46 protein-coding genes and 1 pseudogene are annotated in these 48,305 nt (G+C 68.7%); 18 read left to right on the top strand and 29 right to left on the bottom strand.

Annotation, left to right across the window (positions count from 1 at the left end; genetic code table 11):
• Together ABD154_RS03925 and ABD154_RS03920 are read right to left on the bottom strand one after the other, a co-directional pair.
• Positions 1–110: pseudogene (locus tag ABD154_RS03925) on the bottom strand (aldo/keto reductase); the annotation flags it as partial.
• Between the two features lie 58 nt (positions 111–168).
• Positions 169–576, bottom strand: coding sequence for an MmcQ/YjbR family DNA-binding protein (locus ABD154_RS03920; RefSeq protein WP_344250187.1), 408 nt, complete (start codon positions 574–576; stop codon positions 169–171).
• Between the two features lie 119 nt (positions 577–695).
• Here ABD154_RS03920 and ABD154_RS03915 point away from each other — a divergent pair, with 119 nt between their 5' ends.
• Together ABD154_RS03915 and ABD154_RS03910 are read left to right on the top strand one after the other, a co-directional pair.
• Complete coding sequence (locus ABD154_RS03915; protein ID WP_344250185.1) at positions 696–1,517, top strand: hypothetical protein; 822 nt, start codon at positions 696–698, stop codon at positions 1,515–1,517.
• Positions 1,518–1,675: 158 nt separating this feature from the next.
• Complete coding sequence (locus ABD154_RS03910; protein ID WP_344250183.1) at positions 1,676–2,845, top strand: alcohol dehydrogenase catalytic domain-containing protein; 1,170 nt, start codon at positions 1,676–1,678, stop codon at positions 2,843–2,845.
• Between the two features lie 30 nt (positions 2,846–2,875).
• On the opposite strand, the gene ABD154_RS03905 is transcribed toward ABD154_RS03910, so the two are convergent.
• Positions 2,876–3,634 carry an HpcH/HpaI aldolase family protein gene (locus tag ABD154_RS03905; RefSeq protein WP_344250181.1) on the bottom strand — a complete coding sequence of 253 codons (759 nt, stop codon included), beginning with the start codon at positions 3,632–3,634 and terminating at the stop codon, positions 2,876–2,878.
• Positions 3,635–3,742: 108 nt separating this feature from the next.
• Between ABD154_RS03905 and ABD154_RS03900 the strand changes: the two genes are divergently transcribed.
• Positions 3,743–4,396: an SRPBCC domain-containing protein gene (locus tag ABD154_RS03900; protein ID WP_344250179.1), complete on the top strand. Its 654-nt coding sequence runs from the start codon at positions 3,743–3,745 to the stop codon at positions 4,394–4,396.
• Between the two features lie 25 nt (positions 4,397–4,421).
• On the opposite strand, the gene ABD154_RS03895 is transcribed toward ABD154_RS03900, so the two are convergent.
• From ABD154_RS03895 to ABD154_RS03860, 8 genes are all read right to left on the bottom strand, one after another.
• Positions 4,422–5,219 (bottom strand): helix-turn-helix domain-containing protein, encoded by a 798-nt coding sequence (locus ABD154_RS03895; RefSeq protein ID WP_232623802.1) that lies wholly within the window; start codon positions 5,217–5,219, stop codon positions 4,422–4,424.
• A gap of 38 nt (positions 5,220–5,257) precedes the next feature.
• Positions 5,258–6,772, bottom strand: a complete 1,515-nt coding sequence (locus ABD154_RS03890) for a tripartite tricarboxylate transporter permease (RefSeq protein WP_344250176.1) — start codon at positions 6,770–6,772, stop codon at positions 5,258–5,260.
• A gap of 14 nt (positions 6,773–6,786) precedes the next feature.
• Positions 6,787–7,335: a tripartite tricarboxylate transporter TctB family protein gene (locus ABD154_RS03885; RefSeq protein ID WP_344250174.1), complete on the bottom strand. Its 549-nt coding sequence runs from the start codon at positions 7,333–7,335 to the stop codon at positions 6,787–6,789.
• The gene (locus ABD154_RS03880; protein ID WP_344250172.1) at positions 7,332–8,396 is read right to left on the bottom strand and encodes a Bug family tripartite tricarboxylate transporter substrate binding protein; all 1,065 of its coding nucleotides are present in this window, start codon (positions 8,394–8,396) and stop codon (positions 7,332–7,334) included. The genes ABD154_RS03885 and ABD154_RS03880 overlap by 4 nt, the downstream gene beginning before the upstream one ends.
• Positions 8,397–8,477: 81 nt before the next feature.
• Positions 8,478–9,719, bottom strand: a complete 1,242-nt coding sequence (locus ABD154_RS03875) for a CaiB/BaiF CoA transferase family protein (RefSeq protein WP_344250170.1) — start codon at positions 9,717–9,719, stop codon at positions 8,478–8,480.
• A 13-nt stretch (positions 9,720–9,732) separates the two neighbouring features.
• Positions 9,733–10,653: a hydroxymethylglutaryl-CoA lyase gene (locus ABD154_RS03870; protein WP_344250168.1), complete on the bottom strand. Its 921-nt coding sequence runs from the start codon at positions 10,651–10,653 to the stop codon at positions 9,733–9,735.
• A gap of 217 nt (positions 10,654–10,870) precedes the next feature.
• Entirely contained in the window at positions 10,871–11,407 is a 537-nt protein-coding gene (locus ABD154_RS03865; protein ID WP_344250166.1) for a dihydrofolate reductase family protein, read from the bottom strand.
• A gap of 4 nt (positions 11,408–11,411) precedes the next feature.
• Positions 11,412–12,692 carry a CaiB/BaiF CoA transferase family protein gene (locus tag ABD154_RS03860; RefSeq protein ID WP_198500241.1) on the bottom strand — a complete coding sequence of 427 codons (1,281 nt, stop codon included), beginning with the start codon at positions 12,690–12,692 and terminating at the stop codon, positions 11,412–11,414.
• 227 nt (positions 12,693–12,919) lie between these two features.
• Here ABD154_RS03860 and ABD154_RS03855 point away from each other — a divergent pair, with 227 nt between their 5' ends.
• The 4 genes from ABD154_RS03855 to ABD154_RS03840 all read left to right on the top strand — a co-directional run bounded on the left by ABD154_RS03855 (position 12,920) and on the right by ABD154_RS03840 (position 16,284).
• Positions 12,920–13,201: a hypothetical protein gene (locus tag ABD154_RS03855; RefSeq protein WP_137826198.1), complete on the top strand. Its 282-nt coding sequence runs from the start codon at positions 12,920–12,922 to the stop codon at positions 13,199–13,201.
• 74 nt (positions 13,202–13,275) lie between these two features.
• Positions 13,276–13,425, top strand: a complete 150-nt coding sequence (locus ABD154_RS03850; protein WP_198500240.1) for a hypothetical protein — start codon at positions 13,276–13,278, stop codon at positions 13,423–13,425.
• Between the two features lie 6 nt (positions 13,426–13,431).
• Positions 13,432–14,391: an acetamidase/formamidase family protein gene (locus ABD154_RS03845; protein ID WP_198500239.1), complete on the top strand. Its 960-nt coding sequence runs from the start codon at positions 13,432–13,434 to the stop codon at positions 14,389–14,391.
• Positions 14,392–14,502: 111 nt separating this feature from the next.
• Entirely contained in the window at positions 14,503–16,284 is a 1,782-nt protein-coding gene (locus ABD154_RS03840; RefSeq protein ID WP_198500238.1) for a hypothetical protein, read from the top strand.
• Between the two features lie 14 nt (positions 16,285–16,298).
• Here the strand turns inward: ABD154_RS03840 and ABD154_RS03835 are convergent, their stop codons facing one another.
• The 3 genes from ABD154_RS03835 to ABD154_RS03825 form a co-directional block, all read right to left on the bottom strand.
• Positions 16,299–17,240, bottom strand: coding sequence for a universal stress protein (locus tag ABD154_RS03835; protein ID WP_198500237.1), 942 nt, complete (start codon positions 17,238–17,240; stop codon positions 16,299–16,301).
• Positions 17,237–18,673, bottom strand: coding sequence for an APC family permease (locus ABD154_RS03830; RefSeq protein ID WP_198500236.1), 1,437 nt, complete (start codon positions 18,671–18,673; stop codon positions 17,237–17,239). The genes ABD154_RS03835 and ABD154_RS03830 overlap by 4 nt, the downstream gene beginning before the upstream one ends.
• 272 nt (positions 18,674–18,945) lie before the next feature.
• Entirely contained in the window at positions 18,946–19,494 is a 549-nt protein-coding gene (locus ABD154_RS03825; protein ID WP_198500235.1) for a CGNR zinc finger domain-containing protein, read from the bottom strand.
• 85 nt (positions 19,495–19,579) lie between these two features.
• Between ABD154_RS03825 and ABD154_RS03820 the strand changes: the two genes are divergently transcribed.
• The 3 genes from ABD154_RS03820 to ABD154_RS03810 are packed head-to-tail and all read left to right on the top strand — an operon-like array spanning position 19,580 to position 21,912.
• A complete protein-coding gene (locus ABD154_RS03820; protein ID WP_211978396.1) occupies positions 19,580–20,956 on the top strand; it encodes an MFS transporter in 1,377 nt (458 codons plus the stop codon).
• Between the two features lie 38 nt (positions 20,957–20,994).
• Positions 20,995–21,360: an ArsR/SmtB family transcription factor gene (locus ABD154_RS03815; protein WP_211978397.1), complete on the top strand. Its 366-nt coding sequence runs from the start codon at positions 20,995–20,997 to the stop codon at positions 21,358–21,360.
• A gap of 60 nt (positions 21,361–21,420) precedes the next feature.
• Positions 21,421–21,912, top strand: coding sequence for an SRPBCC family protein (locus tag ABD154_RS03810; RefSeq protein WP_211978398.1), 492 nt, complete (start codon positions 21,421–21,423; stop codon positions 21,910–21,912).
• A gap of 36 nt (positions 21,913–21,948) precedes the next feature.
• Here the strand turns inward: ABD154_RS03810 and ABD154_RS03805 are convergent, their stop codons facing one another.
• Positions 21,949–22,656 (bottom strand): GntR family transcriptional regulator, encoded by a 708-nt coding sequence (locus ABD154_RS03805; protein ID WP_211978399.1) that lies wholly within the window; start codon positions 22,654–22,656, stop codon positions 21,949–21,951.
• Positions 22,656–24,479 (bottom strand): gamma-glutamyltransferase family protein, encoded by a 1,824-nt coding sequence (locus ABD154_RS03800; RefSeq protein WP_344250155.1) that lies wholly within the window; start codon positions 24,477–24,479, stop codon positions 22,656–22,658. Before ABD154_RS03800 ends, ABD154_RS03805 begins: the two co-directional genes overlap by 1 nt.
• Before the next feature lie 411 nt (positions 24,480–24,890).
• Here ABD154_RS03800 and ABD154_RS03795 point away from each other — a divergent pair, with 411 nt between their 5' ends.
• Positions 24,891–25,574: a YoaK family protein gene (locus ABD154_RS03795; protein WP_211978401.1), complete on the top strand. Its 684-nt coding sequence runs from the start codon at positions 24,891–24,893 to the stop codon at positions 25,572–25,574.
• An 89-nt stretch (positions 25,575–25,663) separates the two neighbouring features.
• Here the strand turns inward: ABD154_RS03795 and soxR are convergent, their stop codons facing one another.
• The gene (gene soxR / locus ABD154_RS03790; RefSeq protein ID WP_376872613.1) at positions 25,664–26,140 is read right to left on the bottom strand and encodes a redox-sensitive transcriptional activator SoxR; all 477 of its coding nucleotides are present in this window, start codon (positions 26,138–26,140) and stop codon (positions 25,664–25,666) included.
• Between the two features lie 46 nt (positions 26,141–26,186).
• Between soxR and ABD154_RS03785 the strand changes: the two genes are divergently transcribed.
• A complete protein-coding gene (locus ABD154_RS03785; protein ID WP_211978403.1) occupies positions 26,187–27,635 on the top strand; it encodes an MFS transporter in 1,449 nt (482 codons plus the stop codon).
• A 179-nt stretch (positions 27,636–27,814) separates the two neighbouring features.
• Here the strand turns inward: ABD154_RS03785 and ABD154_RS03780 are convergent, their stop codons facing one another.
• The 3 genes from ABD154_RS03780 to ABD154_RS03770 all read right to left on the bottom strand — a co-directional run bounded on the left by ABD154_RS03780 (position 27,815) and on the right by ABD154_RS03770 (position 33,142).
• Positions 27,815–30,379, bottom strand: coding sequence for a GcvT family protein (locus ABD154_RS03780; protein WP_344250151.1), 2,565 nt, complete (start codon positions 30,377–30,379; stop codon positions 27,815–27,817).
• Positions 30,380–30,497: 118 nt separating this feature from the next.
• Positions 30,498–31,895, bottom strand: a complete 1,398-nt coding sequence (locus tag ABD154_RS03775; RefSeq protein WP_344250149.1) for a flavin reductase family protein — start codon at positions 31,893–31,895, stop codon at positions 30,498–30,500.
• Entirely contained in the window at positions 31,892–33,142 is a 1,251-nt protein-coding gene (locus ABD154_RS03770) for an aromatic ring-hydroxylating oxygenase subunit alpha (RefSeq protein ID WP_376872626.1), read from the bottom strand. Before ABD154_RS03770 ends, ABD154_RS03775 begins: the two co-directional genes overlap by 4 nt.
• 214 nt (positions 33,143–33,356) lie before the next feature.
• Between ABD154_RS03770 and ABD154_RS03765 the strand changes: the two genes are divergently transcribed.
• Positions 33,357–34,289, top strand: a complete 933-nt coding sequence (locus tag ABD154_RS03765; protein WP_198500224.1) for a LysR family transcriptional regulator — start codon at positions 33,357–33,359, stop codon at positions 34,287–34,289.
• 547 nt (positions 34,290–34,836) lie between these two features.
• Positions 34,837–36,051 (top strand): formaldehyde dehydrogenase, glutathione-independent, encoded by a 1,215-nt coding sequence (fdhA, locus tag ABD154_RS03760; RefSeq protein ID WP_344250146.1) that lies wholly within the window; start codon positions 34,837–34,839, stop codon positions 36,049–36,051.
• 154 nt (positions 36,052–36,205) lie between these two features.
• Here the strand turns inward: fdhA and ABD154_RS03755 are convergent, their stop codons facing one another.
• The 7 genes from ABD154_RS03755 to ABD154_RS03725 form a co-directional block, all read right to left on the bottom strand.
• Positions 36,206–37,252, bottom strand: coding sequence for an LLM class flavin-dependent oxidoreductase (locus ABD154_RS03755; protein WP_344250144.1), 1,047 nt, complete (start codon positions 37,250–37,252; stop codon positions 36,206–36,208).
• A gap of 142 nt (positions 37,253–37,394) precedes the next feature.
• Entirely contained in the window at positions 37,395–37,592 is a 198-nt protein-coding gene (locus ABD154_RS03750) for a tautomerase family protein (RefSeq protein WP_198500222.1), read from the bottom strand.
• Positions 37,593–37,596: 4 nt separating this feature from the next.
• Positions 37,597–39,078 (bottom strand): aldehyde dehydrogenase, encoded by a 1,482-nt coding sequence (locus ABD154_RS03745; protein ID WP_198500221.1) that lies wholly within the window; start codon positions 39,076–39,078, stop codon positions 37,597–37,599.
• Positions 39,075–39,890, bottom strand: a complete 816-nt coding sequence (locus ABD154_RS03740; RefSeq protein WP_249120950.1) for an alpha/beta fold hydrolase — start codon at positions 39,888–39,890, stop codon at positions 39,075–39,077. The genes ABD154_RS03745 and ABD154_RS03740 overlap by 4 nt, the downstream gene beginning before the upstream one ends.
• A gap of 8 nt (positions 39,891–39,898) precedes the next feature.
• Entirely contained in the window at positions 39,899–40,450 is a 552-nt protein-coding gene (locus ABD154_RS03735) for an amino acid synthesis family protein (protein ID WP_211978408.1), read from the bottom strand.
• Entirely contained in the window at positions 40,447–41,100 is a 654-nt protein-coding gene (locus ABD154_RS03730) for an amino acid synthesis family protein (protein ID WP_211978409.1), read from the bottom strand. The genes ABD154_RS03735 and ABD154_RS03730 overlap by 4 nt, the downstream gene beginning before the upstream one ends.
• Positions 41,097–41,795 carry a GntR family transcriptional regulator gene (locus tag ABD154_RS03725; RefSeq protein WP_211978410.1) on the bottom strand — a complete coding sequence of 233 codons (699 nt, stop codon included), beginning with the start codon at positions 41,793–41,795 and terminating at the stop codon, positions 41,097–41,099. The genes ABD154_RS03730 and ABD154_RS03725 overlap by 4 nt, the downstream gene beginning before the upstream one ends.
• A gap of 116 nt (positions 41,796–41,911) precedes the next feature.
• Between ABD154_RS03725 and ABD154_RS03720 the strand changes: the two genes are divergently transcribed.
• Both ABD154_RS03720 and ABD154_RS03715 read left to right on the top strand, forming a co-directional pair.
• Positions 41,912–42,886: a flavin reductase gene (locus ABD154_RS03720; protein WP_249120951.1), complete on the top strand. Its 975-nt coding sequence runs from the start codon at positions 41,912–41,914 to the stop codon at positions 42,884–42,886.
• 168 nt (positions 42,887–43,054) lie between these two features.
• Positions 43,055–44,734, top strand: coding sequence for a BCCT family transporter (locus ABD154_RS03715; RefSeq protein WP_249120952.1), 1,680 nt, complete (start codon positions 43,055–43,057; stop codon positions 44,732–44,734).
• A gap of 101 nt (positions 44,735–44,835) precedes the next feature.
• Here ABD154_RS03715 and ABD154_RS03710 read toward each other — a convergent pair whose 3' ends face one another.
• Positions 44,836–46,035, bottom strand: a complete 1,200-nt coding sequence (locus ABD154_RS03710; RefSeq protein ID WP_211978412.1) for a M20 metallopeptidase family protein — start codon at positions 46,033–46,035, stop codon at positions 44,836–44,838.
• Between the two features lie 115 nt (positions 46,036–46,150).
• Here ABD154_RS03710 and ABD154_RS03705 point away from each other — a divergent pair, with 115 nt between their 5' ends.
• A complete protein-coding gene (locus ABD154_RS03705) occupies positions 46,151–46,717 on the top strand; it encodes a dihydrofolate reductase family protein (RefSeq protein ID WP_211978413.1) in 567 nt (188 codons plus the stop codon).
• Between the two features lie 63 nt (positions 46,718–46,780).
• Here the strand turns inward: ABD154_RS03705 and ABD154_RS03700 are convergent, their stop codons facing one another.
• Complete coding sequence (locus tag ABD154_RS03700) at positions 46,781–47,149, bottom strand: VOC family protein (RefSeq protein WP_211978414.1); 369 nt, start codon at positions 47,147–47,149, stop codon at positions 46,781–46,783.
• 114 nt (positions 47,150–47,263) lie between these two features.
• Between ABD154_RS03700 and ABD154_RS03695 the strand changes: the two genes are divergently transcribed.
• Entirely contained in the window at positions 47,264–48,013 is a 750-nt protein-coding gene (locus ABD154_RS03695; protein WP_211978415.1) for a SurA N-terminal domain-containing protein, read from the top strand.
• The last annotated feature ends 292 nt before the right edge of the window (positions 48,014–48,305 follow it).

Raw genomic sequence — 48,305 nt, 5'->3', positions numbered from 1 at the left:
ACGCCCTCGTCACCGGTCATCGCGTAGGTGCCGAGGCCGATCTGCGGGATCGGGCGTCCATCGTTGAGGTCGACGGTGGGAATCGGGGTGCCGTTGCCGGATTCAGTCATGTTTCCACCCTACGACCGTCAGCGCACGACCGCACCCGTTCGCGGCGTCGGCGCTGTCTCAGGACTGCGACTCCGCCTCCGGCTCGACGAGCCGGGCCAACCGCGTCGGAGCGGTGCTGCGGTACGAATCGGCAACGAGTTCGCCGAGGTCGTCATCGTCGAGGTCGTCGATGTCGATGCCGATCCAGCCGGTGGGACCCAGGTACATCGGGACGAACGTGTCGTCCCGCTCGAGCATCACCTCGGCGTCGAGGGGATCGAGCAGGACGAGGACGGCGTGCGGATGCTGCTCCATCTCTCCGGTGACGTGCTTCTCCGTGCCGCCGAAGTACGCGAAGACCTTCTTCGTGAAGAACGCGGGACGACCGTGCGAGACCTTCTCCTGCGCATCGGGATACCCGAGCGCGAGCGTGCGGAACCGCGCGAGCACCGGGTCATCGTCGTCGAACATCTGCGCGTGCGCCATGTCCTCACGATACTCCCGCCGAGGCGGGGCGCGGGGCCCGTGGACCGCAAGGTCAGGGGGTTCGGGAAACCGCGGCAGCGTCCTCGGGACCGGGCGTCAGCGTCGGCTAGGGTGAGCTCGTGAGAAGGAAGCGCGGCGTGCGGCAGACCGGACCGGAGAACCGGCGCAGGCTGCCCCGATTGACCCTGCTCCAATGGGGCTTTCTGCTGCCCGGCCTCGGATTCGTCGTCGCCGTGATTCTCGGTGCCGTGCAGTCGCTTCTCTCCTTCGTCGAACTCTCCGACGCACGCAGTCGCGGAGTCGACGTCGTGTGCGCGGACCTCGCCTCGATGGGCCAGGTGAAGGAGATGGAGATCGTCAGCCGCGGGGTGTGGGGCTATGCGTGCGAAGCTACGTTCTCCAACGGCGGCTTCGGCGTCACGGAGTTCAGCAATCTCTCGATTCTCACATTCTTCGCGATCGCGATTGCTGTGATCAGCACTGTCGCCCTCTTCGGTGTCTTCTGCGCAGTCGCCGTGAAAGCGCTGGTCACGTGGGGAGCGCCTCTATCCGCGGGGCGGATGGCCAGGTGGGGCGTCGGGCTGCTCATGGCGGCGTGCGTCATCGGTCCTTTCGGCATCCTCGCCCAGTACGCGGCGTGGTATCGGGCGTCGAACTCCGGTGACGGCTCGCCCGTCTGCCCGTCCTCGTTTCAGGGTGAGGAGATCCTCGGTTTCGGAATCGATTCCAACTATCTTCTGCCGTATCTGAAGTGCCACGGCGACACCGTGACCGGCGTCGAATTCACGACGACGCATGTCGGTTTTCCCTTCGCCGTGTTCGTCACCTGCATGACGATGATCGTTGTCGGGCTCGCCCTTGTCATCACCGCACGGATGAGAGCTGCGCGAATCGGAGCGGTCTCTCCCGAGGAATCGCGCGACGAACCCGTCGTTCACTGAGCCGAGGCGTTGCCGGGACACCGGGCCCGCAGTGGTGGATCGGGCGATGACGCCAGGCCGTGAACTGTCACAACGGCGCATGAAATCATCGTGGCGCGTGCGTGAACTCGGGCGACTTGTGTAGACAAGTCACGCCGAGGTTGGTCAACTGGTCGTCTATGGACGACCAGACCTCGACTGCGACCGCGGGCGCCAGCCGCCGCACCACCGCGACCCGGACCGCCCCGACTGCCACCGCGACACCGACCGCGCCGACACCTCCCGCGGATCGCACCGCCGCCGCACCGAATCCTGCCTCCGGCCCGGCGGCGACGACCGCCGAGGCGCTCGTCTGGCTCGGCGGCGATCGCTTCGACCGGCAGACCCTGCCGATCCCGGACCTCGCCGACGGGGAGAGCCTCGTGCGCCTGAGCGCCGCAACCGTCTGCGGATCTGACCGCCACACGGTCTCCGGCCATCGCTCCGGGGCCTGCCCGTCGGTGCTCGGCCATGAGGGCGTCGGCGTCATCGAGGCGACGAGGGGCGATCTCGCCGTCGGCGAGCGCGTCGTCTTCGCCGTCACCTCGGGGTGCGGGGCGTGCGAGAACTGCCGGCGCGGACTGAGCGCGAAATGCGCCGCGGTCGCCAAGGTCGGCCACGAAGCGACCGACTCCGGCTGGGCCCTGTCGGGAACCTACGCGTCGCACATCCTCCTGTCCGCAGGCGTCGCAGTCGCTCCCGTGCCCGCCCACGTGCCCGACGCCGTCGCGGCGACCGCCGGCTGTGCGGTGGCCACGGTCATGGCCGCCCTCGACGCCGCCGGGGAGCTGGCCGGACGGCGGGTGCTCGTCAACGGCCTCGGGATGCTCGGACTCGCCGCGGTCGCGGCTGCGAAGGCACGCGGCGCTGCCGAGGTCGCCGCGTTCGACCCCGCCCCTGACCGTCGCGCCCTCGCCGCTGCGGCGGGCGCCGACGTCCTCGTCACCGGTGACGGGGACACCCCTGCCGACGTCGACGTCGCCATCGAACTCTCCGGCGCTCAGGCGGGGGTCCGCACGTGCCTGGACGCGCTCGGCATCGGCGGCACCGCCGTCCTCGTCGGCAGCGTCTCACCCGGCCCGCACGTCACCGTCGACCCCGAACACATCGTCCGCGGGTGGCGCACGATCACCGGAGTCCACAACTACGAACCCCGGCACCTCACCGCCGCCGTCGACTTCCTCGCCACCGCCGGCTCGGCGCTGCCCTGGGACGACATCCTCGGCGGCCCCATCGGGCTGACCGAGCTGCCGGCGGAGTTCGCCCACCCCACCCCGGGCCTGCGCACCGTCGTCGATCTCCGCCGCTGACGGCACCCTCCGGCCTGTGACGGCAGGGCTTCAGCTGCGGGCTGCCGCGAGATCCTCCCGCAGTGCCCGGCCGGCTGCCCCGATGTCACTCGCCGAGGTGATGAACCGGAATCCCTGCTCCTCCCGCAGCTTGGCCTCCGCCCCGGTCGAGCAGTGGATGCCCGGGACGATGCCGGCGGAGTCCGCGGCGGTGCGGATGCGCACGAGCGCCTCGGCGTGGGCGTCGTTGGGCCGGCCCGGGACCGTGCCGACGGCGAACGCGAGGTCCGCCGGGCCGACGTAGACCCCGTCGACGCCGGGCACCGCGCAGATGTCCTCGACGGCGGCGAGCGCCTCGGCGGTCTCGATCATGACGAAGAGGAGCGGACGGGCGGCGCGGGAGTCCCGCACCTGGCCGGTGAGGATCTCCACGGTCGGACCCCACGATCGGCGCCCGCCGCGACTCGGGTAGTCGAGCGCGGCGACGGCCGCCTCGGCGTCGGCGACCGAATCGATGAGGGGAACGATGATCGCCTCGATGCCAGCGTCGGCGAGCAGCCCGATCTCCGTGAACCGGTTCGCCGCGACTCGGGCCGTGACGAGCGCGGATCCGTGCGCGCGGACGGCATCGGACAGGCGCACGACGTCACCGGCCCGGGCGAGACCGTGCTGGAGGTCGAGGCACACGTAGTCGAACCCGGCCGCCGCCCCGATCGTCGCGAGCTCCGGGGCCGCCGACATCATCCACAGGCCGTTGTAGATCGCCCCGTCGCCGAGGCGGGCGCGATGGGTCTCGAGTGCAGCAGTCATGGGATCATCGAACCACACCCCAGCGCCGAGGCGGTGGGGACGACCGCGATCCGGGCGGGCCTATGATGAGAAGCGCCGACCACCGGCGACCGACCCGAAAGAGCACGCATGGCGCACCGCACGGATGACGAGATCATCGCCGCCCAACCCGATTCCGTCGCCCGCACCCTCACCGTCGACGTCGCCGACGGCCTCCGGCACACCGCGCAGTCGCTGACCCAGACCTTCCCCGCCTCGCTGGAGAACCTCTGGGAGGCGTGCACCGATCCCGAGCGCCTCGGCAAGTGGTTCGCGCCCGTGGCCGGTCACTTCCGGCTCGGCGGCCGCTACGTCGTCGAGGACAACGCCGAGGGCACGATCACGGCCTGCGAACCCCGCGAGTCCTTCACCCTGACCTGGGAGAGCGCCGGTGATGAGAGCGAGGTCGCCGTGCGCATGGCCAAGGACGGCCACCACGCCCGGCTCACCCTCGAACACCGGTTCACCGCCGAGGCCGACGCCGACTTCTGGACGCAGTTCGGCCCCGGTGCCGGCGGGGTCGGCTGGGACCTCTCGTTCCTCGGTCTCGCCCTCTACCTCGAATCCCGCAGCGATGAGCCCCGCGACGCGGCGACGTTCGACGCCGAACCCGCCCACGACTTCATCCGCATCGTCAGCGATCGCTGGGCCGAGGCGTCCCGGCTGGCCGGTACCCCTGAGGACGAGGCACGGGCCGCCGCGGAGCGCACGACGGCGTTCTACCTCGGCGAGGACGCCGGCTGACCCGTTAGTGGCTTCACTGACAGAGTCAGCGGGGCCCGCCGCGGGCCGCCCCGACCGAGAGGCGGGCGATGTCGCGGAGGACGTTGAGCTCCTCGCTGCCGTCGAGCAGCGACTTCAGTTCGGTCGCGGCACTCGTGAGCAGTCCGCGGTAGGCCCCGGCGACATTGTCGGGTTCGCGGGAGAGCGGATAGGACACGCAGAGCGCGAAGACCGTGGGTCCGACCGTGAAGGCGACGCTCGCCGAGGCGGTCCCCTTGACCCTGGCCTGCTTCGTCGCGTAGAACTCCTGCGGGCTGCCCGGCCCGCACAGGGCGAGCGCCGCGGACCCGCCGTCGACGAGCGGGAGGATCGTGCCGACGCTGCGCGTGACCCGCAGTTCGTGGTCGGCTTCGACATTGCGCACGCACACCCGGTCCTCGCCGACGCGGACCCACAGCTGCACGGACTCGCTCGCCCGCGTCCGCAGGTGCTCGAGCACGGAGTTCGTCGTCGCGATGCTCCGCCGCCCGGGGAACGGTCCCAGCCGCAGCAGACCCGAGGGGTCGCGGACGATGAACCGGTGGGTGCGCAGATCGGCGAGCAGCCGGTAGGTCGTCGACTTCGAGTATCCGAGTCGTCGGCACACCTCGGCGGCGGTCAGCGGCGAGTCCTGGAGGGCGGTGAGGATCGCCGCGCTGCGGGCGATCACCCCGACCTCCTGGGCCTCACCGACCGGCGGGGCCTCCGCGGACCTGCGGTTGCCGCCGTCGGGCGGGTCCGGGTCCGGCCCGGCGCGCACCTCGGCGATGGGGTTCGCCTCTGCCGTGTCGATGGACCGTGCCATGGGAGCCTGCCTCTCGTGTCTGACGGTGTGCGGTCGGGTCAGCCGACGCTGACGTCGGCGAGCAGCTTCCGCCGGCGCACCCACCAGCGGAAGAGGAACGGACCGATAATGCCGGCGAGCATGAGGATGATGATCGCCAGGGACACCGGCCGGGTGAACAGGGGCGCGATCGAGCCGCCGGAGATCTGGAGCATCCGGCGGAAGTTGTCCTCGAGGAGCGGCACGAGCACGAGCGCGAGGATCGACGGTGCGAGCGGGATGCCGCCCTTCTCCATGAGGTAGCCGATGACCCCGAAGATGCCGAGCAGCAGGAGGCCGAAGAGGCTGAACTCGATCGCGTAGGCGCCGATGACGACGAGGACGAGGATCGCGGAGAAGAGGATCTCCTTGGGCATCTTGAGCAGTTTGACGAAGACGCCGACGAGCGGGAGGTTGAGGATGATGAGCGCGACGTTGCCGATGTACATGCTCGCGATGATCGTCCAGATCAGCGCCGAATCGTCGCGGAAGATCAGCGGTCCCGGCTGGAGTCCGTACATCGTGAAGACGAAGAGGAGCAGCGCCGTCGTCGCCGATCCCGGGATGCCGAGGCTGAAGAGCGGGATCATCGCCCCGCCGACGCCGGCGTTGTTCGCCGCCTCGGGGCCGGCCACGCCTTCGATCGCCCCGTGCCCGAACTCGTGCTTCCGCCGCGAGATCCGCTTCTCCATGATGTAGGACATGAAGGATGCGAGCGACGGCCCGACGCCGGGCAGGACGCCGATGATGAAGCCGAGGACCGATCCACGCGCCCACGGTCCCGCCGAGCGCTGCCAGTCCTCCTTGGTCATCCACTTGTCGCTGCCGAAGCTCTGGATCTCCTCCTTCGCACCGCGCCCGAGGGCGAGGTTGCGGATCGCCTCGGGGATCGCGAAGAGCGCCATCGCGAAGATCGTGAAGTCGACGCCGTCGGAGAGCAGCCCGATGCCGAAGGTCTGGCGCGGCAGTCCCGTCTGGAAGTCGAGGCCGATGAGACCGACGGCAAGACCGATGAAGATCGAGATGAGCGCCTTGGCCCGGGACCCCGCCGACATCGTCGAGGCGAGGAGGAGGGCGGTGGCCATGAGGAGGAAGTACTCGGTGGCGCCGAAGTAGTTCGCGAGCTGGACGAGCAGCGGGGAGAGGAACGTCAGCCCGACGATGGCGAGCGTGCCGGCGAGGAACGACCCGATCGCCGCGGTCGCGAGGGCGGCTTTGGCCCGACCGCGGCGGGCCATCTCGTAGCCTTCGATCGCCGTCACCGCACTGGCGACCTCGCCGGGGGTCTTGATGAGGGTCGCGGTGATCGACCCGCCGTACATCGACCCGTAGTAGATGCCGCAGAGGAGGATGAGCCCGTGCACCGGCTCCATGCCGAAGGAGACGGGGATGAGGATCGCGATCGCCGAGATCGGTCCGATGCCGGGCAGGACGCCGACGACGGTGCCGAGGAGGACGCCGAGGAGGGCGAAGGCGAGGCTGGCCGGCTGCACCGCGGCGGCGAAACCGCCGGCGAGGTCACTGAGAGTGTCCATGTCCGTGCCTACCTCTACCCGAGGATTCCCACGGGCAGGTAGACCTGCAGCCCGTAGACGAAGGCGACGTAGATGATGACGGAGAACAGCACCGAGTAGAGGAGGTTGCGGATCCACTTCTCCGGGGCGTAGAGGCTCGTCACCGCCATGAGGAAGGCCGCCGTCGAGAGGAGGAAGCCGACGGGAATGACGATCGCGAGGTAGACGAAGAAGAGCGCGAACTGGAGCACGACCCGGCGGGCCGGCGGGTCCTCGGGCGCGGGGAGGACGACACCCGAGGCGGTTTCGGGCGCCGTGTCGCCGGGCTCTGCTGCTGCAGGCGTCGCGTCTCGAGGCACAGCGTCAGCAGCCGCCGCGTCCGCGGACGCGGTCCTCCCCTGCCACAGGGCCTGACCGGCGAGGAAGAGACCGAGGATGATCAGCCCTGCCCCGACGATCGCCGGGAACGTCCGCGGCGTGACGATGTCGGTCGTCTCCTGGATGGAGAACGTCGCGATGTAGTAGATGACGCCGATGACGGCGACGACGACCCCGGTGACGAGGTCACGCCTCGTCGCGGTCATTTCTCCGAACCGATGCCGGTGGCTTTGACACCCTCGTCGACGGTGGTCGCGGCCTCCTTGACGTAGGCCTGCGCGTCCTCGCCGGTCTTGAACTCCGGTGCCCACTGGTTCTTCTTGACGGTGTCCTCCCACGTCGGTGACGTGCTCATCTCCTCGAGCGTCGACGCCCAGTAGTCGACGGCCGCCTGCGGCATGTCCGCGGGACCGTAGACCCCGCGCCAATTGCCGAGGGTGACGTCGTACCCGGAGTCTATCGCCGTCGGCACCGTGTCGAAGGGAGCCGCCAGCGGCTGCTGCGCGAACGTGACGAGAGGGACGATGTCGCCGGCTTCGAGCACGGACCGGAACTCGCTGAGCCCGGCGATCGCGACCTTCGCATCGCCGTTGAGCATCGCCGTCGTCTGCTCGCCGCCGCCGTCGTAGTTGACGAAGTTGACGTCGGCGGGCTCGACCCCGGCGGCCTGGGCGAAGAGCGCGAACGGCAGCGTGTCGTCACCGGCCGCGGCGACGGTGACCTTCTGCGGGTCGTCCTTGAGCGCGGCGACGAGGTCCTCGAGGTTCTGGATGTCGCCGTCCTTCGGGCCGACGACCATGAAGTCCTCGACGTAGAGGGTGGCGATGAGGGTGGCATCCTCGGGGCCGTACTCGCACAGTCCCCGCGCCTTCATCGTCTGGCTCGCCAGTGACGTGATGGCGATCTGGTCGTCCTTGCCCTTGTCCTGCTGCATCATCGTCGTCAGCCACGAACAGCCCGTGCCGCCCGGCCGGTTCTGCACCGGCAGCGGCGAGGTGACGAGTTCGTCGCGCTGCAGCGCCTCGACGACGGCGCGCGCGGTCGTGTCCCATCCCGAGCCGGGTTCGGCCGGGGCCGTCACCGTCACCGGGCCGCTCGGGTAGTCCCCGCTCTCACCGGGCGGCTGCGCCTTGCCCTGGCACCCCGAGAGGACGAGCGCCGTCGTCGCCACCGCGGCACCGATCCCCAGCCCGCGTCTCCTCCCCCGCTTCGTCGCCGAGGCGGTCGCCGCGCCGCCCCTCATCACTGTCCGACGTGTGATCTCCATTGATCGCATTGCCACTCCTTCACCGGCTGCAGTCGCCTGCAGTGTCCTTCCTGCTTCTGTCCGAGTCCGTGACCGCATCACTCATGGCGACTGCACCCTCTCCTCGGTGCGGTCGGGTGCGTCGTCCTCGCGGTCGAGTGCGTCGTCATCGCGGTTGGGTGCCGTCTCCGGCTCTCCGTCGCGGTAGATCCCGTTGTGCTCTCCCGGGGCGGGCACGTCGCTGCGCTTGGGCAGATGCGCACCGTCGAAGGTCAGCGGCAGCAGCGGCACGTCGACGAGCTCTCCGGTCGGCAGCGCCGTCGCCGCGAGCGCCCCGGAGGCGACGAGGTGGGGGTCGGCGGTGAGGTCGGCGGGCGTATTGACGGGAGCGACCGGGAGGCCGCGCCGTGTGCACTTCTCGACGATCTCGCCGAGGCTGAGGTGGGACAGCGCGGCCTGGAGGACGCGGTGGATCCGGTCGCGGTTGTCGACGCGCCCCTGATTGTCGGCCAGGGCGGGGTCATCGGCGAGTTCGGTGAGTCCGAATTCGTCGCAGAGGTCGCGCCACTGTCCGTCGCTGACGGCGGCGACGAACACCTGGTTGTCGTCCCGGTCGCGGAAGATGTCGTAGACCGCCCAGGTCGCCCGCCGGGTGGGCATCGGACGCAGCGGTTCGTCGCTCAGCTGCGCTTGGGCCATGTGGGTGCCGACGAGGAACGCGTTGTTCTCGAAGAGCGCGGAGTTGACGACCTGCCCGTGGCCGGTCCGCTCCCGGACTCGCAGCGCCGAGAGGATCCCGATGACCCCGAACATGCCGCCCATGATGTCGTTGACGCTCGCCCCCGCGCGCAGGGGCTGGCCGGGCGGTCCGGTCATGAAGGCGAGACCGCCGAGCATCTGGACGACTTCGTCGAGGGCGGTCCGCTCACCGTAGGGACCGGTGAGGAAGCCCTTGAGCGAGCAGTAGATGAGGCGCGGATTGCGCGCGGCGAGCTCCTCGTAGCCGAAGCCGAGGGACTCCATCCGTCCGACGCGGAAGTTCTCGAGGACGACGTCGGCGGAGTCGATGAGGGTGAGGGCGATGTCGCGGTCGACCGCCTCGGCGATGTCGAGTTGGACGCTGCGCTTGTTGCGGTTGAACGCGGGGAAGAGCCCCGAGCCCGAACCCGGCAGGTAGCGGGTCTTGTCGCCGCCTCCGCGAGGTTCGATCTTGATGACCTCGGCGCCGAGGTCGGCGAGGATCATCCCGCAGCTCGGCCCCATGACCATGTGGGAGAACTCGATGACGCGGATGCCCTCGAGCGGCAGCGGTTCGGTGCTCGTGGTCGTGTCCTCTGCGCTCATGGTCCGGCCCCGATCAGCTCGTCAGGCTCGCGGGAACCGCGGGGATCTGGGACAGGCTCGAGGTGAGGTCGTGGCCGACGGCCGCGGTCAGCGGCGCGCGGACCTGGGCGAGCGCGTCGACGTCGATGCCGGTGGCGACCCCTTCGCGGTGGAGCAGGTGGACGAGGTCGTCGGTGCCGATGTTGCCGGCGGCGCCGGGGGCGAACGGGCATCCGCCGAGGCCGCCCATCGCGGCGTCGAAGTTCTCGATGCCGAGGTCGAGGGCGGTGATGACGTTGGCCATGCCGAAGTTGTACGTGTCGTGGAGGTGGAGGCTGACCGGCTTGCCGGGGAAGGCCTCCATGACCGCCGAGGTGTTCGCGGCCACGAGCGAGGGGTTGGCGTTGCCGATGGTGTCGGCGACCCCGATGCTGTGTGCGCCGGCGTCGACGAAGGGGCGGAGGACCTCGACGAGGCGGCCTGAGTCGGTGATGCCGTCGAAGGGGCAGATGAAGCTCACGGCCGTCGTGATGTCCCAGCGGAGTCCGTGTTCGGTGGCGTAGTCGGCGGCGGCGAGCAGGCGTTCGGTGGCCTGCGCGATCGGGGCGTCGGAGTTCGCCTGCGAATGGCCCTCCGAGGCGGAGACGACGAGTTTGATGTTCTTCGCCCCGGCGTCGACGGCCCGCTGGGCGCCCTTGAGGTTGAAGACGAGGGTGAAGAGCTCGACGCCCTGGTCCTCATAGGGTTGGAGGCGGCGCAGCACGTCGTCGGTGTCGGCCATCTGCGGGACCTTCTTCGGGTTGACGAAGGAGCCGACTTCGAGCTGGGTGAGGCCTGCGGCGATGAGCCGTTCGGCGAGTTCGACCTTGACGTCGGTGGGCACGATGGTCGACTCGATCTGGAGGCCGTCGCGCAGCGTCGTATCGAGGATGTGGACCGCGGTCGGCCGAACCATGAGACTCCTTCGGGGTGGCTCCCGGTCAGCGGGACGGCCGGCCGGAATGCCTGGTGCTGCACGCCTCGTCGCGTGCTGTTGTCAGGATTACCATAGCCCTGCGCACACGGGGAAGACGCAGCGGTCGCTATGTGAGAGCGAACGGGAAACTCATCGTCGCAGTTCCCGTTCTTCGGGAATGGACCCGGCGCTCAGCGACTGGGTCGGTCGGCCTCGCTCAGTGTCGGGGTCGGTAGTCGAGGACGACGACGCCGGACCCGAGTTCGGACCGTCCGATGAGGTCGAGGTCGAGTCGCGGCTCGAGACCCGCGAAGAGGTAGGGTCCGTGTCCGGCGACGCGGGGGTGGATGACGAACTGGTACTCGTCGATGAGGCCCAGCTGGGCCAGCGCGGCCGGCAGGGTCACGCCGCCGACGGCGATGCCGTCGGTCGAGTCGGCCTTGAGGCGTTCGATCTCCGTCCTCAGGTCACCGGTGATCAGCTGCGAGTTCCAGCCGACCTCGGTGCGGGTGCGGGAGACGACGAACTTCTGCGCGGCGTTGATCGCCTGGACGAAGGGGTCGTCGGCGATCTCGGGTGCGGGGTTCCGCCAGGCCGCTTCCATCATCTCGTAGGTGGTCCGGCCGAAGAGGAGGCCGTCGGCGCGGAGGAGGTTCTCGGCGTGATGGCGGTGGAGCTCCTCGTCGACGACACCCTCGCGGTGGTCGACGCAGCCGTCGATGGTGACGTTGATGGCGTAGCGCAGCGCGGCCATGGGCTCAATCCGCGTCCGTCTGTTCGGTGGTGCCGCCGCCGTCGTCGTCCGGGCGGTTCAGTCCGAGCCAGGCGAGGACTTCATCGGTGTGTTCGCCGAGGTCGGGGCCGAGGTGATCGATCGGCAGCGAGGCGGTGCCGATGACCGGGGTGATCCCGGGGAAGGCGACGTCGGTCAGCGTCTCCTCGCCGGTGGAGACGTCGAGGTGCTGGATCATTCCGCGGGCGCGCAGCTGGTCGTCGGCGACGAGGTCCTCGGCCGTGTAGATCGGCCCCGCGGGCACCCCGGCGGCGTCGAGGACGGCGACGACGTCGTCGACCTCGCGGGTCGCGCACCAGGCGCCGATCGCCTCGTCGAGTTCGTCGCGTCTGGCCCACCGTCCGGCGTTGGTCTGCAGGTCGGGGTCAGCACCGAGGTCGGGGCGGTCGATCGCGGCCATGAGGCGGGTGAAGATGCCGTCGCCGTTGCCGGCGATGACGACGGACTTCCCACCGGCGCAGAGGTAGCCGTTCGACGGTGCGATGCCCTCCATGCGACCGCCGGTGCGGGTCCTCACCTCGCCGAAGGCGGAGTAGTCGGGCACGAGGGACTCCATGACGGAGAACATCGCCTCGTTGAGCGCGACGTCGACCGTGCGGTCGGCCAGCGGGCCCTCTCCTTCGAAGCCGGTCTCGGATCCGACGACCGCCTCGGCGGCTCCGTGGATCCTCTGCTGCTGACGGTCGAAGAGCATCATCACGGCGCCGAAGGCCGCCTGCATGCCCGCGATCGAATCGCCGATCGAGACGCCCACGCGCACGGGCGGGCGATCGGGGTCGCCGACGAGTTCGCGGAAGCCGGAGTATCCCTCGGCGACGGCGGCGAAGCCGGGTCGGGCCGACAGCGGGCCGGTCTGACCGAATGCGGAGATGCGCACGAGGATGAGTTCGGGGTTGACCTCTTCGAGGACGTCGGGGCCGATCCCCCACTTCTCCAGGGTGCCGGGTCGGAAGTTCTCGAGGACGATGTCGCTGCGGCGGACGAGTTCGAGCACGGCCTCCCGCCCTGCCTCGGTGCGGAGATCGAGGGTGACGGACTTCTTGTTGCGGTTGATCGTGCGGTAGAGCATCGACGTCGTGCCGGCCGCCAGCCGCCAGTTGCGCAGTTCGTCACCGGTGCCGGGACGTTCGACCTTGATGACCTCGGCGCCGAAGTCGGCGAGCATGCGCCCGGCGGTCGGCGCGGCGATGTAGTTGCCGAGTTCGAGGACTCGCACACCGTCGAGCGGGAGGCGTCTGGTAGTCATGGGTGGCTCCTGTTCTCGGGCGGCCGCGACAGGCGCCGCCGGGCGAACGATGGTCGCTTGACCTCCCATGGTGCCAGGTCATGGTCGCGGGCGCGGAGTCCTGCGTGTCCGCAAACTCAGAGTTCGATGAGTATTGCACAAACCTCCTTGCCGAATTGGAGGAGACGGCCAAGACTGACGAACATGTCGCACAGTGCGACGGTTCGACACCAGAGAAGGAGTGGGACATGACATCGGAGAACTTCGGCAACGGCGGCTTCAACTCCGAGCAGGGACAGGATCCGCAGGAGTCACAGCAGGGCCATCCGGGTCCGGGCAGCCAGTCCGAGTTCGGCGAGCAGGACACCGGCGGGCAGCCGCAGGGCGACCGCGGCGGCGTCGGCGGCCTCGACGGACAGCAGGCGGGCCGACCCGAGGGCGACGGCCTCGGCGACGGGCAGGACCGTCGACGCCTCGAGGAGAGCGAGGACGAGGGATTCGGCGGGACGCAGCAGCCCGAGACCGACTGACGTCGCGCTTACGTGATCCGGGGCTGTGCCGACGATCGGCACGGCCCCGGATCACTGAGTGTGGAGATAGCCCGGTGATCTCGGAGGGCACCTTGATGCATGGCTTCGTGCTGATCGACGGCCTGGCATGGCTCATTCTTGGCGCCATCGTATTCTTCATCTATCGCAAGAAGGGTGCCGGGATCTCAGCACCCTTCCCAACATCGCTTTCACAAGGAGGCTGAGTGACCATGCCCGACTCACCAACCCATCTCCTGGACAGATCCTTCGGAAAACCGGCATTCGACGCCCAGGCCGAGCCTGCTCTGACCATCCGTCCGGGCACCTCGGAGACGATCGGATTCGAAACCGACGACGCGGCCTATGCGCAGATCCATGAGCGCGGCAGCCTGGAGGCGGTCACGGCACCGATCAACCCGGTGACCGGGCCGGTCTTCGTCGAGGATGCCGAACCCGGCGATACGCTCGCCGTGACCATCCACCGGATCGACCTCGGTGACTACGGGTGGTCGGTCTACCTGCCGGGGACGGGCGCCCTTGCGAACAGGATGGGAGGCGAGACCAGAGCGTACCGGATACCGATCAACGGCGCCGAGGTGGTGCTCACGGATTCGCTCACGGCGCCCGTCGAGCCGATGATCGGGTGCATTGGAACCGCACCGGCGGTCGGGACAGGCTCGACGATCATGCCCAGCTACGGATTCGGCGGGAACATGGACCTCACGGATGCCAAGCCGGGCTCGACGGTCTACCTGCCGGTCGAAGTTCCCGGCGCCCTGCTGAGCATCGGCGACATTCATGCGCTCATGGCCCGGGGAGAATCCTCATTCGTGGCGATCGAGGCGCAGGGCACGGCCATCGTCTCCATCGATCTCCTGCGCGCCAGAGACCACCAAGGGTCGACGATGACGAATCTGCGCGCGCCACGGATCGAGACCACCGATGAGTGGATCTTCGTGGGACTCGGCGACCCGGTGCAGGAATCGATCGCCCGCGGCTACGAGGACATGTTCGACTTCCTCGTCGGAGACCATGGCTGGTCGTCAGCCGATGCCTACGTGGTCATGAGCGCGTTGGCCGATTCCGAACTCGGCGGTCCGACCGGATCCACCGCGCCCGACCCTCTGCACCCGATGACTCCGAAAGGAGCCGTCACCGTGCATCGACTCCCCAGATCGGTGCTCGGCTGATTCCCTTGTCCCCTCACGCCGAACCGGAGCACCAATTCGCAGGTCACCCGGACGCGAGCCGGTCCCCCCGAAGTCTCGCATCTGCCCGCCCCGATCGCGTAGCGTGTGGGCATGGCCCGACCTCCTGGACCCCACGGCCCCGCGGACTTCGACCTCATCCGCATCGTTGCCGAGGCAACCGCCGATCCGACCGATCCGGTCCCGCTCCTGCAACTGGCGAGCACGTTGGTCGCAGCGATCGTCGGCAGCGATGGTGAGGACACCGGGACCGACCTCGACTTCCGAGAGGCCAACCGGATCAACAGGGCAATTCCCGATGTCGGCGACCTGAGCAGGCTCCAGGACATCGCCTTGTCGATGCTCGACCCTGCCGGTCAGGAAACCGAGTCGCTGGTGCGCATATGGGCGGAGATGATCGACGACGAACTGTTCCGCCGACGCATCAGACGGCAGCTGCCACCGGCCGATCGCCGGGAGCCCGAATGGGTCCGACGCATCGACGAGGTCACCCCGCGCAGGGCTGCGGCGATCGTCTCGCCCGTGCTCATCGAAGAGACGATCGTCGTCGAGATCAGCACGGCGGCCCGGTCGTGCACGCTCGCCATCGGCATCGAACGCAGCGGGGCCCCGTTCATCGAGGACGCCTACCTCACGCCCGAGTCCTTTGACACCGTGATGTCGGGAATCGCCGTCAACCCAGAGATCGACGTCGACCGGGTCGAGCTCAGCCCTGCCGATGCGCGGGCTCGAATCATCGAGGCCCTCGACATGAGCGACACCATCATTCCAGCACCGGCAACCGAAACCTGGCCTGGCACCCGCGCGATGTTGACCTGGATGCTCAGACTCATGCCCACCGGCGGAATCGGGTACGACCTCAAAGAGTGGACGCCCGAGGAGATCAAGGAGATCGCCGACGACTTCGCCGCCTCGCCGTGGGCCGCAGACCTCACTGGGGACGAGCTCAGGCACGCCGACTTGCTCCTAGAATTCCAGGCGAACTACGGCAACAACGATCCTCTGCGCTGGTCGGGCAGCTTCACCGACCGCATCCTCCATGATCTCTATCCCCGCAAGGTCGTCGCCGATGACGCATATATGCTGTCGATGCCGACGACCTTGACAGCGCTCGTCCAGTACGCCAACGAACGCTCCGGCGTCGATCCCGGCTTCACGCAGAATGCCTTGAACGCTATCGAGGCAGGACGTGCCGACTACGTCAGCCTCGTCACCGGACGGGCGGAGCCTGACACGATCGGCTTCCCCTTCGCCGAGCTGCCGGACGGTGTCGATCTGCCGCCGGAACTCATCGACGCACTGCAGGCGCGCTTCGTCGCCGACGAGCAGTTCGCGACACGGCAACTCGCCCTTCTCGAAGAGACCGTCGGGGGCAGAGCCAACCTCGATTCGCTCACCATCGACCCGCTGCCGACCGAGGATTTCGATGCCACGGGCATCCCGGACGATGTCGTCGATCGGCTCCGCCCTCTTCTGCCTCAGGTGACGACAACGGCACAGGAGTTCTTCGGCGACCCGGAGTTCGCCACCGTCGCCTTCCGCATCCTCGCCGAGGTGGCCCGCCGTGAACCGACCGTCTTCCGGCGCCGGTTCTCCGATCCGGCGCTGCTCGCGGCACTGTTCTGGATCGCAGGGGAAATCAATGAGACATTTTTCGCATCGACCGCGGGTCGCACCCCGTTGCGCATCAAGGACCTGCAGAGCCACCTCGGTGCGAAGTCGGCGCCGAGCCAGCGGGCTGACACCCTTCTTGCGGCACTCGGACACCCAAGAGGCCCCGGTTCCCGAGTGCACATCCCCGATCCCCGCCTGCTGACATCGACATTCCGCGCCGAGCTCCTCGAACGCCGCGCCTGGTACCAATCCGAATACTGACGCCGCGGACCGGACTACCCCTCCCCGCCGAGGTCCGTGCGGTCGCGCGCCTGGGACATGTAGCCGGCCTTGGCACGGCGGGGAACGACGACGACGGGGACCGGGGAGTTCTGCAGGATCCGCATCGCGTGGCTGCCGAGTGACACCCGCTTGAGGGTGCCGAGCCCCGAGGACCCGAGCATCATCACCTCGGGATGCTCCCAGCCGATGCTCTCGAGCGCGGCCGCCCAGTTCGGGCCGGTGCCGATCGCGACCTCCGTCTCCCCCGGGTTGATGTGGAGCTGGTCGATCGAGCAGAGGATCTCATCGGTGTCGCGGCGGACGACCTTCGTCCACTCGTCGACGATCCCCGCCTCGGCGTTGAGCCCGATGCTCGCCGCCGACAGCACGCGCGAACGCGGAGCGAACGACGCGATGCGGAAGGGCACCCCGGTTTCCTGGGACACGAACGCGGCACCGAGGATGAGCTCCGCCGAGGTGGTCGACCCACTGTAGGCCGCCGTGATCCGCTTGAGCTTGGCCCCCGCCTCGGCGCGGAATCCCATGGGGGCGAGGACGACGGGCAGCTCCGCACTGTGGAGGAGGCCGTTGGTCACCGAGCCGAGCGTGATCCGCCCGTCCCTGCCGTCGGCGGCCGAGCCGACGACGAGCCGGTACGCTCCCACGCGACGGCAGACCTCGAGCAGACCGCGCCGGGAGGAGCGGGCGGCGTGGACGACATAGTCGGTACTGATGTCGTCGGGAACGAGCGGGCGCACCTCCTCAAGAGACGCCTCGGCGACGGTGCGGATGTAGGACTGGAACTCCTGATCGATCTTGTCCCGGTTCGGCGGCCATGCCGTCGAACTCACCGACACCAGCGTCAGCGACCTGCTGTACGAACGGGCGAGGACGACTCCGAGTTCGACCGCCGAGGTATTGTCCTGACCTGGGGCGACACCGACGACGATGCTCATCGCTGACCTCCTGCGGCATCGCGGTCGGCCGCGGCCATCTGCTTGCCGAGGACCGAGCTCTTGCGGCCGAAGACGAGGTAGAGGCCGATGATGACGGCGGTCCACACGACGAACACGACGATCGTGATCGGGCGCAGGCTGCTGATGATCCACAGGCAGCCGAGGATCGAGAGGATCGGCAGGACCGGGTAGAAGGGCACCTTGAAGCCGCGTTCGAGGTTCGGTTCGCGCACGCGGAGGATGATGACGGCGAGCGCGACGACGACGAAGGCGACGAGGGTGCCGATGCTCGTCATCTCGGCGAGGAAGTTGATCGGGATGAAGCCGGCGAGGATGGCGATGACGACGGAGACGACGATCGTGCCCTTGACCGGGGTGAGCGTGCGGGGGTTGACGTCCTGGAAGAGCTTGGGCATCATCCCGTCGCGCGACATCGTGAAGAGGATGCGGCTCTGACCGTAGATCGAGACGAGGGTGACGCTGAAGATCGAGATGACAGCACCCGCGGCGACGACGGTGCCCGGCCACGTCGAGCCGACGATGTTCTCGAGGATCGCCGAGAGCCCCGCGTCCTGCCCCTCGAACTCCTCCCACGGCTGTGCGCCGAGGGCGGCGACGGCGACGAGGACGTAGACGGTGGTGATGATGAGCAGCGCGGAGATCAGCGCCTTGGGCATCGTCTTCTTCGGGTTCTTCGTCTCATCGCCGGCCGTGGCGACGGCGTCCATGCCGACGTAGCTGAAGAAGATGATGCCGGCACCGGAGACGACTCCGGAGAGGCCGAAGGGGGCGAAGTTCGCGAAGTTGTCGGAGTTCCAGCCGGTGAGGCCGACGACGATGAAGAAGACGAGAACGGCGACCTTGATGCACACCATGATCGTGTTGACGACGACCGATTCGCCGGTGCCGCGGACGAGGAGGAAGCAGCACATCGCGAGCAGGAGGATCGCGGGAAGGTTGACGATGCCGCCTTCCTCGGGGGCGTAGGCGAGCGCATCGGGGATCTGGAAGCCGAAGAGGTTGAAGAGCAGCTGATTGACGTACTGCGACCAGCCGACGGCGACGGCGGCACCGGCGACGCCGTATTCGAGGAGGAGACACGCAGCCACGCCCATCGCGGGGAGCTCACCGAGGGTGGCGTAGGCGTAGGAGTACGACGATCCGGAGACGGGCACGCTGCCGGCGAGTTCGGCGTAGCAGATCACCGCGAGACCGGCGACGACGCCGGCGATGACGAACGACCAGATGACGGCGGGACCGGCGACGGGCACCGATTCGGAGAGGATGAAGAAGATGCCCGTGCCGATCGTCGATCCGACGCCGATCATCGTCAGGGAGAAGAGTCCGATCGTGCGCTTGAGGTCGCTGCCGGCCTCCTCACTGTCGCGCGGCACCGGTTTCACTCGGAAGAGCTGTTGTCGCAGAGAGCTCATGACTGTCCTTCCCGACGTCGTCGTCGTTGTTGCAGGGCGCGACGCCGAACCGCCGATCGGTCACAGCAGGCCGCGCAAGTCACTTCTGTTCTGCAGACCTTAGCCGACCGCGGCCCGCTCGGCGGGCGCTGGAGGCGAATTGATGCGATGTCCCCGCGGGTCGGCTCAGTTGAGCGCCGGTTCACGATCCGTCAGCGGACGCCACCGCAGGTGCGGATCGTCGACCAGCGCGTCGTCCCGCAGCCGACTGCGCCGCCGCATGATGGCCGAGCTCAGCCCGATGTCTTCCGGTAGTGCCGCAGGGCTTTGTCGCGCCCCCCGCACGTGCGCATCGAACACCACCGTCGACTTCGGTTCCGCGAGGTGTCGACGAAGAGCCACTGGCAGTTCGGACACGATTTGACTCGGTCGAGCCGAGGACCGTTGAGCTCCTCGATGGCGGATTCAGCGAAAAGCGCGGTGAGAGATTCTGCATCCCAGACATCAGGCCAGGCTCGAGCGATTCCGGTGGATGTCGGCGCATAGCCGTACCGCGATAGCCCCGCCGCGTGAGCCTCGGTCACCGCGTTGAGTTCAGCCACAGGGATATCGACGTCGCTCACGACCGCCGTGAAGACGGCATGGATCTTCTCGCGCAACGACCGCAGGCTGGCCAGCTCGTCTCGGGTCAATCGCTGCACCGGCCCCAGTCCGAGCGTCTGCGCCCATGCCTCGGCGGTATCCACGTCGCACAGCCAGTCCCGGTCTCCACCGTCCTGGCGGTTCGGCACCGAGTTCACCAGCTCGAAGCAGTGGGCGTTTCCGACATGCTCGAAGTCCATGCGCCAACTTTACCACTCACAGACTCTTGACTGGTTAGGACGTTCGGAGAAGACTTGACCTTCAAACGAGATTTAGGTGGTTAGAATGCGCGCATCATTTCGATGGCTCTGGGCAGGCTCGGGTGCCGCCAACCTCGGTGACGGAATCACCGTTACCGCACTGCCGCTCATCGCCGTGGCCGCAGGTGCCCCGCCGGGGCAGGTCGCACTGGTCACCGTGTCAGCGACGATCGCCTGGCCCCTCTTCGGACTCCACGCTGGATGGCTGGTCGACAGAGCCTCTCCGGCAACGCTGCTCGTCACCGTCAACGTCGCACGAGTCCTTGCATTGGCCGCTCTTGCCGTCTCGCTCACCACCGACTTCGCGACCTTCGCCTTCACAGTCGGAGCCGCGTTCGTCTACGGCGTCGCAGAGACACTCGTCGACACAGCCCTGATCTCCACCGTCCCCCGAACAGTCGATAAGGGGCAGCTCACCGCGGCCAACAGCAGGCTCGAGGCGACGATCAATGTCGCCAACCAGCTCGCAGGACCCCCGCTCGCCGGGCTCCTCATCGGACTGTCGGGCCTTGCGGCCACCGCAGTCGGGTCGGGTCTCTACGCGCTGGCGGCGATAGCCGCGGTGGGATTGGCGATCACGCTCAGCAGCGACAATCGCCTGGCATCGAATCATCCCTCCCGACTTCCGGCCGCCTCCACCGCCGATGACGCAGGAAAGGATCACGGACAGCAATCAGCCGGCAGCACCACACCTCCGCGCGGAGTCCTCGGCGGAATGCGCTTCCTCTGGAACCATCGGCTTCAGCGCGAACTCACCGTGCTGACGGCCGCCATGAGTGTGGTGTGGGGCGCCTGGACATCGGTCTTCGTTCTCTTCGCCGTGTCACCCGGCCCCCTCGGCCTCTCGCCGGCAGCGTACGGCCTGCTCCTCGCGAGCATGGCCGGTGGCGGCATCGTCGCTTCGATGCTGACCTCGCGGCTTGAACGACTGCTGCCTCCTGCCGCCCTCCTCTTCGTTGACACCGTGGGCACTGCGGGCCTCGTCCTCCCGGCTGCGCTCGGCGCCCCCGTTCCGGTCATCGCCGCCGGAATCATCATCGCGGGCGCCGGGTCGACAGTCTGGCGGATCATCGTCTCCGTCGTTCGCCAGCGGACGACACCGCTGAACCTGCTCGGTCGCGTCTACTCGGCGTCGCGGGTCATCAGCTGGGGCGCTCTGCCGCTGGGAGCCGGATTGGCCGCGATCGGCGTCACGTCCCTGGGCGTGCAGCCAGTGCTCTGGATCGCCAGCGGTTTCGCCATAGTCGTGTCGCTGTGGTTCGCCGCGCGCCTGCCGAAGACAGCGACCCGGATCAACATCGCTGCCTCCGAACCTCAGCGCACGAAGGCTAACCCTTTATTCAACCAAATGGTTGACAACAGGCCGGCGCAGTCCTACCGTTGCAATCAACCGAATGGTTGAGAAACTGTTCACCGTCGACTGCAGCCGGAGGAGGTGCGGTGACCGACCAGCTGTCGAAGGTGTTCGCGGCACTGTCGGACCCCACTCGCAGGGACATCGTCGCCCGGCTCAGCGTGGCCGATGCCACGGTGAGCGAACTCGCCGAACCCTACGACGTGAGCGTCCAGGCGGTGTCGAAGCATCTCAAGGTGCTCGAGGACTCGGGACTCGTCACGCGCTCCCGCGATGCCCAGCGTCGACCGGTCCACCTCGAGGACAACGTCTTCGATCTCATGACGAAATGGATCGAGCGATACCAGCGCCAAGCCGAGGAGCGCTACCAGCGCCTCGACGCGGTGCTCGACGCGATGACCGCGGACGAGGACGGGGAGGACGCGAACCCGGGGACCGCCTCGGCGAGCTGATCTCCAGTACGACCACACCACAGGAAACGACCGACCGACACTGATGCAAAGGAGCATGACATGACCACCGACACCGATTTCAGCACGACGAGGATCGAGGCGCCCGAGGGCGTCCAGACCGTCTCGATCACCCGCGATTTCCAGGCACCGCCGGAGAAGGTGTTCCGGGCGCACGTCGACCCGGAGCTGTTCATGCAGTGGAACGGCCCCGCCGAGACCACGAACACGATCCGCGCATGGGATCCGACGACCGGCGGGAACTGGAGCTACGTCTCCACCGACGACAACGGCGAGTACGGATTCTTCGGATCGTTCCACGATGTGCGCGAGAACGAGCGCATCGTCCAGACCTTCACGTACGAGGGCTTCCCCGACGCCGTGAGCCTCGAGATCCTCACGCTCACCGACCTCGGCGACGGACGCACCCGGCTGAGCTCGACGGCGATCTTCGACTCCGTCGAGTCCCGCGACGGCATGGTCGCCTCCGGTATGGAGACCGGAATCGTCGAGGGTTATGACAAGCTCGACGCCCTGCTCGCCGAGGCGGGGTGAGCAGAGGAGGCATGCCCGGGACCGCTCCCGGGAGAGTCAGCTGCCGGCGGCAGGGCTCTCCCGGGAGCGGTCGGCGGCCTCGGCCACCATCGCGAAGTACGCATCACGGCTCCGGCAGACGTGGATGGACATGAGGTCAGCGGCGGTTGCCTCCTGACCGGCGTCGACGGCGGCGAGGATCCCCCGATGCTCCGACCACGCCTGCGACCCGCGGGTGGTGACGTTGAGCGAATACAGCCATTCGATCTTGCCCGAGATCTGTCGCAGCAGGCTGGTCAGTGACAGGCTTCCACTGAGTTCGGCGATGGCGAAATGGAAGCGCATGTTGAGTTCGGCGAGCGCGTCGAAACGCTGCTGCGCGATCACGGCATCACCGTCGTCGAGGATCACCGTGATCTCCTTGCGCACCCGAAGCCACTGCGCATCGGTCGCCCCGCCGCTGCTCTGCGCTGCCGCCCGCTTCGCCGCCTTCCGTGCTGTCGCGGATTCGAGGACGTTGCGGATCTCGAAGAGGTCCTCGGCGTCGTCGACCGGTGAAGGGGCGACCACGCTGCCGACGTACGGCCGGGATTCGACGAGCCCTTCGGATTCGAGCGCCCGCAGCGCCTCGCGGATGGGGATGCGAGACACCGCGTAGTGGGTGGCGAGCGCCGCCTCCCGCAGCTTCGTGCCGGGTGGGAGCACACCGGCGATGATGTCGTGACGCAGCAGCGCACCGACGGCGGCGGCACTCGAGCCGCTCATCATCGCCCCGCCGCGTAGCCTTGGGCACCGCGCGGATTCGCCGCCGCCGCGAGCGTGCCCGTCGTCGGTTCGCGGGTCACACATGACAGCCGGCCGAGCTCCCAGTCGCCGGCCCGTGTCACCGCGTGTCCGCGCTCGATGAGTCCTGCGATGACGTCCTCGCCGAGGCGGTCCTCGACGACGGCGCCCGCCGGCACCCAGGTGCGGGGCCAGAACGAGCCGGCCAGCGCCGTCGTGTGCAGAGCCGGAGCGTCGATCGCCTCTTGGGGCGCGTATCCGCCGACGAGCATGCGGAGGATCATCAGCAGCTGCCACTGCTCCTGCTGGTCGCCGCCCGGGGAGCCGAGCGCGATGATCGGCTGCCCGTTCTGCGAGATGAGCGTCGGCGTCAGGGTCGTCCGCGGGCGCTTGCCCGGCGTCAGCGCCGACGGCGAGTCCGCGTCGAGCCACGTCATCTGCAGGCGCGTGCCGAGGCAGAAGCCGAGTTCGGGCACGACCGGCGACGACTGCAGCCACCCTCCCGACGGCGTGGCGGAGATGATGTTGCCCCAGCGGTCGACGACGTCGATGTGGCAGGTGTCGCCGTTGTTGACTCCGTTCTTCTGGACGGTCGGCTCACCGATTCCCGCTCTGCTGAGCTCCTCCCGGTCCGCGCCTTCGGGGACGAGCGGCGGGGTGAACGTCGGAGCCTCGCCGGCCCGGTTCGGCCCTGGTCGGAACTCCGCCGAGGCGGTGTCGGCGATGAGGTCGCGGCGGCTCGCGGCATACTCGTCACTGAGCAGCCAGTCGAGGTCGACAGCGGCGTCTCCGTAGTAGGCGTCGCGGTCGGCCATTGCGAGTTTGAGGGCTTCGAGGATCGTGTGGGCGCCGATCTCCGTCGATGGGTCGAGGCGGTCGTCGTCGAATCCGTCGAGGATCGTCAGCGCCTGGAGCAGTGCCGGTCCCTGTCCCCACGGTCCGATCTTCGCGATCTCATATCCCCGGAAGTCGATCGTCACCGGCGTCTCGTATCCTGCGTCGAAACCGGCCATGTCAGCGACTGTGAGGACTCCGGCGTGGTCACCGCCGGTCGAATGGCGGTGCGGGGTCCGCACGAACTCGGCGATCGCCTCGGCGACGAATCCGGTCTTCCACTCCGTCCGGGCGGCACGGACCCGCGCGGCCCGGGCCTCCGCGCCTTCACCGGGGGCAGCACTGTCACCGGCGGCGATCAGCCGTCGGAGCACCTCGGCGTAGGCCGGGTTGACGATGATCTCTCCGGGTTCGGGAATCCGGCCCTCGGGCATCCACAGCTGCGCCGAGGTCGGCCAATGGTCGGTGAAGAGCTCCTGCACCCGTTCGATGGTTCCGGCGACCCGCGCGAGGACGGGGTGCCCGTTCTCGGCGTAGTCGATCGCGTAGGCGAGCACCTCGGCGAGCTCCCAGGTGCCGTGGTCCTCGAGGAGGGCGAGCCATGCGTCGACGGAGCCGGGCACGGCAGCGGCGAGGGCACCCGCTCCGGGGACCATGTCGAGCCCCTCACCGCGGTAGTGCTCGATGGTCGCAGCCACCGGAGCCGGGCCCTGGCCCATGAGGATCTGTGGGGAGGACGGGTCATCGGCCGTGGCGAACACCCCCGTCATGTCACCGCCGGGTCCGTTGAGGTGGGGTTCGACGACGTGGAGGACGAAGGCTCCGGCCACCGCAGCGTCGAAGGCGTTGCCGCCGCGTTCGAGGACGGCCTGCGCCGAGGCGGTCGCGAGCCAATGCGTCGATGCCGACATTCCGAAGTGGCCTTCGAGCGTCGGGCGGGTCGTGAACGCGGCGGGCGCGGTAAAGGTCATATCGGTGTTCCTCCGTGGAACCGGTGGCGCGTCGGGAATTCGGCCTTGAGGCCATCGTAGGCAATCGGGAGATCGTTTCCGGCCTTCCGTTTGCATACAATCTATCGACGGTTATGCTTTTTGTATACAAACCCAATGGGTCTCCCGCACCGTGGGAGACCCGTTTCGGGCCGGTTCCCAGCCGGCCCGCGTCTGTGCCCGGCACTGCGCAACTCGCAGGCACCGCGCCAGTCGAAAGAGCCGCGTGCTCGGCCGGCCATGACCTGGCCGAACAAGTGCCGGCTCAGCAATGAGACGACAACACGTACGACTCACCCTCACCCCCACGCGCGTGCGAGAGCACGCGCGTGGACCCCTCCCGGCAGGCGGACCCGCCCCTGCGCGTGGACCCCTCCCGACGAAAGGGGCGCAATGAATCGCCGCCTCGACCTCGCGATGCTCCTCGTCCTCACCTTCTCGACAGGGATGGTCGACGCGATCGGCTATCTCGGATTCGACAAGATCTTCACCGCGAACATGACCGGCAACGTCGTCATCCTCGGCATGGCGCTCACCGGCGCCGACGACCTGCCCGTCCTCCGCCCGGCGCTCGCGCTCGCCTTCTTCATGGTCGGCGCGGCACTCGGCGGACGGATCCTCGGCCGTCGCGGCGAGGCCTGGCACCACCGGACGACGCTGATCTTCACGCTCGTCGCGCTCGGCTGCGCGGCGCTGTCCGTCTACGTCGCCGTTGTTCCCGATCCGGCTCTCGGGGCCGCCGGCACGATCTTCACCTCGGCGCTCTCCACGCTCATGGGCGCGCAGGCCGCCGCGGCACGGCGGATGAAGATCGCCGACGTCACGACCGTCGTCGTCACCTCGACGATCGTCGGTCTCGCCGCAGACTCTCGGCTCGCCGGCGGCGACAGCACGAACTGGATCCGCCGTGGCCTCGCCGTCGCGCTCATCCTCATCGGCGCCCTCGCCGGGGCCGCCTCCCTGCTCATCAACCAGTGGATCGGCATCGCCCTCGTCGCCGTCATCATCGCCGTCGCCGCGGTCATCGGCCACCGTGCGATGCATCGCCGCACCCTCGCCGAGGCGGTCGCCGCCTGATCCGCGCAGGCCGGGTTCGTCGGTCGCAATAGTGAAAGGCGGGCCGGGCCGCAGCCGTCACCGTGTCAGTCGCGTGAGCCGTCTCCCGTTCACTCCGCCGGGATCTCCGGCAGCAGCCGGGGGCCCGAGCCGCTCGTCCCGAGTTCGTCATCGGGGTTGAGCACGCGACAGCTCTTCAGCGACACGCATCCGCACCCGATGCACTCGACGAGTTCGCTCTCCATCCGCTCGATCTCCCTGCGCCTGGCCTCGAGCCTGCCGCGCCAGCGCTCGCTGATCCGTCGCCAGTCCGCCTTGCCGGGCATCCGGTCCGACGGCAGGTCGGAGAACACCTCGGCGACCTCGACGAGAGGGATGCCCATCCGCTTGGCCACTTGGATCACCGAGACCCTGCGGATGACGTGCCTCGCATAGCGCCGCTGACCGCCGGACGTCCGCGTCGCGGAGATGAGCCCCTGACGCTCGTAGAAGTGGAGTGCCGAGACGGCAACGCCCGCGCGCCTCGCGACCTCACCGACCGAGAGCAGATCGGTGGGCGAGGGCTTCACGTCGTGAGAATTCTTCACATCCATCATTGACCTCAACTTTGGTTGAGGTTTTAGCGTAGCCGATATGAGAGACGACGACAGGCCCTCAACCGCCTCCGACCCGACGATGACTCCCGATCCGGCGACTAGCGTGCCGAGCGAGACCGGCAGCTGGCGCGAACTCTTCGGCCCTGACCATCTCACCGCCTCCCTCGTACTCGCCGGCGGTGTCGCCGTCTACGCGATGAACACCTTCGTCACCGCCGCCCTCCTGCCCTCCGCGATCGCCGACATCGGCGGCGAACGCTACTTCGCCTGGGTGACGACGGCCTTCCTCGTCGCGTCCGTGCTCACCTCGATGCTCGTCGCCCGCACACTGGGAGCCTGGGGTGCCGCCCGCGCGTACCTCTTCGCGTTCATGCTCTTCTCCGTCGGTTCGCTCGGCGCGGCCCTCGCACCGACGATGGAGCTGCTCGTCGGGGCCCGCATCATCCAGGGCGCCGGCGGCGGTCTGCTCGCCGGTCTCGGCTACGCGGTCATCCGTGACGCCCTCCCCCGCAGGCTGTGGACCCGCGCGACCGGGCTCGTCTCGGCGATGTGGGGCTTCGGCACCCTCGTCGGCCCGGCCGTCGGCGGACTGTTCGCCCAGTTCGACTTCTGGCGAGGAGCGTTCTGGCTGCTGACGATCATGTCGCTCGTCCTCGGAGTCATGGCCCTGCGCAGCCTGCCCGGCCGCTCCGCAGATCACCCCGACTTCGGACCGCTGCCGTACGCCTCCCTCACCGTGCTCGTCCTCGCGGCCTCGGCTTTCAGCGCGGCGGCGGTCGTCCCCGTCGGCCTGCCGACCTCTGTCGCCCTCGTCCTCGGCGTCGGCCTCGTCGTCGGCTTCGTCCTCATCGACCGCCGCTCGCCGTCGTCGGTGCTCCCCCACCTCGCCTACCGCCGCGGGAACCCGCTCAAGTGGATCTATCTCGTCCTCGGCATCCTCTCCTCCGCGGCGATGATCGAGATCTTCCTGCCGAAGTTCGGCCAAGAGCTCATCGGGATGTCCCCGTTCGTCGCCGCCGTCTTCGGCGTGGCCATCTCCGTGGGCTGGAGCTTCGTCCAGATCGTCAGCGCGAGCGTCGACAGCCCCCGCCTCGCCCGCCGTTTCATGGTGCTCGGGCCGATCCTCGTGACCGCCGGTCTCACCGTCTTCGCGGTCACGCAGCACGTCACCGGCACCTGGATCGCGTGGGTCTGGGCGGCGGGTCTCGTCGTCGCCGGAGCCGGCATCGGCCTCGCCTTCCCCCACCTCAACGTCGCCGCGATGAGCAGCAGCGACGACCCCGTCGAGGGCTCGAAGGCGGCCGCGGGCCTCGGCACCGCGGAGCTCATCGCCAACGCGATCGCTTCGGCCCTCGTCGGCGTGCTGGTCGCTGTCGGCGGTCCCGGTGCGGGCGGGTCGACGACGATGGGCGCCGGTCTTGCCGCCCTCGGTGCCGTCGGCGCCGTCATCGCCGTGCTCACCTTCCGCACCCGCTCGTCGAGGTGACGGCCCGTCCCGCTCCACCACCTCGGCGCCGTCGTTCAGCACTTCGCGCGCAGAACACCGCCGCGCGGAGCCCCCGCACCCTGGTTCCACACTTCGCGTGAAAATCGCGTCTCCGAGGACGCGATTTTCACGCGAAGTGTGGAACGAGCGCTCACAGGCGGAGCGCGCCGGTTCGCGCACTACCCGCGCAGGCGCGTCATCTCCGGGTCGTAGAGGGGTTCGGCGGTGACGGTGGCCGGCACCCGGCGCCCGAAGTACTCGATCTCGACGGGATCACCGACGGACAGGGTGTTCGGCAGCCACGCGTAGGCGATCGCCTTCCCGATCGTGTACCCGTACGCCGCCGAGGTGACGTACCCGTCGGCCGCACTTGAGCCCGAGGCCGCACCCGACCCCGACGCAGCACCGCCACCCGCCGCACCACCGTCGCCGTCCGACCGCCCGACGTAGACGGGTTCCTTGCCGAGCACGATGTCGCTCGGCTCGTCGAGGGTGAGGCAGGTGAGCTTCTTCTCCGCCGCCGCGGCACGGGCCGCGAGCGCCGACTTCCCGACGAAGTCATCGGTCTTCGACGCTTTGACGGCGAAGCCGAGACCGGCCTGCTCGGGTTCGTGCTCGCTCGTCATGTCCGTGCCGAAGGAGCGGAAGCCCTTCTCCAGCCGCAGCGAGTTGAACGCCTCCCGACCGGCGGCGATGATCCCGAACTCCTGTCCGGCCTCCCACAGCACATCCCAGAGCCGGTGCCCGAGATCCGCCGAGGTGTAGAGCTCCCAGCCGAGCTCCCCGACATACGACAGCCGCATCGCCGTGACCGGGATCCCCGCGATCGTGATGGGCTTCGTCCGGAAGTACTTGAGCCCCTCATCGGAGAGGTCGTCGTCGCTGACCGCGGCGATGACGTCGCGGGCGAGCGGTCCCCACAGGCCGATGCAGCACGTGCCCGGCGTCGTCTCCCGCACCGTCACCCACTGGCTCGGGTCCTCCTCGGTCTGCCGCCGCGCGGCCCGGGAGATGTAGGCGAGATCGATGTTGCTGTTGGCCCCCACCTGGTAGGTCTCCTCGTCGAGGATCGCCACCGTGATGTCCGAGGTGATGCCGCCGGCCTCGTCGAGGAGCAGCGTGTAGCTCACCGCCCCGGGCTTGCGCAGCATCGACGAGGTCGTCAGCCCGTGGAGCAGCCGGCCGGCTCCGGGACCCTTGACCTCGAAGCGCTTGAGCTGGGTCATGTCGAACATCGCGACGTTCGTCCGCGTCTTCCACGCCTCGACGGCGGCGATCGGCGAATGGAACTGGTCGGCCCACGCCTCGCGCTCCGGGGCCCGCCACTCCTCGGGCAGTTCGTCGAGCAGCGCGGCGTTCGCCTCGTACCAGTGCGGGCGCTCCCACGCCGCGGCCTCGAGGAACACCGCCCCGAGCTTCTTCTGCTGCTCGTTGAACGGGCTGAGCCGCACGTCGCGCGGTGAGACCCGGGGCTGGAGCGGGTGGAGGACGTCGTAGATCTCGCGGAAGTTCTGCTGCGAGGTCTCGCTGACGTACTCCGGTGTCGTCTGGACGTCCTCGAAGCGGTTGAGGTCGAGTCCGCTGAGGTCCGTCGACGAGTACCCGCGGGCGATGAGCTCGGCGACGGCCTTCGCGACGCCGCACCCGTGGGTGACCCACACCGCCTCGGCGACGAAGAATCCGTTGACGTTCCGGGACTCCCCGACCAGCGACCCGCCGTCGGGGGTGAAGGAGAAGATGCCGTTGAACCCGCGCTGGATGTCGGTCTGCGCCAGCTCCGGGAGGATCTGCCGGCTGAGCTCCCACTCGCGCTCGAAGTCCTCGGGGGTGAAGGTCAGGGACGACGGCATCCGCTCGGACGTGATCTCGTCCGGGTCGTACGCCGGCAGCTCGTCGAGGTCGACGGGCATCGGACGGTGCGCGTACGAGCCGATGCCGATCCGCTCGCCCCACTCCCGGTAGTAGAGGTCCTCGTCCTGGTAGCGCAGGATCGGTGCCTGCGCACCGTTGGGCAGCTCGTTCTTCCCGACGAGGCTCGGGACCTCAGTCGACCATGCGAACTGGTGGGCCAGCGGCAGCAGCGGGATGGGAGTGTCGGCCATCGCCCCGATCTTCGGTCCCCAGAAGCCTGCACACGAGACGACGATGTCGGCGGGGATCCGCTCGTCGCCGGCGATGACCGCCGCGACCTTGCCCCCGGCATGCTCGATGTCGGTGACGACCGTGCGGTCGCGGAACTCGACCCCGGCGGCCTGGGCGCGCTCGATGACGAGCTGTGTGCCCCGCGCCGCCAGCGCCAGTCCGTCGCCGGGGGTGAAGAGACCGCCCAATACCATGTCCCGGTTGAGCATCGGGAAGAGCCGCAGCGCCTCGTCGGCGTCGACCACCTCGGCGTCGACGCCCCACGCGCGGTTCCAGCCGGCCCGGCGGTCGAGATCGGCGAGCCGTTCGGGGGTCGTCGCGATCTCCAGGCCGCCGACGGGCAGGAATGATCCCCGTCCGTCGGGCCCGGTCAGCGACGTCAGCTTCGCGATCGTGTACTGCGCGAACTCCGTCATCGACTTCGACGGATTCGACGAGAACACGAGTCCCGGGGCGTGCGAGGTCGATCCGCCGGGGATGGACAGCGGCCCCTGTTCGATGACGAGCGTGTTCGTCCAGCCCAACTGCGCGAGCTCATCGGCGAGGTTCGCCCCGACGATGCCCGCTCCGATGATGACGACCCGCGGTGAGGAATTCGACACTGGGTTCTCCTTGCTGTGGTGACGCTGCGATGGACAGGTGTGGTGATGTGTTCGCCGAGGTGGTCGCCCCGTCCCGTCCCCGCGCCGAGGCGGGTGCCGGGACCGTGGACACGGTGGCCTAGGCGTCGATGACGAGATCGGTCGTCGCCGTCGAGCAGCAGGGAAGGAACTTCCCCGCGTCGATCTCGCGGGCGCGGATGCCGCCCTGGTGGTTCATGTCGACCTCCCCGTCGAGCTTGACGACCTTGCACGAACCGCACATGCCCTCCTGGCAGTTCGCTCCGATCCGCACCCCGGCCCGCCGTGCGGCCTGAAGGATATTGGCCTCCGGGGCGATGCGGACGTTCACCCCGGTGCGGAGGAAGGCCATGGTGAGTTCGCCTTCTCCCACGGTAGCGAAGCTCGCAGGGTCCGCGGGTCTCGTTTCGCCATCATCTGCACCGTCGGGGGTGGTCTCGACGTCAGCGGGCACGGCCTCAAGCGGGACGCCGCCGGCCTCGACTGCGCCCTCGGTGTCGCACTCGGGTTCGTAGAGGTCGAACGCCGCCGGCTGCTGCTCCCAGTACTCCTCGGTCGACGAGGCGATCTCCCCGGCGATCTCTCCGGCCAGCGCCACCTCCTCGGCGTATTCGAGGCGGGTCGCCCGGTCACCGGAGAAGAACTCCATGAAGATCGAGGTGTCGTCGACGCCGACCCGGCTCAGGCACTCCGTGGCCGTGTTGAGGTAGCCCTCCGGTCCGCACGCGAAGACCTGGCGGCCGTTGGCGTCGGGGACGACCTCGTCGAGGAGCTCGGCCGAGAGCCGACCGGTCCGTCCCGTCCACGCCTCCGCCGCCGCCGACTGCGCCCGATCGCCGAGACAGTAGACGACCTGGATCCGGAAGTCGGCCTTCTCGAGGAAGTCGAGCTCATCGGTGAAGGCGAAGCGGTCGGGCTCCGACCCGTGGTAGAGGAGGATGACGTCGGCCTGCCCGGGCAGCGAGTGGATCGTGCGGATCATCGACATCAGCGGCGTGATGCCGGCCCCGGCCGCGAGCAGCAGGTAGCGGGCCCGCCGGTCCCAGTCGGCGAGGTGGAAGGCGCCGACGGGACCGAGCATCTCGAGCACCGTGCCCGGCCTGATCGACTCGTGCGCCCACGGTGAGACGAGTCCGTTGTCGTCGCGTTTGATCGTTACGGAGAACGTCCACGGTTCGGTGGGCGCCGAGGACAGGGAGTAGCTGCGGGACTCCGGCTCCGCCTCGGCGCCGTAGATGGGGAAGTCGATGTTGACGTACTGTCCCGACCGGAACGCCAGCGGTGCGCCGTCGGTGCGGCGGAAGACGAACGTCATCATGTCCCCGGCCTCGGGGATCGTCTCGACGCATTCGGCGGTGAACTCCTGCGGATGCCACGGTCCGAGCGCGGTGGCGGCACCGGCCGGGCCCGCGGTCGAGCCGAGGACCCGGTTCCACGGCATCTCGAGGCCGCGGATCCGCTGCGCGAGCGGGATGGTCGGGTCGGCGAGCGACCTCATTCCACGTGCTCCCGCATCCGGCCGACGTACCAGTTGATGAAGGCTTCGACCTGGTACTCGCTCTTCATATAGGGGCCCTGTTCGTACATCGGGCTGGCCGCGCCCTGCTGGCAGAGCTCGACGAACGCCTTGTCCTGGAGGTTCGTCTGCTTCCACGTGTGGGTGAGCGTCTCGAGGTCGTAGTCGACGCCCTCGACCGCGTCATCGGCGACGAGCCACGTCGTGCGCACGAGCGTCTGGTGGGCGTTGATGGGGAACGCGGCGAAGGTGATGACATGGTCGCCGAGGAGGTGGAACCAGCTGTTGGGCTGCAGGTGCATCGAGCACCGTCCGAGCCGGAAGTCCGGCAGATCGCCGAGGAGCTTCTTGACGAGCCGACGCCCGTCGGCGGAGAACGACTCGCCCTCCCCGTCGAGGGACTCCCGGGAGATCCGGATTCCGGCGACCCGGGTGTCGAGCTCCTCGATGACCTCGTACGGCAGGCCGTAGCGCCGGCAGCGGTACTCGAGCGAGGCCTGGGCCTGCTGGTTGCGCTCCCACACCTCGTTCAGGTGCGGGGGCACGGTCTCGTCGCTCAGCCCCCACGTCGGGAAGAGCGAGCAGGCGAGCTCGGGGTGGCCGTCGCAGTGGTAGCACTCGCGGTTGTTCTCCATGACGAGCTTCCAGTTGCCCTCCTCGACGATGTTCTGCTGGTAGGCGACCTTCGTCTTCGCGAGCTCGTGCGGACCGACGTAGGGCGCGAAGAGGTCGGCCACCTCGGCGAAGTCCTCCGGCGGCTCCTCGGCCAGGCAGAGGAAGACGAGGCCGGCGACGACCTTCGCGTGGGCGCGCTTGAGCGCGTAGCAGGCCTTGTCGAAGGACATCTCACCCGGCGCCGAGGCGTGGATGAGCTCGCCGTCGGGCGAGTACGTCCACGAGTGGTAGCCGCACACGAGGTTGCCCGTCGTGCCCGAGGATTCAGTGAGCACGCGGGCGCCGCGGTGGCGGCAGACGTTGTGGAGGGCGTTGACGCCGCCGTCGTCGGTGCGCAGGACGATGAGCGAGTACGGCCCGAGGTCGACGGTGATGTAGTCACCGGGCTCGGGGATCTCGGCGACGCTGCACGCGAAGACCCAGTGCCGGCCGAAGATGCCCTGCATGTCGAGGTTGAAGAGGTGGTCGTCGGTGTAGAACGGGGCTTCGAGTGAGAAGCCCTGGCGCCTGGTGTCGAGGAGGAGGCGGATCTCGTCGAGCCTCTCCTCGCTGATCCCCGCGGGGAATCCCTTCTTCGTCGGTGCCAGGTTGGTAGCGGTCAATTCCGATCTCCCTTGATGAGCTCATGAAGGCGAGCGGCCCCTCGGGCGTGGCCGACCCATCGCCCAGGCCCGCCGCCTCGCTGATGTCACGATAGACCGGGCGAACACTGCGGGAAAAGCGCGAGATTCTGGAGATCAACGTGCGGAATCGGTGCATAATGTCAGCATGCTTGATCCGCGTCTCATCACGCTGCGGACGTTCGCCGAAGCGGGCACGATCGCGGCCACCGCAGAGCTCACCGGATACTCCCCTTCGGCGGTGTCCGCGCAGCTGCGCGACCTCCAGAATGCGCTGGGAATGACGCTTCTCACCAAGGACGGGCGCGGCCTGCGCCTGACGGCGACGGGCCGTTATCTCGTCCGCCGGTCCGACCGGCTGATCTCCGTGTGGGAGGAGATCCGCGCCTCCTCGTTCACCGCCGGCGACCAGGCGCCTTCCCATTTCGGGATCGGCGGGTTCTCGACCGCCTCGGCGAATCTCCTCGCCCCGCTCGCCGCCAACCTGCGCACCACCCATCCGGAGGTCAGGGTCCACGTCATCGAGGCGAGTCCGAGCCGCTGCTTCGACCTCCTCGTCGCCGAGCGCATCGACCTCGCCGTCGTCGTCTCCCCGCGCGGGGACACCCGGGCGGAGAACGACGCGCGGTTCGAGAAGGTCGACCTCCTCGACGATCCGCTCGATGTCATGGTGCCCTCCGACCACCCGGTCGCCGGACTCGACGCGGTCGATCTGTCGGATCTCGCCGGCGAGGACTGGATCACCGCGGTGCCCGGCTCGCCCTACCATGCGCTCTTCATCGCCGCGTTCACCGCGGCCGGGCTGACGCCGACGATCGCACACGAGTCCGTCGAATGGGAGACCTCGGCCGCGCTCGTCGGCGCCGGCATCGGGGTCAGCCTCGTCCCCCGGCTCGCGAACCTCTCCGGCGAGGACAACGTCAGACGCGTGCGGCTGACCGGCACGGCCCGGCTCTCGCGGAGGATCATCGCCGCCGTGCGCACCGGCAGCCGCGGCTCACCGCTCATCCGCGAATCCCTCCGCCACCTGCGCGCAACGTCCCAGCGGATCCTCGCCACCCGCCTCGGCGAGTCCGACTGAGCGGGCGGGAGTGCGGGGAGGCTGCGTGGGACGGTTGGCTGCGCGGAGGCCGGTCCAGCCCGCAACGATTGCGCGGGGTGTGGGCAGTTGCGTGCGGAGCGAGTCCGCCTGCGACGATTGAGTGCGGCGCCGCTCTCCGCCCGCGATACCGACGCGGTGAACCGACAATTACGCCGCCATCCTTCGCCCACTCACGCACCGACGCACTCAACCGACAAATACGCCGTTAGCGCAGGGCGTATCTGTCGGTTGAGTGCGTCGAAGGAATCCCCGGCCGCTGACGCACCAGCGGGGCCCACGCGCCGAGGCGGCCGACCGTCGCCGCGACCGCCAAGTGAGGTTGCCGGGCAGGGTGCGCCGCGCCGCGCGCCGCGGCGACTCGGCGAGGTCCTGGGAGGAGTCGCACAGTCCGAACTGGGGTATTGACACGGACGGAGACGCCCGGCAAGACTGACAGCACGTCTGATACAAGACTGATATTTCAGGAGGCCGATCGGTTCTCCCGCCGATCACGTCCTCACCATCAGCTCCGAACGGAGGCTCAAGGATGAGCAACAGGGCAATCAGCTACGCAGGTCCCGGCAAGGTCGAGGTCATCGACACCGAGTACCCGGAATTCGTCCTCAAGGACGGCCCCGGCGTCAATCCCGCCAACGTCGGCCGCAAGGTCGATCACGGTGTCATCCTCAAGACCGTCGCCACGAACATCTGCGGCTCCGACCAGCACATGGTCCGGGGCCGCACGACTGCTCCCGAGGGTCTCGTCCTCGGTCACGAGATCACCGGTGAGGTCGTCGAGGTCGGTCGGGACGTCGAGTTCGTCAAGGTCGGCGACCTCGTCTCGGTGCCGTTCAACATCTCGTGCGGCCGCTGTCGCAACTGCAAGGAGGGCAAGACGGGAATCTGTCTCAACGTCAATCCCGACCGTCCCGGTTCGGCGTACGGCTACGTCGACATGGGCGGCTGGGTCGGCGGACAGGCCGAATACGTCCTCGTCCCCTACGCGGACTGGAACGTCCTGAAGTTCCCGGACAAAGAGCAGGCGATGGAGAAGATCCTCGACCTCACGATGCTCTCGGACATCTTCCCCACCGGATTCCACGGCGCCGTCGGGGCGGGAGTGCAAGTGGGCTCGACCGTCTACGTCGCGGGCGCCGGTCCCGTCGGTCTCGCGGCGGCCACCTCGGCGCTGCTCCTCGGTGCCGCCGTCGCCATCGTCGGCGACCTCAACGAGGACCGTCTGGCGCAGGCGCGGAGCTTCGGCTGCGAGACGGTCGACGTCTCGAAGGGCGACCCGAAGGACCAGATCGAGCAGATCCTCGGCACCCCTGAGGTCGACTGCGGCATCGACGCCGTCGGCTTCGAGGCCCGCGGACACGGCAAGGACGCCGGGCACGAAGCACCCGCGACCGTGCTCAACTCGCTCATGGACATCACGCGGGCCGGCGGCAGCCTCGGCATCCCCGGGCTCTACGTCACCGGTGATCCGGGTGCCGTCGACGAAGCGGCCAAGGAGGGCTCGCTGTCGATGCGCTTCGGCCTCGGGTTCGCGAAGTCGCACGTCTTCGTCACCGGCCAGTGCCCGGTGATGAAGTACAACCGGGGCCTCATGCAGGCGATCCTCCACGACAAGGTCTCGATCGCGAAGAACGTCAACGCCACGGCGATCTCGCTCGAGGACGCCCCGCAGGGCTACGCCGATTTCGACTCGGGCGTCGCGAAGAAGTTCGTCCTCGACCCCCACGGCCTCATCAGCGCGTGACGGGCTGAAGCCGCGGTTGCGCGGCCCGCGACACGGTTGCGCGGCTCGCGCGGCGAGCGCACGGAGAAGCCCGGTGGGCGACGGAGAATCACTCCCTTCGCCCACCGGGCTTCACGCGACGACACCGGGCTTCACACTTTTCACCCCGCCTCGATCACCTGAAGTTCGGCACGACCTCGTCGATGAAGAGCTGCAGCGACGCCTTCTTCTCCTCGTGGCTGAGCGCATTGTCCGACCAGAAGCTGTACTCGTCGTAGCCGAGGTCCGCGTAGTGCCTGATCCGCTCGGTCACCTCGGCGGGGGTGCCGATCATCGCCGACCGGTGGAGGGACTCGAGTTCGAACTCGGGACGGTCGGCGAAGCGCTCCTCCGGGGTCGGGTCGAGGAAGCCGTCGACGGGGTCCTTCTTCCCGAACGCCCACGCCGAGAACGTCCGGTAGTACTTGTTGATGCCGGCGGCCCCGACCTTCCAGCCCTCGGGGTCCTCGGGCGAGTGGAGGTAGGTGTGACGCAGCACCATGATCTCCGGACGCTTCTCGACCTCGGGGTGGGCGGCGAGCGCCGTCTCGAACTTACTCATGAGGTCCTCGACCTCGCGGTCGTCCTTCATCAGCGGCGTGACCTGGACGTTGCAGCCGTTGGCGACGGCGAAGTCGTGGGTCTCGGGGCTGCGGGCGGCGAGCCAGATCGGCGGAGTCGGCTGCTGCACCGGCTTGGGCACCGCCGTCGAGACGGGGAACTGCCAGTGCTCGCCGTCGTGGGCGTAGTCGCCCTGGAGGAGGGCGCGCATCGCGGGCACGAGTTCGCGCAGGTACTCACCGCCGTCGGCCGCGGGCATGCCGCCGGCCATCCGATCGAACTCGAACTGGTAGGCGCCGCGGGCGATGCCGACCTCGGCGCGCCCACCGCTGATGACGTCGAGGAGCGCGACCTCGCCGGCGGCGCGCAGCGGGTGCCAGAACGGGGCGATGATCGTGCCCGACCCCAGCCGGATCGTCGAGGTCTGCGCGGCGAGCGCGGCGAGCTGCGGCATCGGGCTCGGCGAGGAGACGTACTCCATCGAGTGGTGTTCGCCGATCCACACCGTGCCGAAGCCTCCGGCCTCGGCGATCTTGACGAGTTCGACGAGGTTGGCCCAGTGCTGTTCGGGGCTGATCGCGTCGTCCCAGCGTTCCATGTGGAGGAAGAGCGAGAAGCGCATCGTTGGTCCTTTCCGTCCGCAGGCGGCGCCTGGCGGATCTCTGCTCGTGAGGTGAGCGGGGTGGTGTCGTTGTGGTCGGTTCGCCGAGGCGGCCGCCGGAGGCCTGCCGCGCGGCGGTCAGCGGGTCAGGCGGTCAGGCGGGTCAGGCGGAGGCTTCGCGTTCGGCGATCGTCGTGTTCGACCGCGACCAGAGCTCCTTGTCGACTTCGCGCACGATCACCGTGATGTTCTCGTCCGCAGCACCTGTGGTGCGTGCGGCGACGTCGTGGACGCCGGCGATGAGGGCGCGCAGCTGCTCGGGCGTGCGGCCCCGGCCGATCGAGATGTCGATGAGCGGCATGTCCTCACCTCCCCAGCACGAAGGGATCGGCGACCGGGCCTTCGTCCGTGTTGATCCAGATGCTCTTGAGCCGCGTGTACTCGTGCATCGACTCGATGCCGTGCTCGATGCCCACCCCGGAGTTCTTGAACCCCTGCCGCGGCGACATCGGCGACATCGCGCGGTACATGTTGATCCAGATCGTGCCGGCCTCGAGCTGCTGGGACATCCGCATGCTGCGGGCGAGGTTCTGGGTCCACACCCCGGCGGCGAGCCCGTAGTCGGTGTCGTTGGCGAGTGCGAGGACCTCCTCCTCGGTGTCGAAGGGCATGACCGCGGCGACGGGTCCGAAGATCTCCTCCTGGACGACGCGCATGTCGTTCGTCGTGTCCGTGAGCACGGTGGGCTGGAAGAAGTAGCCGGGGAGGTCGACGTCGGGACGGTCCCCGCCGTAGGCGATCCGTCCGCCCTCGGAGACGCCGAGGTCGACGTACTCCTTGACCTTGCCGAGCTGCGCTTCGAAGGCGAGCGGTCCGAGCTCGGTCTCCGGGGCCATCGGGTCGCCGATGACGATCGACGCGGCCCGGGCGGTGACCTTCTCGAGCAGCTCGTCGTAGATCCCACGCTGCGCGAACACCCGGGACCCGGCGATGCACGTCTGCCCGGCGGCCGCGAAGATGCCGGCGATGACGCCCATCGCGGCGTTCGAGACGTCGGCGTCGTCGAAGACGATGTTCGGGCTCTTCCCGCCCAGTTCGAGGGTCGAGCCGATGAACCGTCCCGCCGTCGCCGAGGCGATGGCCGACCCCGTGCGCGTCGATCCGGTGAAGGAGATCTTCGCGAGCTTCGGGTTGTCGACGAGCGCCTGCCCCGCCTCGGCGCCGAGGCCGGTGACGACGTTGACGACGCCGGCGGGGAACCCGGCTTCATCGGCGAGTTCGGCCAGGCGCAGGATCGTGCGCGAGGTGTACTCGCTCGGTTTGATCACCGCGGTGTTCCCGGCCGCCAGTGCCGGTGCGAGCTTCGACAGCGTCAGCGTCATCGGCGAGTTCCACGGGGTGATGAGCCCGACGACGCCGAGCGCCTCCCGCTGCGTGAAGTTGATGACCTCGGGCGAGTTCGTCGGGATCTGCGACCCCTGCACCTTGTCGGCGAGCCCGCCGAAGTAGTAGAGGTACTCGGGCAGCCCGGCGAGCTGGCCGACCATCTCCCGCAGGAGCTTGCCGTTGTCCTGGCTCTCGAGCCGCGCGAGCTCGTCCGCGTTCTCCGTGATGAGGTCGCCGAACCGCCGCAGCAGGTGCCCCCGCTGGGTCGGTGTCGTCCGGCGCCAGATCCGTGAGGAGAAGGCCTGCGAGGCGGCGTCGACGGCCCGGTCGACGTCGGCCGCCGTGCCGCGGGCGAATTCGTAGAGGGTCTCGAGCGTCGCCGGGTTCGTGCTCGTGAGGTAGCCGCCGTCGGCCGGGGCGCTGTGCTCCCCGCCGATGAAGTGGTCGAGTCGCAGCGTCATCGCTGACTCCTTTCGCTGTGGTCATGGGAAACGGCACTGCCGTCGTCGAGGACAGCACTGCGATCCGTGGGAACAGCACTGTCGTCGATGAGCGCGCTCACCCGGCGGGCGAGCGTCTCGGGATGGGTGACGGGAAGCATGTGGCGGGCCTCGGGAACGATGACCACCTCGGTGCCGGTGATGAGCGCGCCGAGGCGACGGCTCATGTCCGGGGTCGACCCGGGATCCTGCTCCCCGGTGATCGCCAGGGTCGGGGCGGTGATCGCCGGCAGCCGCGGGGCGATCGCGCGGTCGCCGGTGGCGAAGACCGCATAGGCGTGCCGGTAGGAGTCGGGGTCGTTGGCGAGCAGGACCGCTCGCGTCTCCGCCCGCCAGTCCGCGGTCTCCGGGCTCTCCCCGGCGGGGAACCAGCGGTCGAGCGCCCGTTCCATGCTGCCCGCGAAGTCCTCGTACGCGGTCTCAAGGCGGGCCCGGACCGCCGCGGCCTCCTCGGCGGTGCGCGCGGCCACGGAGCTCACGCACGTCAGGGTGCGCACGCGCCCGGGCAGCGTCGCCGCCAGCTGCTGCGCGATGAGCGAGCCGAGGGAGAACCCGACGAGGTGGACGGGACCGGCGGGCATGCGCGCAGCGATGTCGGCGGCCATGTCCTCCAGGGTCGTCGGCGCGGTCAGCGGCGGCTGCTCCCCGTGCCCGGGCAGGTCGAGGGCGACCGTCGGGCGGTCGAGGCGGTCCTCGACGCGCGCCCACACGGTCCGGTCGAGACCGACCCCGTGGAGGAGCACGACGGGGGTGCCCGCATCCTCAGCCGTCATCGCGCCGACTACTTGTCCGCCGAGAGCGGGGCGAGCCGCTCCTGCGGCCGTCCGCCCGTGGCACCGGCGAGCGCGACGAGGATCTCGTCGGCGTGCGGGGCATCGGAGACGCGCCATTCGAAGGTCTGGTGGTGCGAGCGGATCGTCGCATCCGTGAAGTGCTTGAGCGGGATGTCGAACGTCGCTCCCGCGTCCGCGCGCTTCTCGACGGCGGGCAGCAGGGTGCTCGCCGAGGCTGCCGTGCGGAAGTGGTCACCGAACTTCAGCGTGTGGATGAGGGCGGAGCCGTGCTCGATCTCTCCGCCGAGTCCGACGATCGCCGCCTTCCCGTACGCTTCGAGCTGCCCGCCGAGGGCCTCCATGACGCGGGGGGCGAGCAGGGCACCGAGGTCGCTGGCCGTGGCGTCGATGCCGGGCCCGAGGTCGTCGACGAAGCCCTGTCCCGCCCACGGGTTCTCGATGACCGCGGCGACGGCGGCGACGCGGGTGATCGGGTTGACGTCGCGTCCGCCCTCGGTGAGCACGTCTTCGACGATGGTGGTGATCTTGCGAACCTTCATGAGATGAGTCCTTTCAGGATGTCGGTGGTCACGGCGCCGTCGGTGCGACGGTCGCCGATGCGGGCGAAGGGCCGGGGCCCGTTCGAGGCCGCGGCGATCACGCAGATCTCGTCGGCGTGAGGGGCGTCGGGGAGGGCGACCTCGATCGACTGGTAGTGGTCGCGCGAGGTCGCGTGGGTCTTGTGCCACAGCGGCACGCGGATCGTCGTCCCGGCCGGTCCGCGGCCGTCGGCGAAGCAGAGCACCGAGGTGCCGGCGAGGAGTTCGCGCATGATGTTGCCGAAGTACGGGGTGTGGATGAGGGCGCCGGCGTGTTCGAGCTCCCCGCCCGTGCCGACGACCGCACCCTTCCCGAAGGCCTCGACCGCCTCGGCGGATCCGATGGCCGCCAGCAGACGGTCGGTGAGCACCTTCGCGAGCACGGGTGCGAGCTCCTGCGTCGCGGCGGCGAGGTCGGCCGCAGGCCCCTCCCCGATCCACGGGTTGGGGACGACGGCGACAGCGGCCGCCTGGACGAGCGGGCGATCGAGGTCGGTGCCGGCCTCGGAGAGGATCTCCTCGCGGTGGACGGTGAGAGAGCGCACGCCGAGGCGGCGGGCGAGGTCGTCGAACGACGCGGGCAGATTCTCGGTCGGGGCTGCCGCGCTCACTGCGCCTCCTCGGTGCCGGCTCCGGCGGTCTGCCGGTCCTGTTCGGTCAGGGAGAGCAGGGCCGCACGGGAGGAGGCGCTGACGTGTTCGCGCATCGCGATCTCCGCGCCGATCGCGTCCTTGTTCTCGATCGCGTCGATGACGGCATGGTGTTCGCCGACCGATTCGCTCAGTCGGCCCGGCCGCTGCACGGCCTTGAGGACGATGCGGTGGTAGGCGAGCTGGTGCATGAGGCGCTCGTACGTCTCGGTGAGCTTGCGGTTGTCGGCCCCGCGGACGAGCGCCCAGTGGAATTCGTGGACGAGCCGGGCGTAGGTCTCGGCGTCCTCGGCCAGCGCCGCGGCGTCGGAGGCGTCGGAGTTGTCCTTGAGCATCGCGAGCTCGGGGATCGCCCCGCGCTTGGCGAAGAGGTTCGCGGCGAGGCCCTCGAGGGACTCCTTGAGCTGGAAGAGCTCGACGATCTCCCGGCGCTTGGGCTGGCGGAGGAAGGTTCCGACCCGGGGCCGGATCTCGACGAGACCCTCGCGCTCGAGCTGTTTGAAGGCCTCGCGGACCGGGGTGCGGCTGACGCCGAAGGACTCGGCGAGCGTCGATTCGGGGATCATGTCACCCGGTTCGTACCCGTCGCTGAGGATGAGCGTGCGGACCCGGTCGAGGAACGATTCGGTCTGTGCGTCGCTGGAGATCTGTTGCATACAAGAAATCTACTTGCATACATGCGAGCATGTCAACAGCATGATTGAAACCTTGATTTCACTGAGTTTTCTGAATCTGTTGACGGATGCATGTCGACCATTCTATGGTCTCTGGTATGCAAGAAACACAGAATGCCGCCCTCAGTGGTGTGAAGAAGACCATCAGCGACGCGTGGCACGCCGTCTGGGACACCGATGACCTCGACGCCTTCGACGCCCTCGTCACCGACGACTACGTCCGCGTCTCGACGAACTCCGGACAGGAGAAGGACGCCGCAGCGATCAAGGAGGAGATCGCGGAGATCCGCGCCGCGTTCCCCGATCTCACGACGACGATCGACCACATCCTCATCGAGGACGATGAGGGGGCGATCTACTGGCACTCCGTCGGCACGTTCACCGAGCCGATGGGCGACATCCCGCCGACCGGGCAGCAGGTGACGACCCACGGCTCGAACCTCATCACCCTCGACGGCGACCGGATCGCACGGGAGACGGTGACGTGGGACGCCCACGAGCTGCTGGCCGACCTCGGGCTGAAGTCACTGTCCTCGGCGTTCGAGGTCGCCCCCGACGACGTCGTCACCGCCGACCTCACGGGCAATCCGACGAAGGATTCGCTCAAGGCCTTCAACCGGCAGTTCATCACCGGCGTCACCGTGGTCACGACGACCGATGAGGAGGGCAGGCCCCGCGGTCTCGCCGTCAACTCCTACAACTCCGTCTCCCTCGACCCGCCGCTCGTCCTCGTCTGCGTGCAGAAGACCTCGTCGACGTATCCGGCGCTGTTCCGCTCGACGCACATGGGCATCAACATCATGAGCCGCAACCAGCGGGACACGATCGGCGTCTTCGCCTCGAAGGCCCCCGACAAGTTCGCCACCCTCGACTGGCATCCCGCCGCCGGCGGCTCGCCGCTCATCGACGGCTCGGCCGCCTCGATCGAGGTCGAGATCAAGGAGCGCTTCCAGGCGCTCACCCACACCGTCTTCATCGGCCGGGTCAAGAGCGCCGAGACCTCGGAGGACTCCCCGATGATCTACAAGGCGGGCAAGTTCTTCGACAGCAAGGACCTGAAGTCCCTCGACTGAGAGTCATGCCACCGGCCGTCCCCACCGGCCGAGCCCTCCATGCCGCATCCGGAGTCCCCGCCGGCACCCCCTCACCCACTCCCCTGAGCACCGCAGCTCCACCAGCACCACCCGCAGACCGATCACCGAAGTCCCGAAGAACTGACTCACAAGGAAGTGGAGTTCGCCATGGAACACGTCCCCGGCCCCGCCGATGACCCCTCATCAGGCCCCCCGCACCGCCACGCCCAGCTGCCCGGCGGCGGCATGGAATACGATGCCGGGATCTCCCCGGCGATGGCCGAGGCCAACGCCCTGCGCCACCGGCCGGGGTCGGTGTTCTGGATCTCGATCGCCGGCGTCGCCGCCTTCACCCTGTGGGGCGTGATCTCACCCGAGGGCATGTCGACGACGATGACGACGGCGATGAACGCGGTCGCCGCGAACGTCGGCTGGTCCTACCTCGTCGTCACCCTCGGCTGCATCGGCCTCCTCGTCTACCTCGGCTTCGGCCGCTTCGGTCGGGTCCGCCTCGGCGCCGAGGACGACCGTCCCGAGTTCAGCACGTGGGCGTGGCTGGCGATGATCCTCTCGGCGGTCATGGGCATCGGGCTCATCAGCTACGGCGTCGCCGAGCCGATCTCGCACTTCACGACTCCCCCGCACGACCTCGCCGAGGCGGGCACCACGCAGGCGGCGGTCGTCGCCCTCCAGTACTCGTACTTCGACTGGGGTCCGCACGCGTGGGCGGTGTTCGGGGTCTTCGGGCTCGCGATCGCCTATTCGACGCACAAGCGCGGGAACACCGGGCTCATCTCCCCGATGCTCAAGCCGCTCTTCGGCAGCGCGATGGACCGGTGGCCGGGCAAGGTCGTCGACATCATGGCCGTCATCGCCACGCTCTTCGGGACGACGACGTCGCTCGGCCTCGGCGCCTCCCAGATCTCCGAGGGCCTCAACCGGGTCTTCGGGATCCCCAACGAGCTCTTCGTCCAGATCATCATCATCCTCGGCATCACCGTCGTCTTCACGCTGTCGGCGCTGTCCGGGGTCAACAAGGGGATCAAGTTCCTCAGCCAGACGACGGCGGTGCTCTCGATCTTCCTCGGCCTCTTCGTCCTCATCGTCGGCCCGACCGGGTTCATCGGCAACCTCTTCTTCCGTTCGACCGGCCAGTACCTCGGCGAGTTCTTCACGACGAGCCTCCTCACGCCGCTCGCCTCCGGGGATGTCGAGTGGTACCAGTTCTGGACGTACTTCATGATGGCGTGGTGGCTGAGCTGGGGCGCCTTCGTCGGGGTGTTCCTCGCGAAGATCTCGAAGGGCCGCACGGTCCGCGAGTTCGTCCTCGGCGTCATGGGAGTGCCGAGCCTCGTCTTCTTCGCATGGTTCACCGTCTTCGGCGGCACCGCGATCAAGCTCGACATGGACGGCAGCGGGGAGATCGGCCAGGCCGCGGCCGCCAACGTCAACTCCGCGTTCTTCGAGACCCTCGGGCAGCTGCCGTGGACCGGGCTGACCTCGGTCATCGCGATCATCCTCGTCGTCCTCTACTTCGTCTCCGGGGCGGACGCGAACACCTTCGTGCTCAGCATGCTCACCTCGCGCGGCACGCTCGAACCGAGCCGCTGGGTGCTCACCGTCTGGGGCGCGCTCACGGGCACGACGGCGATGGTCCTCTTCTTCGCCGGCGGTCTTGCCGCCCTCCAGCAGGCGGCGATGCTCTCGGCCCTGCCCTTCGCCGTCATCGTCGCGCTGCTCGGCATCTGCATCGTCAAGACCCTGCACGAGGACCACACGTTCGACGCCTACCGCACGGTGCGGCGCCGGGATCTCGAGCCGCCGCTGGCCGTCGCCGACGAGACCTGAGTTCCCCCGCTCCCCAGCTCTCCATCCACCGAGATCGCCACTTCGCTCCGAGACCGCCGGTTATAACCGTCCGTCTCGCCGTTAAGTGGCGATCTCGTCGCTCAGTCGCCCGCCTCGTCGCGCAGCCGCGCGAAGGCGAGGTGGGCGAGTGCGGCGGCCTGATCGCCGAGCAGTCCGTCGTCGAACTGGACCCTCGGCGAATGGTTCGTCTCCGCGTCGGGGTCGATCCCGTCCGGGGTCGCCCCGAGGAAGACGAAGGCACCGGGCACCCGCTCGAGCACGTAGGAGAAGTCCTCGGATCCCATCCGCGGGTGGTCGAGGACCGTGACGCTCTCCTGCCCGAACAGCTCCCGCAGGCGTCCGAGGACGACGCCGGTCTCACCCGGGTCGTTGACGGTGACGGGGAACCCGACTGCGAAGTCCACCGAGGCGGTGCACCGGTGCGCTCGGGCGATGCCCTCGGCCACCTCGGTGATCCGCTCCTCGAGCAGGGCGAGCGATGCGGCGGAGAGGAAGCGGATCGAGGCTCCCAGCGACGCGGTGTCGGGGATGACGTTGTTCGCCGCCGAGCCCTGCAGCTGGGTGACGGAGACGACGACGGGGTCGAAGATGTCGAAGGAACGCGTCGTCATCGTGTTGAGCGCCAGCGCGATCTCGGCGACCGCGGACACCGGGTCACGGGTCGCCTGCGGCTGGGAGCTGTGGCCCCCGGCGCCGTGGACGGTGATCTCGAGGTCGGCGAAACCGGCCATGAGCGGACCGCCGCGGGTGGCGAAGCGGCCGCGGACGTCGGCTTCGACGTGGATGCCGTACGCGGCGACGACGGGCACCCCGGCCGCCTCGAGGACGCCCTCGGCGATCATCGGCTCCGCCCCGCCCTCGCTCTCCTCGGCCGGTTGGAACATGAAGATCACGGAGCCGGGCAGCTCGTCGCGGTGGGCGGCGAGCAGCCGGGCCGCCCCGACGAGTCCGGCCGTGTGCATATCGTGGCCGCACGCGTGCATCGACCCGTTCGTCGAGGCGAAGTCGAGCCCGGTCTCCTCGGTCACCGGGAGGGCGTCCATGTCCCCGCGCAGCAGGACCGCCGGTCCCGGGCGCCGGCCGCGGAGGACGGCGACCACCGAGGTGAGCGACTCCCCCGTCGTGATCTCGAGTCCCAGCCCCGCAAGCGCCCGGAGCACCTCGGCCTGCGTGAAGGGCAGCTGCGTGCCGAGCTCGGGGTGGGCGTGGAGCGTGCGACGCAGGGTGACGAGATCGGGAAGGAGGGCGGTCGCCTCGGCGCGGAAGTCGGGGGTCGTCATGGACCCGATCCTAGTCGGGCCGAACGACACCGTCGCCCGGGTCTTTACGCCCGCTCACCGGGTGCGTAGCGTGATGGGCACACGCCCCGCCGGGCCACTGACGAAGGAGTCCACCGTGCGCATCATCATCACGCAGAACGTCACCCTCGACGGACGGGTCGAGATGCTCGACGACTGGTTCGACCCGCAGGCCCAGGACGACGAGCTCGTCGCCGAGCTGATGGCGCAGTCCGCGCGTGAGCAGATCCTCCTGCTCGGCCGGCAGACGTTCGAGGACTTCCGCGGCTACTGGCCGCAGCAGACCGACGACACGACCGGCATCGCCGCCCACCTCGACAAGGTCCGCAAGGTCGTCGTCTCCTCGACGCTCACCGAACCTGGGTGGACGAACTCAGAGGTCATCACCGAACCGCTCCTCGAGGTGGCGGCCCTGCGCAGCGAACCGGGCCTCGACGTCATCATCACCGGCAGCATCACGCTCGCCCACGAGCTCATCACCGCCGGCCTCGTCGACGAGTACCGGATGTTCGTCCACCCCGTGTGGCAGGGGCGCGGACGCGGCTTCTTCCCCGACGGCCACCCGCAGCCGCAGCTCTCCCTGCTCGACTCCCGGCCCTTCCACCGCAGCGGAGTCGTCTACTCCGCCTACGCCCCGACCGGAGAGGTCCCGACGAGCCTGTGATCCGGCCTCGTTCGTCGCTCCGTCCGTTCCGTGCCCAGGCGGACACGTCCCGCGCCGAGGCGGTCAGGCCGTCCCGAACATCACCTTCCGGCCGTCCGGGTCCGCAACGGTGACGACGACGTCGTCGACCGCGACCGGGATGATCCCGGCCGCGTCGAGGCGGTCGAGGAACGCCGTGCGGTCCGCGATGCGGAAGTAGAGGTGGGTGAGGTTGGAGGCCGGGTGCGGCGGCGAGGTGTAGTCGGCGAACGCCTCGGCGTCGTGGAGGGCGATCTGGATCCCGTCGACGTCGATGCGCTGGTAGCTGTACTCCTCATCACCGGCCGCGGTGAGAGCGAGTCCCGCGATGTCCCGGTAGAACGCCGCCGTGGTCTCCACATCCGCGCAGGTGAGGAACACTCCGCGGAACTGGGTTTCCGTGGGTTCGGTCATGCCTGCAGTCTAGCCGCGCACTCACCGCGCGCCCAGGCTGTGACCGCGTGCGCACAGGCCGCAGTGATCCCGGCCTGTTAGCGTGGTGGGCTGAATCGATTCGCAGGAGTGATTGTGGTCAAGTCCAAGTGGTGGGTGGGACTCGCCGTATCCGTCTCCGTCGTCGCGCTCGCCGGCTGCGGGACCAGCGGTGACGACCCGTCGGCCGCCCCGACGAGCCCGGCCGCCGAGCAGAGCGACGCCGGGGCGCCGAACACCGACGACATCCCCGACGTCGTCGCCGAGGTCAACGGCGAGCAGATCACGAAGGACGAGTTCGTCCCCCTCTACGAAACCCAGTACGGGCAGATGATGATGGCCGCCCAGCAGGGCGGACAGCCCGTCGACGAGGCCGCACTCAAGCAGCAGACCGCCGACAACCTCGTGAGCACCGAACTGCTGAAGCAGGAAGCCGACAGGCGCGGCATCGAGGTCACCGACGACGATGTCGCCACCGCCCTCGACGAGACCGCCCAGGCCTCGCAGATGAGCACCGAGAAGTTCCTCTCGGCGATGAACGACCAGGGCATGGACGAAGCGCGGGTGAATGAGGAGATGAAGACCCAGCTGAAGATCGAGGGCCTCATCGCCGACGAGTTCGGAGAGTTCGAGGTCACCGACGAGGAGGTCGGGGCGGCCTACCAGCAGGCGAAGGACCAGCAGGAGCAGATGGCCGCGCAGACCGGTCAGGAGGCGCAGGTGCCCTCGATCGACGAGATGCGCCCGCAGCTCGAGGAGCAGGTCAGGAGCGACAAGGCCAACGAGGCGACCCAGCAGTACGCCGGGGAGCTGCAGGATCAGGGCGACGTGACGATCAACCTCTGAGCCCGACCGGGACACCCCGCCCTGTCGCCCGCACGGAAACGTCTCTTGTCACCGTCGACTGAGGCGCTGCGGAATCCGCGCGCACAAGGCCACCTGAGGACAACCTCGGCGGGGATCCCCGACATCCCGCGGATCCCCGCCATCATGGAGGTTTCAACTACCTGCCCGTAGGTCACGGATTCCAACGATTCTGGGGAATGTCTTTCAGGATCTCGCAAAATCAGTGAGAGGCCTCTAGTCTGTATGGGACGAACGCGGTTCTCGGGAACCGCTGGCAGCAATCCGCGTCCCC

The organism is Brevibacterium sanguinis (genome assembly GCF_039528855.1).
Taxonomy (GTDB): domain Bacteria; phylum Actinomycetota; class Actinomycetes; order Actinomycetales; family Brevibacteriaceae; genus Brevibacterium; species Brevibacterium sanguinis.
Note: the sequence above shows the minus strand (reverse complement) of the source record. Positions and strands in the feature narration are given on the sequence as shown.

Bases quoted from the DNA above. Each gene is read 5' to 3' on its own strand.
- ABD154_RS03795 (WP_211978401.1), top strand. From the start codon at position 24,891: ATGAATCGCCGCCTCGACCTCGCGATGCTCCTCGTCCTCACCTTCTCG.
- ABD154_RS03745 (WP_198500221.1), bottom strand. From the start codon at position 39,078: ATGACGCTGCGACTCGACCACTTCATCGGCGGGGAGCACAGCGCCCCG.
- ABD154_RS03875 (WP_344250170.1), bottom strand. From the start codon at position 9,719: ATGAGCGCAGAGGACACGACCACGAGCACCGAACCGCTGCCGCTCGAG.
- ABD154_RS03840 (WP_198500238.1), top strand. From the start codon at position 14,503: ATGGCCCGACCTCCTGGACCCCACGGCCCCGCGGACTTCGACCTCATC.
- ABD154_RS03720 (WP_249120951.1), top strand. From the start codon at position 41,912: ATGCAAGAAACACAGAATGCCGCCCTCAGTGGTGTGAAGAAGACCATC.
- ABD154_RS03905 (WP_344250181.1), bottom strand. From the start codon at position 3,634: ATGACTGCTGCACTCGAGACCCATCGCGCCCGCCTCGGCGACGGGGCG.
- ABD154_RS03700 (WP_211978414.1), bottom strand. From the start codon at position 47,149: ATGACCGAACCCACGGAAACCCAGTTCCGCGGAGTGTTCCTCACCTGC.
- ABD154_RS03735 (WP_211978408.1), bottom strand. From the start codon at position 40,450: ATGAAGGTTCGCAAGATCACCACCATCGTCGAAGACGTGCTCACCGAG.
- ABD154_RS03920 (WP_344250187.1), bottom strand. From the start codon at position 576: ATGGCGCACGCGCAGATGTTCGACGACGATGACCCGGTGCTCGCGCGG.
- ABD154_RS03895 (WP_232623802.1), bottom strand. From the start codon at position 5,219: ATGGCACGGTCCATCGACACGGCAGAGGCGAACCCCATCGCCGAGGTG.
- ABD154_RS03755 (WP_344250144.1), bottom strand. From the start codon at position 37,252: ATGCGCTTCTCGCTCTTCCTCCACATGGAACGCTGGGACGACGCGATC.
- ABD154_RS03785 (WP_211978403.1), top strand. From the start codon at position 26,187: ATGAGAGACGACGACAGGCCCTCAACCGCCTCCGACCCGACGATGACT.
- ABD154_RS03855 (WP_137826198.1), top strand. From the start codon at position 12,920: ATGACATCGGAGAACTTCGGCAACGGCGGCTTCAACTCCGAGCAGGGA.
- ABD154_RS03710 (WP_211978412.1), bottom strand. From the start codon at position 46,035: ATGACGACCCCCGACTTCCGCGCCGAGGCGACCGCCCTCCTTCCCGAT.
- ABD154_RS03885 (WP_344250174.1), bottom strand. From the start codon at position 7,335: ATGACCGCGACGAGGCGTGACCTCGTCACCGGGGTCGTCGTCGCCGTC.
- ABD154_RS03765 (WP_198500224.1), top strand. From the start codon at position 33,357: ATGCTTGATCCGCGTCTCATCACGCTGCGGACGTTCGCCGAAGCGGGC.
- ABD154_RS03880 (WP_344250172.1), bottom strand. From the start codon at position 8,396: ATGGAGATCACACGTCGGACAGTGATGAGGGGCGGCGCGGCGACCGCC.
- ABD154_RS03775 (WP_344250149.1), bottom strand. From the start codon at position 31,895: ATGAGGTCGCTCGCCGACCCGACCATCCCGCTCGCGCAGCGGATCCGC.
- ABD154_RS03910 (WP_344250183.1), top strand. From the start codon at position 1,676: ATGGACGACCAGACCTCGACTGCGACCGCGGGCGCCAGCCGCCGCACC.
- ABD154_RS03835 (WP_198500237.1), bottom strand. From the start codon at position 17,240: ATGAGCATCGTCGTCGGTGTCGCCCCAGGTCAGGACAATACCTCGGCG.
- ABD154_RS03865 (WP_344250166.1), bottom strand. From the start codon at position 11,407: ATGGCCGCGCTGCGCTACGCCATCAACGTCACCATCGACGGCTGCGTC.
- ABD154_RS03870 (WP_344250168.1), bottom strand. From the start codon at position 10,653: ATGGTTCGGCCGACCGCGGTCCACATCCTCGATACGACGCTGCGCGAC.
- ABD154_RS03715 (WP_249120952.1), top strand. From the start codon at position 43,055: ATGGAACACGTCCCCGGCCCCGCCGATGACCCCTCATCAGGCCCCCCG.
- ABD154_RS03805 (WP_211978399.1), bottom strand. From the start codon at position 22,656: ATGAGCGGCTCGAGTGCCGCCGCCGTCGGTGCGCTGCTGCGTCACGAC.
- ABD154_RS03740 (WP_249120950.1), bottom strand. From the start codon at position 39,890: ATGACGGCTGAGGATGCGGGCACCCCCGTCGTGCTCCTCCACGGGGTC.
- ABD154_RS03800 (WP_344250155.1), bottom strand. From the start codon at position 24,479: ATGACCTTTACCGCGCCCGCCGCGTTCACGACCCGCCCGACGCTCGAA.
- fdhA (WP_344250146.1), top strand. From the start codon at position 34,837: ATGAGCAACAGGGCAATCAGCTACGCAGGTCCCGGCAAGGTCGAGGTC.
- ABD154_RS03860 (WP_198500241.1), bottom strand. From the start codon at position 12,692: ATGACTACCAGACGCCTCCCGCTCGACGGTGTGCGAGTCCTCGAACTC.
- ABD154_RS03820 (WP_211978396.1), top strand. From the start codon at position 19,580: ATGCGCGCATCATTTCGATGGCTCTGGGCAGGCTCGGGTGCCGCCAAC.
- ABD154_RS03725 (WP_211978410.1), bottom strand. From the start codon at position 41,795: ATGCAACAGATCTCCAGCGACGCACAGACCGAATCGTTCCTCGACCGG.
- ABD154_RS03810 (WP_211978398.1), top strand. From the start codon at position 21,421: ATGACCACCGACACCGATTTCAGCACGACGAGGATCGAGGCGCCCGAG.
- ABD154_RS03890 (WP_344250176.1), bottom strand. From the start codon at position 6,772: ATGGACACTCTCAGTGACCTCGCCGGCGGTTTCGCCGCCGCGGTGCAG.
- ABD154_RS03750 (WP_198500222.1), bottom strand. From the start codon at position 37,592: ATGCCGCTCATCGACATCTCGATCGGCCGGGGCCGCACGCCCGAGCAG.
- ABD154_RS03900 (WP_344250179.1), top strand. From the start codon at position 3,743: ATGGCGCACCGCACGGATGACGAGATCATCGCCGCCCAACCCGATTCC.
- ABD154_RS03830 (WP_198500236.1), bottom strand. From the start codon at position 18,673: ATGAGCTCTCTGCGACAACAGCTCTTCCGAGTGAAACCGGTGCCGCGC.
- ABD154_RS03845 (WP_198500239.1), top strand. From the start codon at position 13,432: ATGCCCGACTCACCAACCCATCTCCTGGACAGATCCTTCGGAAAACCG.
- ABD154_RS03825 (WP_198500235.1), bottom strand. From the start codon at position 19,494: ATGGACTTCGAGCATGTCGGAAACGCCCACTGCTTCGAGCTGGTGAAC.